This window comes from Ruegeria sp. E5, from assembly GCF_056534105.1.
In genome coordinates this window covers 674576-730218 of record NZ_JBQFPA010000001.1, presented here as the reverse complement: position 1 = coordinate 730218, position 55643 = coordinate 674576, and the positions used below count along the sequence as shown (strand labels likewise).

Genomic DNA, 55643 nt, shown 5'->3' with positions numbered 1-55643 from the left:
CTTTGCAGCAGCCACGGATCGTTTCATGGAAATCATTGGCTGCGATATGGAGTATATCGCGACAGGCGGCAGCTATTTCACTGCCGAAAATCACATCCGTTACATGCAGGAGACCCATGCGGGGTCGCGGATCGAATGCCGTACGCAGATGCTGTTAGGGCAGGGCAAGAAGCTGCATGTCTTCCACAGCATGTACGAGGGTGAAACGCTGCTGGCCACAGGCGAAAGCTTTCTTCTGCATGTCAGCCTTGAGACCCGACGCCCCAGCCCACCTTCACCCGAGATCGAGGCCGCGATGGCACGGGTTGCCGAGGCGCAGGCCGTGTTGCCTTATCCCGAAGGCGCGGGCGCGGCGATCCGCAAGCCCGCATGAGCAGCCGGGTCTTGATTACCGCAGGCGCCTCTGGCGTCGGCAGGGCCATGGCTGAAGCGTTTGATGCTGCCGGGGCTCAGGTCTGGGTTGCGGATGTTGATGCGGATGCGTTGGCGGATTGCCCGGCGCATTGGAAGCAAAGCCAGCTTGATGTGTCGGATGAGGATGCTGTCGCGGCTGCGTTTACCGACCTTGAGACCGAATGGGACGGGCTTGATGTGCTCTGTGCGAATGCGGGGATAGCGGGCCCCACCGCAGCGGTTGAGGACGTTTCCCTGACGGATTGGAGGTCATGCCTTTCCATCAATCTAGAGGGGTCATTTTTGTGCTCTAAATACGCTGCACCTCTGATGAAACAGCAACGCAGCGGCGCGATCTTGATCACTTCATCGACTGCAGGCCAGTACGGATACCCCAACCGCGCGCCGTACGCGGCGGCCAAGTGGGGCATGGTGGGATTAGGCAAAACGCTGGCGATGGAACTTGGGCCGCACGGAATCCGCTGCAATGTGATCTGCCCGGGTTCGGTCGAAGGTCCACGAATGGAGGGCGTGTTGCAGCGCGAGGCCGATGCCAAGGGCATGACCCGGGATCAGGTTTACGACGGCTATGCCTCGGGCACGTCCATGGGCCGCTTTGTAGAGGCGCAGGACATTGCGAACATGGCTGTATTCCTGGCTTCAGATGCAGCGAGGCTGGTGTCGGGTCAGGTAATCGCGGTGGATGGCCATACGGTCAATCCTGACCCGAAACTGTGAATCAGCCCTGATTTGGCCCCCGAATCTGGCGGATGGCGCTGCGGACAGCTTGCCAGTCCTGCGCCTCCTGCTGATTTCCGGCGGCTTCGCATTCGCGCATTTTCTGCGCAGCTTCGGCTTCGGCCCGATCGCCATGGGCCGTATAAAGGGCACGTGCGTATTCAGCGGTTTTGAGTGCGTCCATTCCCGTCATCCTCCATCTCAGATCGGAATGTCTGTAGTTTCGCGCCAAGTGACTATACTACAGCTTTCAGCCCAGGTCATGTCTGAGAGATTTCTGCCCGCAATTGCTGCAGATGGTCCGGGAAATCACGCGCGGTCATATCCGCCTCTCGAACCAGCCGGTCGAAATGGAGCGTAAAGACCTCAATCCGGTCGCGGTCTCGGAAAGCCATGTAGTGGCTTCCGGCATAGAACACGCAAAGAAGTGGGCCGAATATCGTGACGGGGGCAGAGTAAAGACGTTTTGCATCAAATAGATAGATGCGCAGACGTGGATAAAGCTGCTCGCACACCGACAGCAGGTGATCGATCTGATCCAACCGGACCTGAAGCGGTAGTCCCTCGTAGTAACCGGTGGCATAGGCAAAGCTGTGAAGCTCGTACAACGGCATGGCAATCTCATAATCGGACTGGGCGCTGCGCATCCATGCCAGCCGGTCTGCCGAGGCGCCAATGGCTTGATCTGCAGTACGGCCGAGATGCGGAGCGTATTCCCATTCAAGCACGGCGCGGGTCTTGAGCATGTCGGGCAGGGTAGCCGGAACGTAGCGTATCTTGTAGCCGGCGGCCTCTTGATGCCATTCAAAAATGCGCTCATCAACCAATGCCCGGGCGGCCTCGGTTAGGGTGAGGGAACTGGCCAATAGTTCTGCCGCGCTTTCGGGTCGGTTGGAAAGCCCAAGCAGCCAATCGGCGGAAACCCCAAGCGCCGAGGCGCAGCTGCCGACGACATGAGCATTCGGAAGGCGTGCCCCCGCCCCGGTCAGCAATTGCGAAACGGTTGATCGGTCAACCCCGATGCTGCGTGCCAGGGCGCTTTGGCTGACATCTCGATCCTGCATTGCTCGGGCCAAGCGCTGGCGAAAATGCAGGGCACGATCCCGTTTGTCGATTTTGTCAATCATGTGGTGATTAATATCACCTTTGGTGAGAATTGTTAATCATATTCAGAATTCACGACCCTTGGCTCTGTCTGTAACGCTGGTGTTACAAAAATAAGAATGGGGTCTGGAATGGAAACGCGACGCAGGTCGGTCGTGAAGGCGCTGGTTTGGAATGCGATGGGGCTGGCGATGATGACGCTGGTTGGTTTGATCGCCACGGGTTCAGCAGCACTTGGAGGGATGGTTGCACTGGTCAATACGGCCATTGGTTTGACCATGTATGTGATTTACGAGCGTATCTGGGCCGGAATTTCGTGGGGCCGCAATGGCTGAGCCGGTCACACCCAAATCTCCCGAATGGGCGACATTTGCCCTGATTATCGCGTGTTATTCCGCTTGGCTTGGTGCGATTTTCTGGTTGGCAGGCATATCGCTTTGGGTTGCGATCCCGTTCATGGGGCTGGTGGCTGCGCTGCATTCCTCGCTGACCCATGAGGCTTTGCACGGGCATCCCTTTCGCCAGAAGTGGCTGAATGAGGCGCTGATGGCGATGCCGCTGACTTTGTTCATTCCCTACAATCGGTTTCGGGACCTGCATCTGGCGCATCACTGTGACGCGAACCTAACCGATCCCTACGATGACCCTGAGACCAACTATCTTGACCCACAGGTCTGGGCGTCTCTGTCCGGTTGGCAGAGGCGGATGTATCAAGTGAACAACACTCTGCTGGGGCGGATGGTTCTGGGGCCTGCGATCGGGCAGGTTGCGTTCTTGCGGGATGAACTGCGTGGTGCACTTCGCGGAGATCGGGCGATTTTGTTGGCATGGGCGCTGCATATGCCCGGCGTTGTCGCGACTCTTTGGATCGTCGCGCTTTCGCAAATGCCGATCTGGGCCTTCGCCCTTTCAGCATATATCGGGTTGGGTTTGGTCAAGATCCGCACATTCCTGGAACACCGCGCGCATGAGAAATCGCGCGCGCGCACAGTGATCGTAGAAGACCGTGGCATCCTTGCATTTCTGTTTTTGAACAATAACTTGCACGTCGTTCATCATATGAACCCATCAGCACCTTGGTACCGATTGCCGGCACTCTACCGCACGGGCAAGGAAAGGTACCTGGCCTGTAACGAGGCTTATGTCTACCGTTCGTACGGGCAGATATTCCGAGAGTATTTCTGGCGCGCCAAAGATCCGGTGGCGCATCCGCTCTGGCCAAAGCCTTGATTTAACGACAGAAGGGAAGCCATGAGTTTATGGATTCCCGTCACCATCGCGGCCGCATCGTTCCAGACGGTGCGGTTCATGCTGCAGAAATCCCTGAGCAGCGTGAAGCTTTCGGCTGCCGGGGCGACATTTGCACGATTCGCCTATTCCATGCCATTGGCCTTGCTGGGGCTTTTCATTGCTTTGGGCGCGACGGGGTACGAACTGCCAGCGCTGTCGGCGAAGTTCTGGATATTTGCTGTCATCGGCGGGACCACACAGATATTGGCCACGATCTGCGTTGTGGCATTGTTCAAGCAGCGCAACTTTGCGGTAGGGATTACGTTCAAGAAAACTGAGGTGATTCAAACCGCTATTGTGGGGTTCCTTGTCCTCGGCGATCAGGTCTCTACCGGGGCGCTGGGGGCAATTCTGCTTGGGTTGCTGGCTGTCCTGTTATTGTCAAAAACGCCCGGAGGCAGCGGCGCTTGGTGGCAACATCTGACAAACAAAGCCTCGCGTCTTGGACTGGGGTCAGGCGTGTTATTCGCATTCTCCTCGGTCAGCTATCGCGGCGCCTCTTTGCAATTGGGCGACATCGATGCGTGGTTCCGGGCACTTGTGACACTGGCCGTCGTGGTAACGTTTCAGTTTCTCAGCATGTGGCTGTGGCTGCTTTGGCGAGACAGGGCCGAGCTGCGCGCCGTGTGGGAGACTCGCCGGACCGGGGTTTTTGTCGGCCTGACCAGCCTCTGTGGTTCGTTTTGCTGGTTCTTTGCCTTCACGTTGCAGAACGCAGCCTATGTAAAGGCCTTGGGTCAGATCGAACTGATCCTCAGCCTGTTCGCATCGCTGCTGTTTTTCCGTGAAACCATCACCCGGCGCGAGATCGCCGGAATGACGTTGCTTGGCTTGTCGATACTGGCGCTTGTGCTGACAATCTAGCCTGCGCGACGCTCATCAAAGCTGAGAGCGATAAAGCTGGGCAGGTGATCCCCCATGCCTACAACTGCTGGCCCGCCATCGTCGCGACGCCCACGACCACGGGTTTTGGGCTCGCGCTCTTTGCGGCTCTCGCTCTTTTTGTTGTCCGACGCTTTGGCCTTCTTCTCTGGCTTTGGCGCCTCGGGCTTGGGCTCATCGGCCTTGACCGGATTGTCGATGCGCGGAATGTCCTTTTGGATCAGGCTCTCGATCGCGGCCAGCGCCTTTTCATCGCGGCCCGAGCAGATCGTGATTGCCTTGCCTTCGCGCCCGGCGCGACCGGTACGACCGATGCGGTGGACATAATCCTCGGCATGGCCGGGAACATCGAAGTTGAACACGTGGCTGACCGAGGGGATATCCAGACCCCGCGCAGCAACGTCCGAAGCCACCAGCAGCCGCAGTGATCCATCGCGGAATCCGTCCAGTGTTTTCATCCGCTGCGACTGATCCAGATCGCCATGGATCGCGGCGGCATTATAGCCGTATTTCTTCAGCGACTTGGCGCAGATATCTACATCGGTCTTGCGGTTGCAGAAGATGATCGCGTTGGTGCATTTGTCGCCCTCGGCATCGATCAATGCGCGCAGGGTCTTGCGTTTCTGGCTGGCCTCACGATCCCGGCGACCACCTTTGAACATCACCACGCCTTGTTCGATAGTTTCCGAAGCGGTGGCCTGACGCGCAACTTCGACCCGGGTGGGGGCCGACAGGAAAGTATCGGTGATCCGTTCGATCTCGGGCGCCATGGTGGCCGAGAAGAACAGCGTCTGGCGGGTGAATGGCGTCAGCGAGAAGATGCGCTCGATATCAGGAATGAAGCCCATGTCGAGCATCCGGTCAGCTTCGTCCACCACCATGATCTGAACGCCTGTCAGAAGCAGCTTCCCGCGTTCGAAATGATCCAGCAGACGGCCCGGAGTGGCAATCAGCACGTCAACACCGCGGTCAATCAGAGCATCCTGTTCCTTGAAGGAAACGCCACCGATCAACAGTGCTTTGGTCAGCTTGAGGTGCTTGGCGTAGGTGTCGAAATTCTCGGCCACCTGCGCTGCCAGTTCCCGCGTCGGGCACAAGACCAGCGAGCGTGGCATGCGTGCGCGGGCGCGCCCACGGGCCAGCAATGTGATCATCGGCAGAGTGAAGCTGGCAGTTTTGCCGGTGCCGGTTTGGGCGATCCCCAGAACATCGCGCCCTTCCAGCGCGGCTGGAATTGCGCCTTCCTGGATCGGGGTCGGAGTTTCGTATCCGGCTTCCTCAATTGCTTTGAGGACCTTCGGGTTCAGGTTCAGTTCGTTAAACTTTGTCATGTATGTCCGGTTCAAGCGGACACTAGACCTGGCCCGCGCGTCTGAAAATGCCGGGCCCGGATGGCCATGCGCCCCATGCGCGTTTCGGCTGTGGCGCGGGCATAACAAAAACGTGGGGCAGGGTCAAATGAAGTCGGTTTAATCCGTGGCAAATCTGCCGGTAACAAGGATTTCCGCAACAATTCAGATGGTTCCGGGAAAGTGTTTCGCGACTTTTTGGTCCAGATCAAGCGGCCGGTGACGGATCATGTCGTTATCCTCAAGCCGTTCCAGCACTTCCGGGTCAGCAGCGCTGATTTCATCGTAAAATTCCCGCAGGCCATCGAGCCCGTATTCGGTTTCCAGAAGGGTGATCAATTCGTACCTGTCTAGCGCACCGATCTTTCGCGGGCGATCCGGGCTGGCCTGGTAAGAGCCGCGTTCGAGGCGGAAACGATAATGCGCCAGCCAATGCTCCCAATCCGGGGCGTGGCGATGACACAGATCGATCTGAGGAAGCTCGGTTCTGACTGGCAGAAACTCACCGTGCTGATAGAGGTTGTGGATGCGGTCGCTCAGTTTTTTCAAACCGCCGCGTACGAACAGTTTGCCCTGAATGTGGCTCATGAAACCGGCCAGAACGTAAGTGCCGAAATTGGGATAGAGCGCTTCGACCAGCGCTTGTCGATTCTGACCTTCGGGAATGAACGCTTTGTAGAGGTCCTGGCCACCCGCCAGCGCCTCAATCGGGCGGACGCGGACGGCGGGGATGTCATCGGGGATGTCGCGCAGCAGGTCGGGGATCGGGGACATCGGCCACAGAAACTCATCGACATCGATATGTGCGACCCAGTCCAGATCAGTCCTGTTGTAGATCAAATTCGCGTTCGAGGATTGTCGAACCTGATGTTTGTCCGGCCTCTCACGCCTGCGACGCTTCCAGAACGCCGCATCGCAGGTACGCACCCGGATCCGGGGATGCTCGCGCAGGGCTGAGATGTCCCCCTGGACCGGCTCGTCCAGAAAGATGTGAATCCGGTCCGCGCCGATATCGAGGTGGTGGGCGGCAAAGCGCAAAATATCCTCACGCGGGGCGCGGATCGTGGACACAATCCCCCATGTGGTCACTTCTGGATTGCCTGTAGAATCCGTCAGGTCATCATTTCCTTCGTCGCGGTCAGGCTCAGCTCGGGATAATCGCGGACGACCCGGTCGATGTCCCACTGCAGCCGCGTCAGATAGACGATATCTCCATCGTGATCATGGGCGATATGCTGCTTGTTGGCGTTAACAAATTTGTCGATCTCAACCTTGTTGCCACTGACCCAACGGGCCGAGGTGAACTGAGACGCCTCAAACCGCACAGGCAGGCCGTATTCCATCTCAATCCGGCTGGCGAGCACCTCGAATTGCAGCGCACCGACGACTCCGACGATGAAGCCCGACCCAATCGAAGGTTTGAATACCTTCGCGGCACCTTCCTCGGCGAACTGCATCAGGGCCTTTTCCAGATGCTTGGCCTTCAATGGGTCACCCGCGCGCACCGTTTGCAGCAATTCCGGTGCGAAGGAGGGGATGCCGGTTACCCGGATCGCCTCACCTTCGGTCAGCGTGTCGCCGATGCGCAACTGACCGTGGTTGGGAATGCCGATGATGTCTCCGGCCCAGGCTTCCTCGGCCAGTTCCCGGTCAGAGGCGAGGAACAGCACGGGGTTTGATATTGCCATCGGTTTCTTCGATCGCACATGCGTTAGCTTCATGCCACGTTTGAAATGGCCCGAGGCCATTCGGACAAAGGCCACCCGGTCGCGGTGTTTGGGGTCCATATTGGCCTGCACCTTGAACACGAAACCGGCGACCTTCTTTTCATCGGGCGCGATCTGACGGGGCTCAGCGGACTGAACCTGCGGCTGCGGACCATAGGCGCCGATACCCTCCATCAGTTCCTTGACGCCAAACGAGTTGATGGCCGAACCAAACCAGATCGGGGTCATGTGCCCCTCAAGCACCGCCTGAGGGTCGAGCTTGGGCAACAATTCGCGTGCCATCTCAACCTCTTCCAGCAGCTTGTCGAGCAATTCAGCGGGCACATGCTCGGCCAGCTTAGGGTCATCCAGACCATTGATTTGGATGCTTTCGGCCACCTTGTTGCGGTCGGCGCGGTCCATCAGCTCAAGCCGGTCGCGCAGCATATCGTAGCAGCCGATGAAATCGCGACCCACGCCGATAGGCCACGCGGCTGGCGTGACGTCGATCGCCAGCATTTCCTGAATTTCGTCGACGATCTCGAACGTATCCCGGCTTTCGCGGTCCATCTTGTTACAGAAGGTCAGGATCGGCAGATCGCGCAGGCGGCAGACCTCGAACAGTTTCTGCGTCTGGCTTTCCACACCTTTCGCACCGTCAATGACCATGACGGCGGCGTCTACGGCTGTCAGGGTGCGATAGGTGTCTTCGGAGAAATCCGAGTGGCCGGGTGTGTCCACAAGATTGAACCGGAAGTTCCCGTAGTCGAATGACATGGCCGAGGCTGAGACCGAGATACCGCGATCTTTCTCCATCTGCATGAAGTCCGACCGCGTCCGCCGTGCCTCACCCTTGGCCCGTACCTGTCCAGCCATCTGGATCGCGCCGCCGTACAGCAGAAACTTTTCCGTCAGCGTCGTCTTGCCCGCATCCGGGTGCGAGATGATAGCGAATGTCCGGCGACGAGCGATCTCGGGCGGCAGGGTGGGTTGGTTCGAAGTATCAAGCATAAGCGCGCGTATAGGCGGGGAATCCAACTGAGGCAAGACAAAGGGGGTGGTTCGAATCATGTGGCTGTGGCAATAAGAACATATAGTGAACAAAATATGGAGTGGACCAATGAATTTGAAAGAAATCGCAGACGAACTGGTTGCTGGATGCCGCGAGAACCGGGCCAAGGAGAACCTCGAGAAGCTTTATGCCTCGGATGCTGTTTCTGTTGAGGGACAGGATTTTGCGGGCATGGGGCGCGAGACGCACGGATTAGAAGCCATTCGTGGCAAGCACGAATGGTGGGAAGGCGCTCATGAAGTATCGGGCGCGTCCGTCAGTGGCCCGTACCCGCATGGTGACGACCGCTTTGCCGTGATCTTTGAAGTGCAGGGCAAGGTGAAAGAAACCGGTGAAAGCTTTGATATGCGTGAGGTCGGTGTTTATCACGTCGCCGATGGCAAGATCGTGCGTGAAGAGTTCTTTTATTAATCCGCAAGATCCCATTCTGGCCTTCTTTGCCGGGCCGATGTTAGATGTGTGCCGAAGATAGGGAGGGTCAGAATGGACTTGGGAATTCGCGGAAAACGCGCGCTGGTTTGTGCCAGCAGCAAAGGCTTGGGATTGGGCTGTGCCGAGGCGTTGGCCGAAGCCGGCGTCGATCTTGTGATGAACGCGCGCCGAGCCGAAACGTTGGAGGCCGAAGCCACGCGTTTGCGATCATCATATGGCATTGCCGTGCAGACATTGGCTTGTGATGTTACCACACCAGAGGGTCAGGCCGAGGTGATAAGTGCCGCGCAGGGTGCTGATATCCTTGTCACAAACGCGGGTGGCCCTCCGCCCGGCATGTGGTCAGACTGGGAGCGTGATGATTTCATCAAAGCGCTGGATGCCAATATGCTGACACCCATAGCTTTCATGAAGGCTCTGCTGCCGGGCATGATGGATAAGGGCTGGGGTCGCGTGGTGAATATCACCTCGCAGTCGGTACGCGCGCCGATTGCGGTGCTGGGCCTGTCAAATGCGGCGCGAACTGGATTAACCGGCTATGTTGCGGGCACATCGCGCCAGGTGGCGCCACATGGCGTGACGATTAATAATCTGCTGCCAGGTATCCACGCCACCGACCGCGCGAACGCGCTGGATGGCGGGGTGTCAGAGCAGAAAGGTATTTCGATGGCCGTGGCACGGGCTGAACGCGCTGCAACCATCCCAGCGAGACGCTATGGCACGAGGGAAGAGTTTGGGGCGACCTGCGCGTTTCTATGCTCGCAACACGCCGGGTTCATTGTCGGGCAGAACATTTTGCTGGACGGTGGTGGCACCAATCTGACGATGTAGGTATGGCACAGAACTTTTCTCTGAAAGATCAGTTGTTCAACGCGGAAAAGGTAAGCTTTCTTGCGGGCTTGTTCGCCAAGGCTGATTCCGATTTCAAAGAAGAAGCATTCGCGGCGAAAGTGATGTCGCGTTTGCCCGAGCTTGAACTGAAAGAGCGTATGGCGTGGATTGCAGAGTGTCTGCAAGAATCGGTGCCCGGCGATTTGCCGGCAGTGGCACCGGTCATTCTGCGGGCGCTGCCGCCTCCGCTGGACCCTGCCAAAAGTGATGACGACTTCGGAGACTTTATCTTTGCGCCCTTGGGTGATTGGGTTTGTGCAATCGGCCTGGATCATCCTGCTTTGGCGCTGGATGTATTCGAAGAGCTGACCCAGAGATTTTCGATGGAATGGGCGATCCGCCCGTTCCTCAATCACCACTCCGAACTGGTCATGGCGCGGATGCAGGCTTGGTGCACGCATCCCAGCTATCACGTGCGTCGTCTGGTCAGCGAGGGCACGCGGCCGCGTTTACCGTGGGGGCAGGCCGTTGGCTTGGCAATGTCAGACCCATTGCCGTTATTGGACCGGTTGCACGGGGATCGGACGCGCTATGTGACGCGCTCGGTCGCCAATCATCTGAATGATATCACCAAGAAAGACCCCGATCTGGTGCTGGAACGTCTGCGTAGCTGGGGCGAGACAGGGCGGCAGGACAAGGACGAACTGAACTGGATGACATCTCATGCATTACGAGGCCTTGTGAAATCTGGGCATCCCAAGGCGATGAAAGTGCTTGGATACGATCCCGATGCAGATATTGCGGTAGAGATTCAGATAAATGGTCCGGCCCGAATTGGTGAAGCGCTGGAGTTTGAAACCCGCCTGAGTGGCGCAGAAGATCAGCCAGTCTTGGTCGACTATATCGTTCATTTCCAACGGCCTGGCGGAAAGATCTCACCCAAGGTTCACAAGTTGAAACAGGCCGCGCTTACAGGTGGACAGTTGACACTTAGCAAGCGGCACAAGCTGAAGGGCAATGCAACAACGTTCAAGTTGGTTCCTGGGCCGCATCGGTTGGAGATTCAAGTGAACGGCCGCGTGCACGCGGGCGTGGATTTCGACCTGCTCGCCTGAGCCCTGTCACGGTTTCGTCAGATCGGGCGCTGGTGGATTGCGTGGTGTGGATTGCTGCACTAGCTGCAAAAGACCAGTGACAAAAGGATTGCCCCGATGAAGCGCGAGGCTGTGCAGAACTACTATGGTGAGGTGTTGCAAGGCAGCGCGGATTTGCAAACAAATGCCTGCTGTACTCCGGATGATATGCCGGATCACTTCAAGAAAATTCTGTCGCAAATTCATGATGATGTGCTGACACGTTACTATGGATGCGGGCTGATTGCTCCGTTGGATCTGGTGGGAATGCGTATCCTGGATCTGGGCTGTGGTGCGGGGCGCGATGTGTATGCTTTATCCGCGATGGTCGGTGAAAAGGGCCGTGTCGTCGGCGTTGACATGACGCCTGAGCAGCTCGACGTGGCGCGTGCGCATCAGGACTATCACGCGATGGCATTCGGACATTCGGCCAGCAATGTCGAGTTTCACCACGGCTATATCGAAAAGCTGGATGAGCTGGACCTCGAACTGGGATCGTTCGATATCATCGTCTCAAACTGCGTGATCAATCTGGCGACCGACAAGGCTGCTGTGCTGCGCGGTGCGCATCGGCTGCTGAAAGAGGGTGGCGAGATGTATTTCTCGGACGTCTATGCCGACCGCCGGGTGCCCAAGGCGATGGCCGAGGATGAGATCCTGTATGGCGAATGCCTGTCGGGTGCGCTCTATTGGAACGATTTTCTGTCGATGTCGCGTGCTGCCGGATTTGGCGATCCCCGTCGGGTGACGCATCGGCCTTTGACCATCGAAAACCCAATTCTTGAAGAACGGGTCGCACCGCTGAGCTTTATCTCGGCCACCTACCGTCTTTTCAAGCTGCCGGAGTTGGAGCCTGCGTGCGAGGATTACGGTCAGGCTGTGATCTACAAGGGCACAGTGCCGCATGCGCCGCATGAATTTGTACTGGATGACCACCATACGATCGAGGCCGGCAAAGTATTCCCGGTCTGTGGCAACACATGGATGATGTTGCAAGACACCCGTTTTGCACGGCATTTTGAGTTCATCGGCGATTTTTCGACCCATTACGGGATATTCGAAGGCTGCGGCGGGGATAGCCCGTTTGTTGTACAGGGCGAAGCTGCCTCGACCGGGTGCTGCTGATCCCTTGCGCCTAATGGGCGGGGTTGTTATCCCCGCCTAAGCCCGATGGATTTGATCGGGAAAGGCAATGGAGTCCATCGGTGACAGTGACGACAACTCCTCCTCGATTGGAAATCCGCAATCTGATTGCGCGCTTTGGCGGGCGGACGGTCGTGGATGATGTATCGTTGACCGTGCACGCGGGGCAGGTGACTTGCCTGCTGGGGCCTTCGGGCTGCGGAAAGTCGACCACCTTGCGGATGATCGCGGGGGTCGAAATGCAGACCTCGGGCGAGATTTACGTCGATGGTAAGCTGATCTGTGACACGGTATTCCGCGTACCGCCCGAACGGCGCGAGATTGGGCTGATGTTTCAGGATTTTGCGCTGTTTCCACATCTCAGCGTAGCGGATAACGTCGCGTTCGGCCTGAAAGACAGCAAAGAGCAGAAACGCGCGCGGGTCGAGGAACTGCTGACCAAGGTCGATCTGATGCGGTTCATCGATGGATTTCCGCATCAGTTATCTGGGGGTGAGCAGCAGCGGGTTGCTCTGGCGCGTGCGTTGGCCCCACGCCCGCGGATCATGCTGATGGATGAGCCGTTCTCGGGCCTCGATAACCGTCTGCGCGACGGCATTCGGGACGAAACGCTCGCAGTCCTCAAAGAAGAGGACGCTGCTGTTCTGTTGGTCACGCATGAGCCGGACGAGGCGATGCGAATGGCTGATGAAATCGCGCTGATGCGGCGCGGCAAGATTGTGCAGCAGGGGGCGCCATACAATGTCTATACCCGGCCTGCAGACAAGGCAGCAGTTTCGTTTTTTAGTGATATCAATGTGTTGAAGGCTCAAGTTAATGGTGCGTTGGCGCATACTCCGTTTGGCCGTTTTCTTGCGCCCGGTGTGCCGGACGCGACCGATGTTGAAATCGTGTTTCGACCCCAGCACGTCAAGCTGGACTTCGACCGCAATGGCAAAGGGCCTGCGCCGACGCCGACAGACGGCATTGCCGCCCGAGGCGTGGTTGAGCGTGCTCGGTTTTTGGGAAATGAAAGCCTTGTCGAGTTTCGCATGGACTATGATGGCTCGATCCTGAAGGCGACGGTCCCGAACGTCTTTGTGCCCAAAGAGGGCCGTGTCATGTGGCTGACCATTCGCCGCGACCGGTGTTTTGTGTTCCCGGCCTGACGCTCAAATCCTGCATTTTCATCCAAGTGGTGCGTGAAAGCCTCAGATTGCGCATGTGCATTGCTTGTCGCAGCGCTGAGGCGGGTCTATCAAGGGCAAAACGAGGGGTGGACCGGGCATGCGAATTCTTCTGACCAATGATGACGGCATCAATGCGCCGGGACTGATTGTGCTTGAAGCGATCGCGGCTGAACTGGCCGGTCCCGATGGCGAGGTCTGGGTCGTCGCGCCTGCCTTTGAACAGTCAGGCGTGGGCCATTGCATTAGCTATACCCACCCAATGATGGTCGCCAAACTGGGTGAGCGTCGCTATGCCGCCGAAGGGTCTCCGGCGGATTGCGTGTTGGCCGGTTTGCACGACGTTATGAAGGACGCCCCGCCCGATCTGGTGTTGTCAGGGGTGAACCGGGGCAACAACTCGGCTGAAAACACGCTGTATTCGGGTACAATCGGCGGCGCGATGGAGGCGGCGTTGCAAGGTGTGCCCGCGATTGCCTTGTCTCAGTATTTCGGGCCGCGCAATCTGGGGCTGGACGATCCGTTTGAGGCGGCTGCCAAATTTGGGGCCGATCTGGTGCGCCGCATTCTTGATGCGACACCCGAGCAGCAGGGCGACTATCGTCTGTTCTATAATGTGAATTTCCCTCCGGTTCCCGCAGATGAGGTGCTGGGTACGCGCGTGGCCCCGCAGGGGTACCGGCGCGATACACATTTCTCTGTCGAGCCGCACAGCTCGCCCTCGGGTCGCCGGTTCCTTTGGATTAAGGGCGGGTATCAACATAACCCGACTGCTCCGGGCACGGATGCGGCGGTCAATCTGGAAGGATATATCTCGGTCACTCCGATGCGCGCTGATCTGACAGCATATGACACGCTCGAGGCGCTAAAGGTCATCGAATGACTGAACCAAGCGCAGAAACCATAATGCAGTTCCTGTTTGCCCTGCGCTCGCGCGGGGTGACGGATGCACGTGTACTGGCAGCGATGGAGCAGGTTGACCGGGGGCGGTTTGTCAAAGGCCTGTTCGCGGACCGGGCCTATGAGGACACTCCACTGCCTATTGCCTGTGGACAGACCATCAGCCAGCCTTCGGTTGTGGGGCTGATGACGCAGGCGCTGCAGGTGCGTCCGCGTGATACGGTTCTAGAGGTCGGCACCGGCTCGGGCTATCAGGCGGCGATCCTGTCCAAGCTGGCGCGCCGGGTCTACACGGTTGAGCGGCACAAGAGGCTGGTGCGCGAAACGGGAGAACTGTTCCGTGAGCTGGGGTTGACGAATGTGACCGCGATGCTGTCGGATGGATCATTTGGACTGTCCGAGCAGGCCCCGTTCGACCGTATCATTGTGACCGCGGCCGCCGAAGATCCTCCGGGGCCGCTCTTGGCGCAGTTGAAAATCGGCGGTATCATGGTGTTACCCGTGGGCCAGTCGGACGCGGTGCAGACCCTAATCCGGGTCACGCGCACTGAAACCGGTCTGGACTATGACGAATTGTTGCCGGTCCGTTTTGTGCCCTTGCTTGAGGGGCTGGGAAAAGACGGAGCGTAAAGGTATATTAGAGGCGCCAGAACCCCGGAGAACAGGGGCAGGTGTTGAGGACAGTAAAATGAGAGCAGTTTCCAAATCAGCAATGCGCCGCTATGCGACAGGTGTTGCCGCGCTGGCAATTTTGGCCGGGTGTGAAGGGCCATATGACTATGACCTGCGCGGCAATGTCGGCGGGTTCTCCACTGCAGATGCCGCCCTTGCAGCGACCGCCAACCGCCCGACGCCGGATGCGCGTGGCGTGATCACCTATCCGAACTATCAGGTCGCGGTAGCCCGCCGTGGGGATACAGTTGGCGATGTCGCCACCCGGATCGGCATGCCGGTGGCCGAATTGGCCCGGTTTAACGGATTGCAGCCAAATGACAGCCTGCGTGACGGTGAAGTTCTGGCCTTGCCGCGCTCGGTCGGTGGGACGAGCAATGTTGATATTGCGACCATTGCCGGAACCGCGATTGACGAGGCACCGGACACAGGATCTGTACAGACATCGACATTGGAGCCCGCGCAACCTGCTGCGGCTCCGGCACCGGTTGCTACGGGGCCTGAGCCGATCCGGCACAAGGTCAAGCGGGGTGAGACAGCCTATACAATTTCGCGCCTCTATCAGGTGCCTGTGGAGTCTCTGGCAGAATGGAACGGTTTGGGACCAGACTTTATGGTGCGCGAAGACCAGTACCTGTTGATCCCGGTCAAGAATCAACCGGCACCTCGGGCAGCAGCGCCGGCCGCCACGGCAACTGCGGTAACCCAACCGGGCGAAGGCTCACCAACTCCTACGCCGCCGAGCGCGACGCAGCCATTGCCGGATGAGAAAGTTGCCGCGGCAACGCCTGCGCCGGATATCACAGCCGAGGCCCCGACCAATTCGGGAAGCTCGGCGCTGGCAAGTCCGGTGAGCGGCACCATCATTCGGACCTACAAGAAGGGTAAGAATGAGGGGATAGATATCGCCGCAGCGCCAGGCGCGTCGGTCAGTGCGGCCGAGGCAGGCACGGTCGCCGCGATCACCGCGGATGCGGATCAGGTTCCGATCATCGTTGTGAAACACAACAATGACTTGCTGACTGTTTATGCCAATGTCGACAATATCACCATCAAGAAAGGTGATCGGGTGCGACGGGGACAGAAGATCGCCTCGCTGCGCGGGGGCGACAATGCATATGTGCACTTCGAAGTGCGCAAAGGGTTCGAGTCGGTTGATCCCGAGCCTTACCTTAAGTGACCGAAATGGCCCGTTCCGGGCCATGCCTCCGGCGGAGGTATTTGGGGCCAGTTGAAGGACGGATCACGCATTGGGATCGTAGTCGCTGAGCCGTTTACCCGGTTCGTCAGTAAAGAGTTCCGGCAGAGGCGTGACGTTTTCTATCAGGTCGATGCGGAAGACGCGGAAGTCGTTGCGCAGCTCGCACCAGGCAGTCAGTGTCCAGACACGGCCCCAGTATTCCATATGTAGCGGTCGGATGGTGCGTTCGGTCAGCGCGCCGTCAATGCGACGGTAGCTGAGCTGCAATTTCTGGCGCGATTTGATCGCGGCGCGGATCGGGGCCATATGTGCCATTCCGCGTACGACATCAGCGAAGGGATAGACCGCGAATTTCCAGCTGTCGGCCTCGGCAATGACCTGCGTGGGCAAGACGGCGTCGATTTTCTCGGCCAGAGATTCCGCGGCGGATTTAAGATCGGGATCGGCGGCCTCGGCAACGATCGCCATGCCGAGGTTCAGAGCCTCAAGCTCGGCGGGTGTCAGGTTCAGCGGGGGCAAAGTGATCTGCTCGCGTACCATGTAACCTACGCCGCGTTCGCCTTCTACAGGAACGCCCGAGGCCACCAACGTGTCCATATCGCGATAGATCGTACGGACCGACACCTCAAGTCGGTCCGCGATGTCCTGCGCGCGGTGCAAGTTACCATCGCGCAGGATCTGTATGATGTCGAACAGGCGGTCAGTGCGGCGCATGACACGCCGTCTGAGCCGCCCTTAGGCGGTCATGTTCCATAGCACGGTCTCGTGACGCATCTGGGCGCTGTCGGGGTTGATTGCCGCCATCAGAGCGGGTGCAAAATCCTGTTGCATGAATGCAGCAGCGGCATCCTTTGCGGATTTCATATCGGTCCAGACGACATAGTCGGTCCAGCGGCCATCTTCGCCATGACTTAGCTGGCGGTGGGTAAAGCCGGGAGCCGCGCGGACGAAGGCTTCGGAGGCTTGGCTTAGCCTGACGAACTGTTCGGGCTTTGTGCCGTCGGCAAGGGTAAAGGTGACGATTTCTGCGACATGGGTCATGTGGTTCTCCGTAGACCAGGTTTCGATATCGTCCTTCTAGGTGATATCAACTGACATAAACCTGTCAGTTGAGAAATGCGAGTCCGCAAAAAACGCATGATCCGTTCAATTTTGCGCGCGGATTTGATCTGTCGCACTTTTGCTGATGCCCGTACGGGCGTAGACACGGGGCCAGACATATTCACGGCGCGCTGCGCCGACGTAGAAGGAGACAAGTCATGCTCAACAATATTGGCCTTCCGGGTATCCTGCTGATTGCTGTTGTGGTTCTCGTCCTGTTTGGACGCGGCAAGATCAGCTCGCTGATGGGTGAAGTGGGTAAAGGCATTACCTCGTTTAAAAAAGGCATCAAGGAAGGTTCGGAAGAGCTAGAACAAGACGCGTCTGAGCTGGCCAAAGACGTCACGCCTGAGACTGACAAAGACAAGGTCTGAGCCTAGATGTTTGATCTGGGCTGGACCGAGCTTCTGGTCATCGGCATCGTCGCGTTGATCGTGGTGGGGCCAAAGGACCTGCCTGTGCTGTTCCGCAATGTCGGACGGTTCGTCGGAAAGGCGCGCGGCATGGCGCGCGAATTCAGCACTGCAATGAACGAGGCTGCGGACGAAGCAGGCGTCAATGAGATCAAGAAGGGCCTGAACGCGGCGACCAACCCGGTTAGTACAGCGATGGACGGGATCAACGAAGCCGCGCGCGACGTGGCCAAATCCATCGACCCAACCAAGTTCGACCCTGACAGCGAGACCGGCAAGCTGGCCACCGAGCGAGCAGAGCAAGCCAAGAAGATCCAAGCCACAACGGCGCGCGCTGCCGCTGAACGCAAGGCCAAGGAAGCCGCGGATGCGCTGGCCAAGGCGGAAGAGGCCGAAGCAGCGCTGAAAACCGAAAGTAAAACATGACCAAGACCGACGAGATCGAGGACAGCTCGGCACCCCTGATCGAGCACCTGGCCGAGCTACGTACGCGGCTGATCCACTGCGTTGTGGCGTTTCTGATCGGTATGATCATCTGTTTCACCGTGGCCACGCCACTGTTCAATTTCCTCACGCAACCGCTATGTGAGGTGCTGACCGAGCGTGGACAGGATTGCGGGCTGATCTTCATCTCGCCGCAGGAAGGGTTCTTTGTCGCCATCAAGGTTTCGCTGCTGGGCGGGTTCATTCTGGCCTTTCCCTATATCGGAATGCAGATGTGGAGGTTCGTGGCGCCGGGCCTGTATAAATCGGAAAAGAACGCGTTTCTGCCGTTCATGCTGGCCTCTCCCTTCATGTTCCTGCTGGGCGCAAGCTTCGCTTTTTATGTGGTCACGCCACTGGCCTATGACTTCTTCCTCGGTTTCCAGCAATTTGGAGCGGAAGGGGAAGCTGTAGCAGAAGGCGCAACCGCACCTTTGAGCGTGGTGTTTCAGGGTTCGGCGCAGGAATATCTCAACCTGACCATCAAGTTCATCGTTGCCTTTGGCCTGTGCTTTCAATTGCCCGTATTGCTGACACTGATGGGTAAGGCCGGACTTGTCAGTGCCGAAGGTCTGGGGGCAGTGCGTAAATATGCGGTGGTAGGCATTCTGGTGTTGGCTGCGATTGTCACACCGCCGGACGTGATCACCCAGATCATCCTCTTTGTCGTAGTTTACGGGCTCTATGAGATTTCAATATTCCTGGTCGCCCGTGTCGAGAAGAAGCGCGAAGAACAGTTGCGCGCCGATGGATACTACGACGATGAAGAGGCCGAAGCCGACGCAGACGTGATGCAGGATTACGAAGAGAACAAGTAACCTGTTCCAATAGCTTTAAAGGCGCGCCCAAGGTAGGCGCGCCTTTTTCAATTGCTACTCTTGTTGTGTTGATCGGAACATGGTTGAACTCCGCCAGAACATCCCGGAGGAGCCGATGGACGACCAAGCCCTGAATCGCATTGCGGACGCGTTGGAACGCATGGCGCCCGCGCCGCTGGCGACACCTGATTTCAACGCGGCCCCGGCTTTCGTCTGGCATGTCGAGCCTGACCGGCTGGAACCCGTCACACAGGTCAATCGGGTCGACCTTGATCTATTGGTGGGGATCAACCGCTCCCGCGATACGTTGCTGGACAACACGCGCCGCTTTGCTGCGGGTTACAAGGCTAATAACGCGCTCTTGTGGGGCGCGCGCGGAATGGGGAAATCCAGCCTCGTCAAAGCGGTGCACGGTACGTTGCAGGATGAGCATCCTGACCTGAAACTGGTCGAATTGCAGCGCGAGGATATGGGCTCGGTCGCGCGTTTGCTGAACCACCTGCGTGCCGCGCCGCACAGGTTCATCCTGTTTTGCGATGATTTGTCGTTCAGCCACGATGATCAGCATTACAAATCGCTCAAGGCCGTGCTGGACGGCGGTATCGAAGGTCGCCCGGAAAACGTTGTGTTCTACGCCACATCAAACCGCCGCCACCTGATGCCGCGCGACATGATCGAAAACGAACGCTCCAGCGCCATTAATCCGTCCGAGGCGGTCGAGGAGAAGGTCTCACTCTCTGACCGTTTCGGCCTGTGGCTGGGGTTCCACCCCTGCGATCAGGACGAATATCTAGCGATGATCGATCGCTACTGCGCCGCTCATGGCGTCAAGGTTGATCCCGAAACTCTGCGCGCCGAAGCCATCGAGTGGCAAGCCACCCGGGGGGCGCGCTCGGGCCGCGTCGCCTGGCAATTCTTCGTCGACCTCGCCGGGCGAAACGGCGTCCATATCGGTTAGTCCGCCCGCTTCATCTGGCCAGAAATACCTCCGCCGGAGGCATGGCCCGTCAGGGCCATTCTCACAACAGTGCTATAATCCGCGCCGCCTCATCCGCAGTGCTGGTTAATACATCCCGATCCTCACCGGGATGGAAACGCGCACGTACGGCGGTCGGCATCGGTGCAGGCACAACAATCGACACGCGCGGTCCCGTCCGCGCGGTCTCGGTCGCCCAACTGCGAGCCAGCGCCATCTGCGCCGCTTTGGTGGCGCCGTAGATGCCATAGAACTTCTCGCCTGCCTTCGGGTCATCGAAGAACACGGCATGGCCAGTTTCGCCCAACAAAGGCGCGACATACGGGATCAGAACCGAGGTGGCGTTTGCATTGATGCTGACTGCCTTGTTCCATTCCTTCGGATCAACGAAATGCACTGGCGTCAGGGCTGAGGTATGGATTGCAGTATGCAACCACAAATCGATCTTGCCCCAGCGATCGTGAATGCCCCGGCACAGGGTCGCCATCGCATTGGGATCGGTGATGTCCATGGGGGCCAGAGTGGCCGAGCCACCCTTTGCCTGGATGCGGTCATCCAGCTCTTCCAGCCCGCCCTGAGTGCGAGCGACAGCGACGATGTGATAGTCGGGGGCCAGCGCTTCGGCCAGCGCCGCGCCCAACCCACGAGAAGCCCCGGTGATAAGGGCGATTTTGGTCTGATCGGTCATGAGGGGGGTTTGAACCTGCACGCGCAGGGCGTCAAGTCAGGATCAGCTGCCGGGGATGTCGATCCTTCGGTTCTGGCCGCTTTGTCGCAGCACAACACCATTTTCATCAATGGCGACGACCTTACCCGGGCCGACACGACTGCCGGGTTTCACTTTCTTAATGCGCCCCGACGACATGCGGACCAGGGCTTGCAGGTCCGCCTTGGGCCCAAAAATGCCCAATACCGAGACCGCGTTCTTCTTGAGCGCTCCCGCCTGTGTGGCGGCGCTTTTCACCGTTGCGTTTGCCATGATCTGTGGCCGAGCTGCGCGCCCGGACCCCGTTTTGTGAGTGGTTTTCGGCATTCGGGTAACACGGGCTTTGCCGGACCAAAAGGCCGGCAGCACTCGGTTGGAAGCGGTTCGAATGCCGCATACCGAACCCTTTGCAAATGCAGCCTGTTCAGCAATAGGTTGTCGGCGGATTCTGACCTATGGCCGCTAGCGCAAGTCTCTTGGCCGGCGCCTCAGGACAAAGCGATTCGCCCAATCACCCCGAGGCAAGTTTCGCCGCGTTCCACGAACTGCCGACCACCTGCATATCCTCACGCTTTTTGCTGACCCGACTGCTGTTTTCCAGACTACCCAGATATTCCTCATCGACGCCGGTGACGTAGTTGCCGTCAAAGCAGGAACAGTCAAAGGCTTCGATCTCGGGGTTGCCTTCCTTGGCAGCCCAGATCAGATCGTCGAGATGTTGGTAGAACAGCGCATCCGCACCCAGTTCTTCGCGAATCTCCTCGATCTCTTTGCCATTCGCGACAAGCTCGTGTCGGGTGGGCATATCGATGCCATAGACATTGGGGTATTTCACCGGGGGCGAGGCGCTGGCGATATAGACCTTTTTTGCCCCGGCCTCACGGCACATCTGGACGATCTTTTTGATTGTATTGCCGCGCACGATCGAATCGTCGATCAGCAGTACGTTATGACCGTCAAACTCCAAAGGCACCGCGTTCAGTTTGCGACGCACGGATTTCTGCCGTTCTTCCTGGCCCGGCATGATGAAGGTGCGGCCAACATAACGGTTCTTCACAAGCCCCTCGCGATAGGGAATGCCTGTGATCTTTGCGGCCTCAAGCGCGACAGGGCGGGCGCTATCTGGCACAGGGATGATCCGGTCGATCTCAAGTCCCGAGTCCTGAATTTGCTTGGCCAGCGTCTGCCCCATTCGCATCTGGGTTTTGTAAACCGACACCCCATCCAGCAGCGAATCTGGTCGGGCCAGATAGACATACTCGAAGATGCAGGGTGTCAGTTTACCTTCAACGGCCTGGAACTCGTGCATATTGCCGTCGAGGTCGATAAGGATCGCCTCGCCGGGACCTAGGTCGCGCAGCTTGTCAAAACCGTTGATGCCGAATGCCACATCTTCGGACGCAAAGGCATAATCATCGCCGTCACCCGTTGCAGCACGTTTGGCAACAGACAAAGGTCGGATGCCGTAAGGATCGCGGAAGGCCAGCATCCCGACGCCCGCGACGAGGCAGATCACCGAATACGCCCCCTGAACCCGCTCCATCGTCATTTTGACACCGGCAAACAGGTTGCGGATCGGATCAGCATTACCATTGACCTTGATCGCATCAGCGACCTTGTCGGCCAGTACGTTCAGAAGGACCTCTGAATCCGAAGTTGTGCGCAGGTGACGGCTGTATTTGGCAGTTACCTTTTCGCGCTGTTCTTCGGTATTGGTGATGTTGCCGTTGTGAACCAGATAGATGCCATAAGGCGCGTTCACGAAAAATGGTTGCGCCTCGGCCGCGCTGAGCGAGCCAGCGGTTGGATAGCGGACATGGCCCATGCCGACCTTTCCCAACAGGGTTTCGGCGTCACTGGCATTGAACACGTCTTTGACGAGACCATTTGCTTTCTTCTCACGGAAGAACTCGCCGTTGTAGGTGACGATCCCCGAGGCGTCCTGACCTCGGTGCTGAAGCATCAGCAAGCCGTCATAGATTTCCGCAAAGACATCATGTGTCCGGCTTGCGATCCCCAAAATCCCACACATACACGGGCTCCAATTTCTATGACTTGCTTAGGATGGCGTTCAGGTCGGATCGGGTGCGGACGGGTATCTGAATGGTGTGTTTTGGTCCGTTTGCACGGGACTGAGGCACAAGCACGAAAGCGGCTAGCGCATAAGAAAACAGATACAGCAAGGTCGGCAGCTCCGATTCCATGTCGGTATGGCCTCCACATAATGCCAAACGATGCGTGTGTCATCAAAGGATCACATTCGCGATTTGACGCAGGTGCGAATTGTACACGCCGCGGGTTTAGGATGACAAATGTACAGACCTATGCTGTCATATCATTACGAAGGTTTTTTGCATGCAGTCCGGCAATACCTGGTGGAGCAGACGCCATGTGGCAACACAAGCAAAACACACCGAAGGACAAACCTGTCAAGCGGCGTTGCCACCGATGTCGTGGGGCAGGGCGCGCACCCTGCGAGATCTGCAAGGGAACCGGTGAAGTGATCAAGAGCCGAGACCAGTATGGCAAGCCGATCTCAAGCCGATGTGACGGATGCTTTGGCCTGAAGACCATCCGTTGCAATATTTGTGGTGGCGAAGGGTTTATCTGATTTTTCCGAACCAAACGCAAAAAAGCCCGGCTGAAACCGGGCTTCTCGTTGGAATTTGGTGTGATTAGCCCTCAGAGGCGTTGTCGGCGGTGCAGCTTGCGACCAGCTCTTCGTACTGGGCGGTAACCCAACCCAGCGCCGCCTCGGGGTTTTGTTCTTCGATCTGTCCGCTGAACTGTTCGAACACTTTGGCAGAGCGGCTTTCATCAACCATGGTATAAGACTGGCCGGTCATCACCGTGTCGTAGACAAAGAACGCGATGGCAACCAACAGGATGCCGCGGGCGATGCCGAAGAAGAAGCCAAGCGCCTGATCCAGCCCACCAAGCGCGGAACGCTGCACCAGTGAAGAGAATAGCGGCGTGAAGATGCTGACTACGATCAGTGCAATGGCGAAGACGGCGGCAAAGCCGGTAATCACCGAAAGCTCACAACTGTCGCGCAGGAATTCACCGACCACTGGCACTTCTTTGACCAGCGGCACAGCCTGCGGCGCAAAGATGAATGCTAGAACTGCCGCGGCGACCCAACCTGCGATGGCCAAAACCTCGCGCATGAAACCGCGCGAATAGGCCAGCAAGCCCGACAGCACGATGATCAGGGCCACAACCCCGTCAATTATTGTAAAACCTTCCATGGCCCTCGCCTGTTCGTTTTCTGCCCCTCAAGGCGCGACTTTACCCTGCTCCGAAGGTTTCGCCAACAAACCCCACCAAATCAGAGGGTCGGGTGAGTGTCAGACCTGCCACAGTGCCAGTTTTGCCACCTGCCGGAGCAATTGCCGCTGTGAAACCAAGTTTTTGCGCTTCTTTCAACCTGTTTTCGGTCTGCGGGGCTGGTCTAAGTGCCCCGGATAGCGAGATTTCTCCGAAAACGACCGTATCGGCAGGCAGGGCGGTGTCTTCACGAGCGCTGAGCAGTGCAGCAGCAACGGCGAGGTCAGCGGCGGGTTCGCTGACTTTCAGCCCTCCGGCGACGTTCAGATAGACATCGAGCCCGGCAAAGGGGATGCCGCAGCGTGCTTCGAGCACTGCAAGGATCATGGCGAGCCGCCCGCTATCCCATCCGACAACTGTGCGGCGGGGCTGGGAATGGGGGGACGGCGCCACCAGTGCTTGCAATTCGACCAGCACGGGGCGGGTGCCTTCGATACCTGCGAATACGGCGGAACCTGGGCTGGGTTTACCGCGTTCCGATAGGAACAGGGCCGAGGGGTTGGTGACTTGCGCCAGCCCTTTGCCGGTCATTTCGAAGACGCCGATCTCATCCGCTGGGCCAAAGCGGTTCTTAACGGCGCGCAGGATGCGGAACTGGTGCCCGCGTTCGCCTTCGAAGTAAAGCACGGTGTCGACCATATGTTCGACTACACGGGGGCCAGCGATCTGGCCTTCTTTGGTGACGTGGCCAACCATGATGATCGATACGCCGTGGCGTTTTGCAAATGTCGTCAGCTCATGCGCTGCGGCGCGCACCTGCGACACCGAGCCCGGCGCGCTGTCGACATTATCGGCCCACATCGTCTGGATCGAGTCGATGATGGCGAGGCCGGGTTTTTCTGCCTCTAGCGTCGTGAGGATGTCCCGAAGGTTGGTTTCAGCGGCCAATTGCACCGGCGACTCTTCCAGACCTAACCGGCGCGCGCGCATCCTAACCTGTGCGCTGGCCTCCTCGCCCGAGACGTAGATGGTTTTGACACCTTTGCGGGCAAAACGTGCTGCAGCTTGCAGTAAGAGGGTCGATTTGCCAATGCCGGGGTCACCGCCCACCAGCAGCGCCGATGCAGGGACAAGGCCGCCGCCGAGGACACGGTCCAATTCTTCAACACCGCAGAGGGTGCGGGGCGGGGGTGTTTCCTCGGTCGAGAGGTCGGTGAGCGCGATGGATTGACCGCGCTTGCCCCCGAGCGACTTCTTGGCTGGTCCCGCCGAGAGCGGGGCTTCCTGAACGATGGTGTTCCATTCGCCGCAGCCGTCGCAGCGGCCTGACCATCGTGTATGTGAGGCACCGCAGGCGGAGCAGGTGAAGGATTGTGTCTTTGCCATGTCGCCCTTGGTGCCCGAGGAAGGGCGGTTCTTCAAGCCCTTGCGGGCTTTCCTCACCGCCGGTGGCGCGCCACGTCCTCAGGCCCTTCGGGCCATCGTCCGCTGCGGGCGCTAGACGCGCCTATTCCGCGGCACGCGGCGGGGTCATCGCGACCACGCTGCCCGGTGTTTGATCGTCCGTGGGGGATTGCAATTGCGCCGACAGTTCCGGAAGCAGATCGAACAGCTCATCCCTGAGGCGCGCGAGTTGCGATTTGGCGATGGATTCCTCGATCTCGATGTCTCGGGTCCATTGGCGCAGCTCGTGCTGGATGATTTGGGCTTCCTCGATGCGCTGCTGGAATTGTTCGACCTCTTCCTGACGTTGCCGCAGGAAGGCACGGGCGCGTTCGACCTTTGTGTCCCCATAGGTCTCGGCCAGTTCCTGACTGATCTGGCTCATCTGAGCAGCCAGTTCCAGCACCTGCGGTTCGAGCCCCTGCAAATCGGGGTGATCGCGCAGGAAGGCCATGCGCTCTTTCACCGCGTCGAATTCGGAGGCCAGCGCAAAGGCGCCGCTGCGGTCGGCGGCATGGGCGACCTGATAGGCCCCGGCCACGTCCTGCATATTCATTGTGAACTTACGATGGGTGTTTTCAAGCGCCATCATGCGGGCGTTCGATGGCAGATAGAAGACCAGCATCAGGATCAGGGCGGTCAATCCGGCCTGAACATATACGCCTGCGTCAATCGTTGCACCGTTGCTGAGACCGGCCTGCAACGAGAGCCAGGGCAGGATGCCAATCGCGGATAAAATGGTGGTCGTCACCGCGAACAATGCTGCGGCGCAGATCAGGAAAAAAGTGAGCCTTAATAAGGTATTCTGAAATTGCAATGTTATTGTGTGGAGGGCGGCCATGATCGTCGTTCTCCTTCTTCAACCGGTACAAAAACCGGGCCGAAGCGGAAGGTTAAACAGACGCGAAGTGATCCGCTACGGACCCGAAAACTACAAAATTTACTGCTCGAAATATAAAGATGATACTCAGAAATCTGTTTTCAATCAATTAGGTCTGAGGTTTTCGTGATCCAAATGTCATCTCTGTAATATGGCCCAGTGCAAGTGAGGCCAGAATGCAGCCGGTGAACAGGTAGAGACCCCATGCGGTTTCGATGGTGGCGTATGAGATGCCTTTGGCCAGCGTGATGTAGAGCGCGATGAGGAAGATATCGGCCATCGCCAGCTTGCCGAGGATGTTGAGCGCGGGCTGGACGCGCGGGTCCAGCAGGTTCCATTGGATCAGCGCGGTGCCGATGGTTTTGACGTAGGGCGCGAAGAGGGCGAAGACGGTAACGATCAACGCGAGGAAGATGTCGGACTTCCACAAGGACTGGAGCCCGGTGATGACGCTGATTTCACTGAGGCCGAAGATCGGGAGGAGACCGGCGCGCATCAGCGGGGCGAACCACGCGATGGGGTAGAGGATCAGGAGGGATAGGGTGGCAAGGCGGAGGGTCATGAACAAGAATTTTGATAAGGCAGTTGAATACTTAATGAGTGGAGGTATCTGCGGCAAGTTCTGAGTTGCGGTCGCTTGAGTTGAGTGTAAGTTTAAGTAAGTCCTAAATTAATCAGCTTTAGATTGCAGTGCCTGACCCAATAATAAAGATCGTAAATGGCCCATCCGCATTTAATAAAGGAACCGTTGCTGCGGGAACTGACGGCTTAAATGCTGTCTTTTCAGCTGCGAGTGCGGCAGCAGACAGGTTGCCGTTTGACCGAGAGCAGCTCTTTGGTGTTTTGCATTTCCGACTTTACGAAACGGATCGCGCACGAAGAAGAGCGGTATGGTTTGGTGGCCGTCTATTCAACAGGTTTTCTGGCGAAGATCCCGGCTACATCCCGGTTTCCGGAACACATCTTCGCCAAGTGTTTGATGCAATACGCATTCAAACCCCCGACTTTGTGATAAGCGCAGGGCAATATCTATTGCGCTATGACTACGCTAAGCGCGCGTATGATCAGTTAAAGCAGGATCGTGAGGCGGAGAGAGCTTAACGCACCGCCTCAATCGGCCCCTCGGCACTGCCGCTGATGAACTGCTCCACATAAGGATCGCCCGAGGCGTCCATCTGGCCGACCGGGCCGGTCCACTGGATCACGCCTCCGTGCAGCATGGCGACGTTGTCGGCAATCGCGCGGACCGAGCTCATGTCGTGGGTGATGGTCATCGCGGTGGCGCCCATCTCGGTCACGATTTCGCGGATCAGGTCGTTGATGACGCCGGACATGATGGGGTCGAGGCCGGTGGTAGGCTCATCGAAAAAGATGATCTCGGGCTCGGCGGCGATGGCGCGGGCGAGGCCGACGCGTTTTTGCATGCCGCCCGACAGCTCGGCCGGGAACCGGTCAGCAACGTTGGATTTCAGGCCCACGCGGCGCAGTTTCTCGATGGCGATTTCGCGGGCTTCATCAGCGGGGCGTTTCAACGAGCCGCGCAGCAGGCGGAAGGCGACGTTTTGCCAGACGGGCAGCGAGTCGAACAGCGCCGCGCCCTGAAACAGCATTCCAAAGCGGGCCAGAAACGCATCGCGGTCGCCTTTCGCGGCGTCTTTGCCGTCGACGTAGATCATGCCGCTGTCGGGTTTGATCAGGCCGAGGATACATTTCAACGCCACGGATTTGCCAGTTCCAGAACCGCCGATGATGACCATCGAGGTGCCCTTGGGGATCTCAAGGTTCATGCCTTGCAGGACGTGGTTGTCGTCAAAGGCCTTATGTACGTTCTCCATCCGGATCATAGCGAGAAGAACACCCCTGTAAGAACGAAATTGGCGGCGAGGATCAGCACGGCAGCAGCCTCGACCGAGCCCTTGGTGGCGCGGCCCACGCCCTGCGCGCCGCGGCCCGATGACATGCCGTAATAGCAGCCCATGATGGCGGCGATCACACCGAAGGCGGCACCTTTGACGAGTGACGAAACGATATCCCGCGCTTCAAGGAAATCGACGGTGTTTTTCAGATAGGCTGCCGGGTTGAAGCCCAGATTTTGCGTCGCGACGGTGTAGCCGCCTGCAATGCCGATGATATCTCCGACCCCGACCAGCGCTGGAACCGTGATCAGGGCGGCCAGCACGCGTGGGGCGGTGAGGTATTTCATCGGATGGGTGGACAATGTGACCAGAGCGTCGATCTGCTCGGTCACTTTCATCGTCGCAATCTCGGCGGCGATCGAAGACGTCACGCGGGCGGCGATCATCAGGCCGACCAGCACCGGGCCAAGCTCTCGCACCATGCCTATGGCGACGATCTGGGGCACAACGGCTTCGGCGTTGAAACGCGCGCCGCCTGCGTAGATCTGCAGCGCCAACGCGCCGCCGGTGAAGATGGCGGTCAGGCCGACCACGGGCAGGGACAACCAGCCGATATTCAGCAGGGCGATGCCGAACTCGCGCGGATAAAACGGTGGTCGAAAAATGTGCGAAACCGCGTCGAGCGCGAACAGCGCGACGCGGCCAAACGCGGCGAGCATGGTCAGGATAGAACGCCCCAGCTCACCCAGCAATGAAACGGGATTCATTCCACGTAGCCCCGCGAAAAGCGACTGCCGAGCGAGGTCAGAATTTCATAGCCGATGGTGCCAGCGGCTTCGGCCAGATCATCGACGGTTTGGTGCCCGTTCAGGATACGCAGGCGATCAGGTTTATACGGCAAGTCAGTCACATCCACGGTGATCAGGTCCATCGAGATACGTCCTACCACCGGGCAGGGCTGATCACCAGCGAATGTATCGATGCCGCCCCCAATGGCGCGATGCAGCCCATCGGCATAACCGGCCGCAACGGTCGCAATCTTCGACGGGCGGCGCGCGCTCCAGCTGTTGCCGTAGCCGACGGTCTCGCCCACGGCGACGTCGCGCACTTGAATCACCGGCATATCGACGGTGACGACCGGCTTGGCCCCGGCAAAGGGCATCCCGCCGTACAGGCCAATCCCTGGGCGGCAAAAGTCAAAGTGGAATTCCGGCCCCATCAGAGTACCACCCGTCGCCGCAAGCGAGCGAGGCGCATCGACGCCATCGGTCATCTGTTTGAACGTGTTCAACTGTTGGCGGTTCATAGGGTGTTCAGGCTCATCCCCGCAGGCCAAATGCGACATCACGACCAGCGGGTCCAGGGCAAGAGCTTCGTGCCGCAGTTCGGCCCAGTCCGCAGGCTCAAGCCCAAGGCGATTCATACCGCTGTCGAGCTGGATACCAAAGCCATGATCGGGCAGGGCCTGACGATGACGCTTGAATTGTTCGGGCGAGTTGATCAACGGCGTCAGATCATGCTGGCGCAGCAGATCCGTGTCACCCTCCATATGTCCGGAAAACACCGCAACCAGCGGGCCGGGGCCCACAGCCTCACGCACGGCCACGCCTTCCTCGGCAACGGCGACGAAGAATTTTGCAACGCCTTCCTCAGCCAGCGCAGAGGCGACTGGACCGGCACCTAACCCGTAAGCGTCAGCTTTGACCACTGCGCCAGTCTCAACCTGGGTCTTTGCGTCAAGCGCCTGCCAGTTCTGGGCGAGCGCGTGCAGATTTATCGTCAGATGTGCGGTACTCATAAACGCCGTTCATCACATAGGATTGGCCCAGGTCAAGGGGGAGCACCTTAATTCTTGGCGGGTTTATGCGCCTCATAGGCCGCTTCCAGCTCGGAACGCAGGAAATCCGCAAATATTAAGGGGCTAAACTGAGGTTGGCCGGTCCCGGGTAGGGGTTCGATGATTGTGCTGACATGAGGATCAAAGAAGAACGGAACGCTATATCGTTCACGGCCAGAACGGTTGATGACCCGATGCGGCGTCGAAAGCAGGCGGCCGTTTGACATCCGGTGCAGCATATCCCCGACATTGACGACAAAGGCGTCGGGACGGGACGGAACGTCAACCCAATGCCTTGACGGTGTTTTGACCTGCAAGCCGCCCACCTGATCTTGAGCAAGCAGCGTAAGGCATCCGAAATCAGTGTGCGGGGCCGAGCCGAATAGATCATCGGGGCTGGTCTTTGCTTGCGGAGGATAGTGAAGCAGACGCAGCCAGAATGTAGGCTCATCAAAGGCGGAAAGGATCGAGAAATCCTGCGCGTCGCAAGCGATCAGCGCGATATGCATCAATCTGCGTCCAAGGGCCGACATAGCCTTAACGTAGGTTTCCAGGGTGTCGCGAAAATCCGGTAGATCAGGCCATCGGTTTGGACCCGAGAGGTAGATATCGGGATCAACGCCAGCATCCTCGCGCATCATCATGAAGCTGGCGGATTGGTTGGGTTTTTTTACATCGGCCAGTGTTGAGTTCACATCTGTCGATGTGTTGATGGCGATGTATCCGCGATGCGTGTGGTCGACTGCGATTGCCAGCTTTTGATCCAGCGGCAGCGCGTGAAACTGTTTTGAGGCTTCGAACACATCGCGCATCAGCTGCGGGTCTATTCCGTGATCTTCGATATAGCCGAAACCAGTCGTGCCGTAGGCCGAACGAAACTCGGCCGCGATTTCCTCATCAGGGCGTGCACCCAGACGAATAACGGGGATCTCTGTGAATTCAGTCATGTCTCTCTCGCTTATAGGGGGAAGATTGCAGGGACAAAAATGCCCCCGGTCTATCCCGCAAAGCGTTTGCGGCGATGCCCGAAATGACGCGCCAGAATCACGCGCCGGGGTAGGGGATTGAGACAAGCTTGCATGGCCCGATCCGTACACATCGGACCGGGCAGGTCAAGGAATCAATAACCCTCGATTTGGCTATCCTGTTGCCAGGGTTTGACCAGATTGCCAAATCGGGTGAACTGAGCTTCGAACGACAGCTCTACCGTGCCGATGGGGCCGTGGCGCTGCTTGCCGACGATGACCTCGGCCTTGCCATGCAGGCGCTCCATGGCCTGTTTCCACTCTTCCATCTTTTCCAACTCGTGATCGCCGGGTTTTTCGCGTTCCTTGTAGTATTCCTCGCGGAACACGAACATCACAACGTCGGCATCCTGTTCGATCGAGCCCGATTCCCGCAGGTCAGACAGCTGCGGGCGTTTGTCGTCACGGCTTTCTACCTGTCGGCTGAGCTGTGACAATGCGATGACCGGGATGTTGAGTTCCTTGGCGATGGCTTTCATGCCCATCGAAATCTCGGCGATTTCGTTGACGCGGTTGTCGGCCATTCCGCGGCAGAGCTGAAGGTAGTCGATCACCAGCAAATCCAGCCCGTGCGTCCGCTTCAGCCGCCGTGCACGGGCAGCGAGTTGCGAGATTGGCAGGGCGGGGGTGTCATCAATGAACAGCGGGCAGGCTTCCAGTTCTTTCGCGGCGTCCACGAAGCGGCGGAACTCGGACTCGGTCATGTCGCCCTGGCGGATTTTGTGACTGGAGATCTCAGAAGCCTCGGCCAGAACCCGGCCCGCAAGTTGCTCGGCGCTCATTTCGAGTGAAAAGAACCCAACCACACCGCCGTCGATCGCACCTTCAGAGCCGTCCGGCTTGGTGCCGCGCTTGTAGGCCTTGGCCACGTTAAATGCGACGTTTGTTGCCAGCGATGTCTTACCCATCGACGGACGCCCGGCCAAAATGATCAGGTCGGACGGGTGCAGGCCACCCAATTGCTTGTCGAGATCGGCCAGACCGGTGGAAATCCCCGCCATGCCGCCACCGCGTTGGTACGCCTCGTTGGTGACGTTGACGGCTTCTGTGACCGCCTTGAGGAAGGATTGAAAACCCTGTTCGGTCTGGCCCTGCTCGGATAACTGATAAAGCTGTTGCTCGGCCTCGACGATTTGTTCTTTGGGCTCGCTGCTGACATCGACCCTCGCAGCCTTGTCTGAAATGTCCCGGCCCAGCCGGATCAGCTCGCGCCGAATGGCGAGGTCATAGATCATCTGGGCGTAGTCATGCACCGCAAAGGCACTGATTGAGGCACCGGCAAGCTTGACCAGATAGGCCGGACCACCCAGTTCCTTCAGGCCCTCATCCTCGGCCATGAAAGACTTCAGCGTGACGGGTGAAGCCAGCGCATTTTTAGCGATACGGGTCGACGCGACTTCGTAGATCCGCGCATGAACCGGATCATAGAAATGCTCGGCCCCAATAATCGATGCGACCCGATCATACAGATCGTTATTCGTCAGAATCGCACCCAGAAGCTGCTGCTCGGCCTCGATGGAGTGCGGCATTGTTTCTGGGTTCTGAATCTGTGCGGCGGCCTGCTCGATACTGCTGATCTCGTTCATTGCTGTTCTCTTTGTCCCCTGGACAGAGGCCATAGCGCGGCCCTGTGAGTCGGCGCAAATTGTATGTTTTCTGGGGATATGCTGTGCATATCTCTCTGCCCCATCATATTGAAGGATGAGGCAGGGTTGCGTCAACATCTTGTGGATGAAGCGATCGACGCAGCGGTCAGTGTTTCCATTCTGAAAACAGTTTGCGCAACGTCAGCTTTTATGTGCGTCCTGCCAACCGCGCGGGTCGTTCAGGAAGGCCTCGACGCCATCAAGCGTCTCTTCGTCAAAGGCCTTTTGCGCTTTGGCTTCCGCCAAAACATCCCACCAAGTACAAAGCGAGTGCAATTTTACGCCGTGATCGCCCAGCGTTTTCTCGGTTTCGGGGAAAATACCATAATAGAAGATCACAGCCGTATGCCCACAGGTCGCACCGGTTTCGCGGATCGCGTCGACAAAGGACAGTTTTGAGCCTCCATCGGTGGTCAGGTCCTCAACCAGCAATACCTGCTCACCCTCGCTCATCGCGCCTTCGATGCGGGCGTTCCGGCCGTAGCCTTTGGGTTTCTTCCGCACGTAGGTCATTGGCAGTGCCATGCGCTCGGCCACCATTGCAGCGAAGGGAATACCTGCTGTCTCGCCACCGGCGATATTGTCAAACGCTTCGAACCCCGCGTCGCGCATCACGGTAACCGTCAGGAAGTCCATCAGGGTCGAGCGGATGCGCGGGTACGAGATCAGCTTGCGGCAATCGATATAGGTCGGGCTTGGTAGACCGCTGGCCAGCGTGAAAGGTTCGCGGGAATTAAAGTGTACGGCTTTGATCTCCAGCAGCATCCGCGCGGTCAGGCGGGCGATTTCGGTGCTGTCGGGGAAGGAACTGGGGATCATGGCGCAAACCTCTGGGCTGAAAGGGTGTCGCAGGCTGATAGCCTGACCCCCGGCCCAGAGTCGAGAGGGCACGCCAAAAGAAAAGCGGACCCCCAAGAGGTCCGCTTGATGCCCTTGCGGGCAGAGCAGCCAAGGTGGGCTTGACTGCTCATTTCTCAGGCTCGCTTTCCGCAATCGGCAAGACCGTGCCTTCAATCTCGGTATCGACGTGTATGCGAGGCGAGGTAAGAAGCGCAACCACCATTGCCGTCACAAATGCGTAGGCTGCCGCGCAGTAACTGTAAACAGCGCCCAGTATTCGAAATGATGCGCTGTAGACTGCAGGTATTCTTAGGTCCGAGCCAGATCAGCAAGAGCGTCTCTCAAAAGGGTCAAAGCGTGGTCCCGCGCAGCGCGACGTACGTTATCCCGTCCCTGGGCTCCGAATTCCACGGTCTCGGTTCGGGTCGGTTGACCCTGTGCAGCGAGGCCAAAGCATACGCGGCCTTCGGGTTTGTGTTCGGACCCGCCGGGGCCCGCGATGCCAGTGATCGAGACCGCCAACTGCGCCCGCGAATTCTGCAGGGCGCCATTGGCCATTTCTTGGGCGACTTCTTCTGAAACTGCGCCATACGTCTCAAGCGTATCGGCGCGCACGCCCAGCATCTCTTGCTTCGCGGTGTTGGTGTAGGTGACAAAGCCGCGCTCAACCACGGCAGAGCTGCCAGGGATGTCAGTCAGTGCAGCGGCGACCATACCGCCGGTACAGCTTTCAGCAGTGGCGATCATCATGCCCTGCGCCTTGGCGCAATCCAGCAGGTCGACAACGGTCATAGACCCGTGACTCCATGTGAGATACCGGCGAGGACGACCACACCGATGGCTGCAAAGACCCCTGCGATCACATCATCCAGCATGACACCCATCGGATCTCCACGCCGGTCGGCCCAGCCAATGGGACCGGGTTTGGTAATGTCGAAGAGGCGGAACAAGAGAAAACCCGCGATCCAGCCGGGCCAGAGCGCTGTGATGTCTATCCCATGCGCCCAAGACGGGTAGGAAATCGCCCATATCGCGATGAACTGGCCCGCGACTTCATCAATGACAATTTCGGACGGGTCGTGGTCATCTTGTCCAGCTGTCATAACTCGCGTGGCCCACAGGCCCCCGAAGAAAACCGCGAGTGTTGAGATGACCAGCAAGGGGAAGCCACCCAGCGTATGCAGAACCCATGCCAGCGGCAAAGCAGCCAGCGATCCCCAGGTGCCGGGGGCAGGGCGGAGGTAACCGACGCCGCAGACGGTTCCGATTAGACGAGCCGCTGTCATGACTTCACCAGACAGGCAGTTGCGAGCGAGGCAATGCCTTCGCTGCGACCGGTAAAGCCCAGCCGTTCGGATGTGGTGGCCTTGACCGAGACCTGATCGGTGCGCAAGCCCATGATCCGTGCCATTTCGGCACGCATGGTATCGGCATGAGGGCCGATCTTGGGAAATTCGCAGACCAGTGTGCAGTCGACATTCGAGATCTCATAGCCCAACTGCCCAGCCAATTCGACTGCGTGGCGCAGGAAAATTTCACTCGCTGCACCTTTCCACTGCGGATCGGAGGGCGGAAAATGCTGTCCGATATCACCCCGCGCCAGGGCGCCATAGATCGCGTCGGTGACCGCGTGCATCCCCACATCTGCATCGGAGTGACCTTGGAGCCCACGATTGTGCGGCACCTTCACACCGCAGAGGATCACGTGATCTCCGTCACCAAAGCGGTGCACGTCGTAGCCGTTGCCCAGCCTTACATCCATATTCATACCCATTGTACGTTCGGCCCGGGCGAAATCCTCGGGCCGTGTGATTTTCAGGTTATCCGCATCGCCCGGAATAATCGCGACTTCGACTCCTGCAGCACGCGCGACTTCTACATCATCCGCCGCACCTCCGGGATGGGCTGAATGGGCGGCGGTGATTGTGCCGTAATGAAATCCCTGCGGTGTCTGCGCAGCGTAAAGGCCGGATCGATCCTGCGTTCCTGTCACCGTCGAACCGTCGCCTGTCCAGAGCGCATCCGTGACGGCCAAGCCTGGAGCAGCTGCCGCATGCGTGTCGAGTGCTTTAAGAACATCGCCGATTATCCGAGCGCTGACGCAGGGGCGGGCAACATCGTGAATCAAAACCTTTTCAACGCTGTACGCTTCCAAAGCCTGCAACCCGTTGCGCACTGATCCGGCGCGGTCTGCACCGCCGGGCGCAAGGATCAGGTTTGTCGCGCTGAATTCTTCCCAAACGGCTGTGTCCTCTTCGGCCAGCACCAAAACGACGTGATCAACCAACCCTTCGAAGCGATCAATCGTCCAATCGGCCACGCGCCGCCCAGCCAAGGCACGCCACTGTTTGGGCACTCCGCCTCCGGCGCGCTGGCCGCGCCCGGCGGCGACGATGATGGCGGCTGTGGTCATCTGAAAGGTCTCCTGATTGGGGCATTGTTTAGGGGGCGGTGAATGCAGAGGCAATCACCCGCGTCAATTTGCTTAAAAAATAAGCATATGATGATTTTGCGGGCTTGAATGCTCCCGTTTTATTGTTCATATGCCGCAATTTCGATATCAAATGCGCAACTGCTCAAGGATTAAGCACATTGGCCCTGCGTCTTGCTGAAAAGGATCTGACTCCTCCGGTGCTGCTGGCACCAATGGCCGGAATCACCGACCGGCCTTTTAGGGACCTTGTGATGCGCTTCGGCGCGGGCATGGTTGTCAGCGAAATGGTCGCCAGCCAAGAGATGGTACAGGCCAAACCAGGCGTACGTGAACGGGCCGAGCTGTCGGCGGATGTGGAAAACACCGCGGTGCAACTGGCCGGACGCGAGGCGCATTGGATGGCCGCCGCCGCCCGGCAAGTCGCTGACCGGGGCGCGCGCGTGATCGATATCAATATGGGTTGCCCAGCCAAGAAGGTAACCAACGGCTATTCCGGTTCGGCTTTGTTGAAAACTCCGGACCATGCACTGACGCTGATCGAGGCCGTTGTGGGTGCAGTTGATTTGCCTGTTACGCTGAAAACGCGGCTAGGCTGGGATGACAATCTGCTGAACGCGCCGGATGTGGCGCGGCGTGCGCAGGACGCAGGCATCCGGATGGTGACCATCCATGGGCGTACGCGCTGTCAATTCTATAAAGGCCGGGCAGATTGGCGGGCGATCCGGGCGGTGAAAGAAGCCGTCTCGATCCCTGTCATCGCAAACGGTGACATCGTCGATACCGAGGCCGCGCAAATCGCGCTGAATCAGTCCGGGGCCGATGGCGTCATGATAGGACGGGGGGCGCAGGGCAAGCCCTGGCTGCTGGCGCAGATTTGCCATGATCTCTATGGCGCTGCTTCTCCAACCATTCCCACGGGCACTGAACTGATCGAGATGGTGCGTGGCCACTATCTGGCGATGCTGGAGTTCTACGGTACTGATCTGGGCCTGCGCGTCGCACGCAAACATCTCGGTTGGTACATGGATGAGGCTAGAACACCCGCCACCTTGCGGCGGGCTGTCCTGACATCCCGCGACACCAATGAGGTGTTACGGCTTTTGGCAGATGCGCTTAGTGGCACGGCGGAGGCAGCAGCATGACCTCTGACCAGAGCATCTGGACCTCGCTTCCGGTTCCGGCGTTCATTATCGATGCCGAAGATCGGATATCGGACGTCAACTCCTCGGGTGAGGGGTTTCTGAACGCCTCCCGCAAGGCAGTGATTGGACACCCGGTCTGGGATCAACTCGCGGTTGACGCGCCGTTGGAAGAGGCGTTTCTGCGCGCGCGTCAACAAGGTACACCGCTGTTCGTGAACGATGTGGACGTTGGGTCGGGCAATCGCGCGCCGCTACAATGTGCGCTGCAAATCGCGCCGCTGATGGGGCATCCCGGTTCAATGATCATGATCATCTCGCCGCGCGAACTGGCCGGTCGGATGACCCGTGGCAACACTGTGAAATCGGCAGCGCAGTCTGCGATTGGTATGGCCGAGATGCTGGCGCATGAGATCAAGAACCCTTTGGCAGGGATCACCGGTGCGGCGCAATTGCTCAGCATGAATATTTCGCAGCAAGATCTTGAGCTCACTGACCTTATCGTTGAGGAAAGCCGCCGCATCGTGAAGTTGTTGGAGCAGGTAGAACAGTTCGGCAACCTGTCTCAACCCGATTTCAAACCGGTCAATATCCACGATGTACTGGATCGCGCGCGCAGGTCAGCGCTGTTGGGTTTTGGCGCGCATATGACGATTATCGAGGATTACGACCCCTCGCTGCCCTTGGCCTATGGGGACCCGGATCAGTTCCTGCAGGTGGTTCTGAACTTGCTCAAAAACGCTTCGGAAGCTGCTGATGGCAACGGTACAATCCGGCTGCGTACCTATTTTGAGCATTCATTCCGACTGCGGCGCAGTGACGGTTCGGGTCATTCGCTGCCTCTGCAGATCGAGATTATTGATGATGGGCCGGGCCTGCCGGAAAATATTCGCAGTGATATTTTCGACCCCTTCGTGTCAGGCAAGGAGAACGGCACCGGGCTTGGGCTGGCGCTGGTCAGCAAGATCGTTTCCGACCACGACGGCTGGATTTCGGCTGAATCTGTGCCCGGACGCACTAGTTTTCGACTGTCCCTGCGGCGTGCACCGAACGACGCGTATGAAAAGGAGAGCATCTGATGGATGGCACAGTTCTGGTTGCCGATGACGACCGCACGATCCGCACGGTTCTGACACAGGCCCTGACGCGGGCGGGGTGCAAGGTTCACGCGACATCTTCGCTGACCACGCTGATGCGCTGGGTAGCCGAAGGCAAGGGCGACGTTGTGATCTCGGATGTGGTAATGCCGGATGGAAACGGGTTGGAGATGCTGCCAAAGATCGCGCAGGACCGTCCTGGTTTGCCGGTCATCGTGATCTCGGCCCAGAACACCATCATGACAGCCATTCAGGCGGCTGAGGCGGAAGCTTACGATTATCTGCCAAAGCCTTTCGATTTGCCCGATCTGATGAAGCGCACCGCGAGGGCGCTGGATCAAAAGCAGCGGGTACAGGCTGAGCCGGTGATGGCCAGCGAAGACCGACCTGATGAACTGCCGCTTGTCGGGCGCACCCCGGTGATGCAGGCGCTTTATCGTCTGGTCGCTCGGGTGATGAACACGGATCTGTCTGTGATGATTTCTGGTGAAAGTGGGACGGGTAAATCTCTGATAGCACGCGCTATTCACGATTTCTCTGACCGAAGGACACTGCCCTTTGTCACCGTGACAGCTGCCGATTTGAGCGATTTGGAAGGCCCGGCACGGGTTATGGCGCGCGTACGTGGTGGTACGCTGCTGATCGATGAAATTGCCGATATTGATGATGAGATCCAGGCCCGTATCGTGCGCATGATGGACACGCCGGGCGATCACGTGCCGCGTTTCATGGCCACAAGTCAATCAGATCTGACCGACGCGATGGAAAACGGTCGCGTGCGGCAAGATCTCTATTACCGTCTCTGCGGTGCGACGATCCACGTGCCTGCGTTGCGCGAACGGGTTGATGATATCACCTTGCTGACCGATCACTTTCTGGCGCGGGAGGAGCGGGAAAGCGGCGCGCAGCGTCGCCTCAGCCCCGAAGCGGTCGAGTTGGTGCGCCGGTATTCCTGGCCCGGCAATGTCCGACAGCTTGAAAATGCGATCCGGCGTCTTGGTCTAACCAGCCGTTCTGATGAAATCTCGCGCACCGAAGTTGAGATGGTGCTGGGTAGCCAGCCCGAGGCCGAACCAGTTCTGGGTGATGGCGAGCGTGAGAAGCTGTCATCTTCTGTTGGTCGTCACCTGCGCCGGTATTTTGATCTGCACGGCAACATCCTGCCGCCTCCCGGCCTCTATCAACGTATTCTACGCGAGGTCGAGGCACCGTTGATCGAAATCGCGCTGGATGCGACTGGTGGAAATCAGGCAAAATGTGCTGATCTCCTGGGGATTAACCGGAATACGCTGCGGAAAAAGATTACTGACCTCGATATTCAGGTGACACGCCGTCGCAAACTGATGTAATATCGCCACACAAACAGTGGCATTCGGGTTCGACCCCGGGAACGACCACGATATATGGCGGTAAGCCGCGCAAGCGGCACATCAGAATGAGGGCAGACGGTGGCAACCCGGGCACAGAACGGGCCGATCCTATCGATCAACCGGTGGCGCAAGTCCCGGAGGATGCGCAATTTCAGTACCTTGGGATTGGTTATGCTGGGCCCGGTTCTGGCGCTTGCAACCTATCTCGTCATTGGCCCTTTTGATCTTGGCGCGGCGGCACCGACACTGCGGCTGATTTTGTTGGCTGATCTGGTCTACGTGCTGGTCGTAGCTGCGCTGGTGTTGGGCCAATTGTTCAGTCTGATCGCCGCACGTCGCGCGAAATCTGCGGGCTCCCGTCTTCACCTGCGCCTGATCGGCGCTTTCACGCTGTTGGCTTTGGTGCCGACGGTCACCGTGGCGATTTTCGCCGGGCTGACGGTGAATATCGGCCTTGAAGGTTGGTTCTCGGACCGTGTGCGGCAGGTGGTTGGGTCGTCACTAACTGCAGCCGAAGCTTACGAACAGGAACACCGCGAGGGCCTGACGCAGGATGCGGTTGTTCTGGCGCGTTTCCTCGATAACGCGCGATCGTTGGATTATTTTGTCTCAGACGCCGAATTGCGAGAGGTTCTGGCCCAGGGTCAGGCCCAGATACAACGCGGTTTGCGCGAGGCCTATGTGATCGATGGCAGCGCCGAAATCCGGTCGCGCGGTGATCGGTCCTACCTGTTCGACTACGAGGCACCAACCCCCGAAGAGATGATCGAGGCCAATGATCAGGGCGTGGCCATCATTGCCGATTGGGAGAACAGCGAATTCCGCGCGCTTGTTCCTTTGCATGCCTATCTTGACCGGTATCTTTATGTCAGTCGCGAGGTTGATGGGCAGCTTCTGACCCTGCTTGATGAAACCAAAGAGACAGCACAGTTCTACAGCCAACTGGAAAGCGAGCGGGGCAGGGTCCTGTTCGAATTCGGCCTTCTGTATCTCGGCTTTGCTGTGATCCTGATTCTGGCCGCGATGTCGCTGGGCATGTGGTTCGCCGAACGCCTTTCTCGCCCTGTCGGACGGCTGACAACGGCGGCGCAACGCGTTGGTGCTGGTGATCTTAGTGTTCAGGTCATCGAAGAGGCCAGCGACGACGAAATCGCGATGCTGGGCCGCTACTTCAACCAGATGACTCGTCAGTTGAAGGGGCAGCGCGACACGCTGTTGGAAAACACACGCCATATCGAACGTCGAAGGCGGCTATTTGATTCAGTTCTAAGCTCGGTGACATCCGGTGTCGTTGGCGTTGATTCAGAGGGTTGTGTGACCTTCGTGAACCGATCCGCTGAACGTCTTCTGGGCTGGTCTGGTGGAGAGCAGAACCTGGCTATCGGCATCGCTGTTCCCGAATTTTTGCCTTTGTTCGAAGCCCTTAAGGACAGCGGGCAAGAGGCGGTCCAGGGGGAGATCAAGGTAACCCGCAAAGGCCGGTTGGAGAACTTACTGGTACGCATGGCGACACGGCGTGGCGAGGATGGAAGGCTGGAAGGCTACGTTGTAGCCTTTGATGACGTGACCGATCTGGTAAGCGCGCAGCGCATGGCGGCGTGGGGTGATGTGGCCCGTCGCATTGCGCATGAGATCAAGAATCCGCTGACACCGATCCAACTGAGCGCCGAGCGGATCAAACGCAAATTCTCGCGCAAGCTGGATGAGGACGATTGCGATAGCCTGGAATCGATGACCGACGTGATCGTGCGGCAGACCAATGATCTGCGGCGGATTGTTGACGAGTTCTCGAAATTCGCACGCATGCCCGAACCGGAACGGCGCGAAGAGAATATCGTGACGCTAGTGCGTGAGGCGGTTCTGTTGCAGCAGGCGGGTCAGCCTGATGTTCAGATCGATGCGGACTTACCTGAACAGCCCATTTTGGCGGATGTGGATTCGACCATGTTGAGCCAAGCGTTGACGAACCTGATCAAGAACGCGGGCGAGGCTATTGAAACGCTGAAAGAAAAAGGCGCACCGGACAATCTGAAACCTCAGATCAAAGTCGTAGTCTCCACTGACGATGCAGGAACGCAGATCACCATTGCGGACAATGGCATCGGTCTGCCCGAGGACAGGGCACGGCTGTTCGAACCTTATGTGACCACGCGTGACGAAGGCACCGGCCTTGGCCTGCCCATCGTAAAGAAGATCATCGAAGAACATGGCGGAGCGCTGACATTGGAAGACGCGCCCACATTCGACGGACAGGACCATTTCGGCGCAATGGCTGTCATTCGTCTACCCGGGGCCTCAGGCGGCCCGACAAATGCGCTGGAAAAACAGGCGATTAAAACAAACAAACTGAAAGCAGGCCAAAGATGAGCGACATTCTGATCGTAGATGACGAACGCGATATTCGCGAATTGGTGTCCGACATTCTGGAGGACGAAGGCTATTCAACTCGGCTGGCGGCAAACTCGGATGAGTGCATGTCGTCGATCAATGCCGAACCTCCGGGGCTGTTGATCCTGGATATCTGGCTGAAAGACAGTCGAATGGACGGGATCGACATCCTGAAAGCTGTAAAACGGGACAACCCGGATGTTCCGGTGGTGATCATTTCCGGACATGGCAATATCGAGATTGCAGTGGCGGCTATCAAGCAGGGGGCGTACGACTTTATCGAAAAGCCCTTTAACATTGACCAGTTGATGGTGGTGATCCGCCGTGCGATGGAAACCTCGCGCCTGCGTCGCGAGAATGCCTCGCTGAAGCGGCAGGAAGTCAGCTGTTCAGACATGATTGGCAATTCTGCGTCGTTCCGCGCGATGCAGGGGCAGTTGGACAAGGTAACAAAGTCGAATGGCCGGGTTATGCTCAGCGGGCCGGCTGGGTCGGGCAAGGAAATTGCCGCGCGCTATATCCATGCCCATTCCAACCGGGCGAATGCCCCATTTGTGACGGTCAATTGTGCGGGGATTGAACCTGAGAGGGTTGAAGAGGTTCTGTTCGGACGAGAATCGTCTGAGCGCGGAATCGAGTCAGGCCTGCTGGAAGAGGCGCATGGCGGCGTTGTCTACTTCGACGAAGTCGCTGACATGCCGCTGGGGACGCAGTCCAAGATTCTTCGCGTGTTGGTTGATCAGCAATTCCAGCGTGTTGGTGGCTCTGACAAGGTGCGGGTTGATCTGCGGGTCATTTCCTCGACCAACCGCGATCTGGAAGAAGAGATCGCCGCCGAACGGTTCCGCGAAGAACTGTATCACCGGCTGAATGTGGTGCCGATTGCGGTTCCCTCGCTGGAGGAACGGCGAGAGGACATCCCGGTTCTGGCGCAACATTTCATCGAGGTGTGCAACGATACACAGGGTCTGCCGATGCGCGAGCTGTCGGATGAGGCTATTGCTTTGCTACAAACGATGACATGGCCGGGCAATGTGCGTCAGCTGAAGAACCTGATCGAGCGGGTGCTGATCCTAGGCGACAGCACTGGCCCGATCGAGGCCCGCGAGTTGCCCAACGAAGAAGAGAAATCCGACGAGTCCGGGCGCGTGGTACTGTCTGGCGCACTGGCGACGCTGCCGCTGCGTGAGGCGCGCGAAGCGTTCGAGCGTGAATATTTGCTGACCCAGATCAATCGGTTTGGCGGCAACATAAGCCGCACGGCCAGTTTTGTCGGCATGGAACGCAGCGCCTTGCATCGCAAGCTCAAGTCGCTGGGCGTAGTGACCTCGAACAAATCCGGTGCGCGGGTGGCTCAAATTGACGAGCCCGAACCAGCCGAGTGAGTACCGCGCCGAATAAGAAGACCGTAGCCGTTTCCATCGGTTTTCCCGCCTTTGGTAAACGGTTGAAGCGGTTGCGGCGGTCGGTTGGACTTAAGCAATCCGCCCTCGCAGATCTGATTGAAGTCGACCAAACCACGATTTCCCGGTGGGAAAACGGGGGTCAAACGCCATCGCCGCATATTCAACAGTCCGTTTTTGCAGCGTTGGGGCCGGTTCGGGTGCAGGATTCTGCGCTGAAACGTCTGGTCGTTCATTCGGCAGAGTGCTTGCACCTTGTCGAAGAGGCCAGCCATATCTGCCTTGCTTATTCGGGCAGCCGGGCGCTGGATTGGAAGACCTCACAGCGCGCCTTGCTGGGCGTGTCGCTTTGGCAATTTGCAACGGATGAGATCCGACAAGCCGAAGCAGAACTGCAGAACGATGGCTGGTGGGATTTGCATTCGCCTTCACCCAAAGCGTTTCTGACTTCCGAGGCTGTGCATGATCAAATCAGGATCAGCGCCGGGCAAATCGTGTGGGAGCGGTTGTATCTGGGTGATGGCACTCCGGTCCGTCTGGTCAGCGGGCGGCGCGAAGTCACCGCATAATTTATGCGTTCCGCTGGCAGGTTAGGCGCGATAGACCGGCTGCATGAGTGACTCTTTTCGTACATTCTTGCAGGTCATGCTGATCTGGTTTGCTGGCCTCGGTGCGGCAACCCAATTTGCAAAGATTGCCGTACCATTTTCTGATGTGGGGCTGTTGTACCCGGACAACGCTGCCGTGATCGGCTGGTTGCTGTCCATTATCAGTCTAATGGGGGCTGCTTTGGGCGCGATATCCGGAGCGATCACAGCGCGTATTGGGCCAAATCGTCTATTGCTATTAGGGCTTGTGCTCGGTGGCGCGTTATCTTTGCTGCAAGCAAGCTTGCCGGTTTTTCAACTGATGCTGCTCAGCCGGGTGATCGAGGGGCTGTCCCATCTTGCGATTGTGGTGGCGGCACCGACGCTGATTGCTCAGATCACATCCGGTCGGGCGCGGTATAATTCCATGGTGCTGTGGAGTACATTCTTTGGCGTTGCATTCGCATTAAACGCTTGGGTTGGGCTGCCCATCGTCGATCGTTTCGGACTGCCCACATACTTTGCCATGCACGGGGGTCTGATGCTGCTGATCGCCGCGCTGATCGCGCTTAGCAATCTGAAAACCGACATGGGCCAGACGGAGGGTACCGGGTGGGGGCTCTCCGCCTTCCTTGATGTGCATATCAGGACCTACCGCTCACCCTTTATTTCGGCCCCGGCAATTGGCTGGTTCTTTTACACGCTGACATTTGTTTCTCTGTTAGCGATCCTGCCGGGTCGTTTACCCGAAGGGCAGGGTGCATCGATTGCAGCACTTATGCCCCTGGCAGGGATTGTACTGTCATGGCTGCTGGTGCCCTTGCTGTTGACCGTCCTGTCCTGCGTCAGCGTCGTCAATCTGGGCTTTGTGCTGGGGATCGCGACGATCATCGCATTGTTTCTGGGGGCGCCCCTTACGTTCGGATGTATCGCCTTGTTTGCCGTGCTCGGGCTTGTACAGGGCGGCAGCTTCGCCGCAGTGCCAGAGTTAAACGATACCACCGAAGCCCAAGCCCTGAGTTATGGTGCGATGGCGCAGATGGGCAATGCCGGAAACCTGCTTGGAACCCCGGTATTGCTGGCGATATTGCTGGGCGTCGATGAGGCTGGCATGTTTGTAGCCGTCGCCGCGTTCTATAGCATCGCGATCATAGCGCATCTGCTGCTGGCGCGGCGTCGCAAATCAGCTGGCTTGTCCCGGAGTGATGATCTGAAATGACCCGTCGTCGAATTTCACGAAACAGGACGCGCTGTTCAGCGGCGGGAGCGTCGTGGTGCGCGTGGGCGTGACCCGCGATTTGACACCTTGTTTGCAAGGCGGAAGGCTGACCGGGCGATAGCCCTTTTGGGCCATGCACTGCGCCTCGACCTTGTTTCTCAGCCCCTGATTCACGTCGACGGTATAGACCCGCCCAGGCTCCCACCATCCGGGGTTGCGATAGCAGCGTCCTCGGCCATCGCAATAGGTGCGCCCGGGCCAATAGACTGGCGGGCTCTGCCGGACCTGATTGGCGACAGGGGCGTCCTTGAGCGCCTGCACCTGGCAGTTCGTGGTCTCGGTCTGCATCCGCGAGACGCTCTCACCTTCGCGATAATACAAAGAAAGCGGACCACAGGCGGACAGCGTCAGCAGGCAAATCAGGGCAGGCAGAATGGTTTTCATATGCTTACTTTGGCGCAGCTTAGGAGGCATGACAATTCAATTGACCGCTTTGGGGGCATCTGTCATTCAAAGATTTCAGGCAGAAAGGCCAAGAGCATGAAGGTCATCATATGCGGTGCCGGTCAAGTCGGCTGGCAGATTGCGCGTCACCTTTCGGGCGAACTGAACGATGTGACGGTGGTCGACAACAATCCCGATCTGGTACGTCGCGCGACCGAGACGCTGGACGTGCAGGGGATCGCCGGTTTCGCCAGTTATCCGGATGTGCTGGATCGGGCAGGGGCGCGGGATGCCGATATGATCATCGCCGCGACACATTCGGATGAGGTGAATATGGTCACCTGCCAGATGGCGCATTCGGTTTTTTCGATCCAGCGCAAGATCGCGCGTTTGCGGTCGAAATCCTATCTTGAAGCAATCCATTCCGATCTCTACCGCCGCGATCATCTGCCCATTGATGTAGTGATCAGCCCGGAACGCGAAGTTGCCGCCGCAGCGATGCGCCGTCTTTCGGCACCTTCTGCTTTCGATACCGAGATATTCATGGATGGAAAGGCGCAACTGCTGGGCATTCGGGTCGAGGAAGACTGCCCAATCGTCAACACACCGCTGCGACAATTGACCGACCTGTTTTCCACGCTCAGCTCGATTGTGGTTGGTGTGCGCCGTGAAGGGACGCTGTTTGCGCCGGAATCCGAGGATCAGCTGTTTGTAGGCGACGAATGCTACGTCTTCACTAGCGTAAAAGACGTTGAACGTACGATGGAGGTGTTCGGCAAGGCTCAGCGTAAGCAAGATCGTGTGGTGATCGTCGGCGGCGGTAATGTCGGGTTGGAAGTGGCCCGCACACTGGAAGAGCGCGAAAGCCGGGTGCGTGCCAAGATCATCGAGCGTGACCGCAAATGCGCCGAAATCGCTGCCGAGGCATTGGAGCGGACGATTGTTCTGAACGGCGACGGCCTAGATTCATCTTTGCTGAGCGAAGCAGGGATTGAGCGCGCCGACGCGATGTTGGCGGTCACGGATGACGATCGCACCAACATGCTGGCCGCGGTACGCGCCAAGGGAGAGGGTTGTCCACTGGCCATCGCCCTGATCAACGACCCCAGCATGGTCGCTTTGATGGGACCGCTGGGGATTGACGCATATATCAACCCGCGCGCCACCACTGTCAGTTCGATCCTGCGTCACATTCGGCACGGGCGCGTGCGTCAGGTGTATTCCATTGGAGATGCCGAGGCCGAGGTAATCGAGGCCGAAGTGCTATCAACCTCGCCCATGGCTGGACAAAAACTGCGCGACATCGATTTCCCAGAAGGCGTTCTGGTCGGCGCAGTACGCAAAGGTGACGAGGTTCTGCGCCCGACCGGCAGCCTGCGCATCGACGAGAAAGACGTGGTGGCGATCTTTGCAATGGCCAAAGACGTGCCCGAGGTTGAGCGTCTGATGCAGGTTTCAATCGATTTCTTCTGATGTTGCAAGCACGCGGACAGCAACGGATCGGAGTATTGCGGCGATTGCCGCTGCTGCTGATGATCTGGGGTATCGTGTCGCTGGCAATGTGGATACCCGCAGTTTATGCGCTGGCGCTGGATGATCACGCCACCTCACGGTCATTCTTCTATTCCGGATTGCTGGGTGTTTTTGCGGTGTCGATCATAGCTCTGGCCATGTCGAACCGACGACCACGGCGGGGAACGCTTGGCCAATTGGCGGTTCTGCTGGCCGCCTTTACCGTACTGCCGATATTTCTTGCTATTCCGTTTCATGATGCGCTGGGGACAACCAGCTTCCTGAACGCCTATTTCGATATGGTCAGCGCGCTGACCACAACCGGCGCTGATCTGTTCCCCGATCCCGCACGCCTTTCGGCGCCGTTGCACTTATGGCGCGCGTTGGTCGGTTGGATGGGCGGATTGCTGATGTGGATCTCGGCGGCCGCGATTCTGGCACCCTTGTCGTTGGGCGGTTTCGAAGTCACAGCCCGGGGGCAACCAGGGCGTCCCGTCTCGGGCGTGGCACAGAGCGAGAAGTCCGATCCACGCGGCCATCTGATCCGCGTGTCGCGCACATTGGCACCCGTTTATGCGGGTTTGACAGCTGTGATCTGGATCCTGCTGTTGATCGCAGGTGAGCAAGGGCTTACTGCCGTGAGCCACGCGATGTCAGTGATTGCGACGTCCGGCATATCACCCGTCGGTGGATTGGAAGGATCGACCGCAGGAATCACTGGCGAGGCGATCCTGTTCCTGTTCCTGTTCTTTGCCCTGTCGCGGCTGACCTTTTCGACCGATACAGCGACCTCAGGGTATTCGCGGCTGGACAAAGACCCAGAATTTAGGATTGGCATCTTCATCGTGCTGGCGGTCGCTGTGCTGCTGTTCATCCGGTTTTTGGCTGGAACGGCCGAACTGAACATTGCCGTCGAAGTGCGGCAAGCACTTGGCGTTTTTTGGGGGTTCATGTTTACGGCGATGTCGTTTCTGACCACGGCCGGATTTGAAAGCGCCAACTGGAACGACGCGCAGCAATTGTCGGGCTTGAGCACTCCGGGCCTGATTCTGATGGGGCTAGCCCTGGTCGGAGGAGGCGTGGCGACGACTGCGGGTGGGGTAAAGCTGTTGCGGGTTTTTGCGCTCTATCTGAATGGCAAGCGCGAGATTGACCGACTGATCTATCCTTCTTCGGTCAGCGGAGAGGGTGGCGGCAACCGCCGCATTCAAAGCGACGGTGCCTTCATCGCCTGGATCTTCCTGATGATGTTCGCCCTGACGTTGGCCTTGTTCGATTTGTTGCTGGCCGTCATGGGCGTAGGTTTTGAACAGGCCATGTTGCTCAGCGTTGCCGCTCTCAGCACCACGGGGCCGTTGATAGAATTGGCAACGGATGTGCCCATACGTCTGATTGATCTTTCCAGCGGGGCCAAGTTGACGGTCTGCGCGGCGATGGTGATCGGGCGGTTGGAAACTCTGGCGATCGTGGCACTGATTACGCCAACGCTGTGGCGCGATTGACCCTGCGTCAGGCACCTGGTGTTACTGCCTGATTTTTCATCTGGAATATCTGTGCGCGGCACTCCATACTCTGCCGGAGGGAGCGCGTTGGTCCGCAGCGCGTAGCAAGAACAATGGCGAGATAACAAAATATGGCTTCGGACAGACAGAATCTGCAGGACGCGTTCCTGAACAATGTACGGAAAGCAAAGGTCCCGGTCACAATATTCCTGATCAACGGTGTGAAATTGCAGGGTGTAATCACCTGGTTCGATAACTTCTGCGTGCTGCTGCGCCGCGACGGACAGTCGCAGTTGGTGTACAAGCATGCGATTTCGACCATCATGCCGTCACAGCCGATCAACCTTTATGAGGGCGAAGACGCCTCTTGATGGAACATGAGAGGGCGCGCACCCGGGCTTGGGTGCTGCATCCCGAAATCAAATCAGATGAACAGCGCCGTGTGCCCGAACCAGCGCTGGAAGAGGCGGTGGCACTAGCTGCCGCTTTGCCCGATCTGGATGTGGTCGGTTCCGAAATAGTGCGCCTACCGCGCGCGCAGGCTGGTTTTCTGTTCGGCAGCGGCAAGATCGAGGAACTGGCCGAACGCCTCCACGACAATGAGATCGAGCTGGTTCTGATCGACGGGCCAGTGACTCCGGTTCAGCAGCGCAATCTGGAAAAAGCGTGGAAGGTCAAAATCCTCGACCGGACCGGTTTGATTCTGGAAATATTCAGCGACCGTGCGCGTACCCGTGAAGGTGTGCTGCAAGTTGAGATGGCCGCGCTTAGCTATCAGCGTACGCGACTGGTTCGGGCCTGGACCCACCTGGAACGTCAGCGCGGTGGCCTTGGGTTTGTGGGTGGTCCCGGTGAAACTCAGATCGAGGCCGACCGGCGTGCCATTGATGAACAACTGGTCCGCCTGCGCCGCCAATTGCAAAAAGTGGTGAAGACCCGCACCTTACACCGCGCAGCGCGCGCGAAGGTTCCATACCCGATTGTTGCACTTGTTGGCTATACAAACGCCGGGAAATCCACGCTGTTCAACAGCCTAACCGGGGCCGAGGTGATGGCAAAAGACATGCTGTTCGCCACGTTGGACCCAACCATGCGACGGGTTGAGCTGCCGGATGGCCCCGAGGTGATCCTGTCCGATACCGTGGGTTTCATCTCGAACCTGCCTACGGAACTGGTTGCGGCCTTCCGCGCCACGCTGGAAGAGGTTCTGGGGGCTGATCTGGTCGTGCATGTCCGCGATATCAGCCACGAAGAAACCGAAGCACAGGCACGGGATGTCGAGGCTATCCTGAACTCTCTGGGTGTCGAGGACAGTCGCCCCCGGTTGGAGGTTTGGAACAAGATCGATCTGCTGAGCCCGGAAGACCGCGAAGCCGCGCTTGCCCGGGCCGAGCGTGATCCGGCGATCTTTGCCATATCGGCCGTAACGGGCGAAGGTGTTGATCCGCTGCTGTCTGAAATCGCCACGATCCTGCAGGGCGCGCGGCATGAGACTATCCTGAAACTGGGCTTTGCCGATGGTGACAAACGCGCGTGGCTCTATCGTCAGGATGTGGTCAGGTCTGAAGATCAGACCGAAGAGGGGTTCGAGATCACGGTGCTCTGGACTGACAAGCAGGCGTCCCGCTTCGCGGCGTTCTAGGTACCGTCTATCTGACGCTGGTAATCCTCTGCATCGAACCACCCAAGCGAAGATAGCACCTTGTTGTCCTTTGAAAGCTCCCACTCTTCCCAGCCGCGTGTAACGACACGGTTGCCGGTCTCGGCGTGATGGCCTTCGAGGGTCCAGACAAAAATGGCATGCCCTCCGGCCCAACGCATCATATCGCAACGCACCTCAAGATCGGGGAATTCTGCGTAGAACCCGCGAGCCATTTCGGCGATTGCGGCATGGCCGCGCAGGGGCTCACCGCGATTAATGCTGATCTGACCTTCGGGGGCGAAAAAACTGGCGACCAAGTCGGGATCGCCCGAGCTCCAGGCGATCGCATAATCGCGTGCGAGATTGTTTAAGGTGTCTCGAAAGCTGCCCATGCATTTTCCCCCTTCGTGCAATGCGACGGCCAGACGAGTTTAGGCGATAACGAAGGGGTGCGCCACGCGAGGTTCAAAAAGGGGCGGGGATTTGCCGATCAGATCAGCGCGGGTTCAGGACGGTCACACCAACTGCCGCTGCACGGGCAAGCCCGATATCCAGCGACATAGGGATGTATTCTCCGCGCCGCCATAGTTGGGCCTGATCGTCATAATAGCGAGATAGGAAATGGCCTGACTGGCCAGTTGCGGTGATGAAAACCGAACTATCGGGGTCCGCAAAATCGTAGACGCCACGATAACCTGCGCCATGCACATTCTGGAACGGGTCCGGTCCTTCGCCTGACGTGCGCCCGCGCAGCAGTGTGTTATCGCCACCGCTGGTGGATTGGCGGATGTTGACGAAAAACCGCAGCACCGGAACCTGGCCCAGCGCAGGGTGGTCCTGGGTGGCCTGATGCGCATCGCCCCAGCGCAAAGATTCGAGTGCGGGGCCATAGCGCTCGGAAATCCAAATGATCGCGTCATCCAGGGCCAGTCGTGCCATGTCGGTGCAGTTTTCAACGGGCGCGCTCTGAAGAACATCGCACCAGACCGAGGCACCGTCGAAATCGCGATACACCCGTTCGATAAACAGCGGCTCGACATGCTTGTATTCGGCAGCCAGCGGGCCAAGTTCGTCCGAGATCAGGCGGATTTGCAGCGCGCGCAACCATGCGGCGTAGATCAGGGGTTCCGGCAGATGCTCGTTCATCTCACCGTTCCAGTTGGCCAACAGATCCAGCGCGATCTGACGCTGCCGTTCGGGCGTGCCTTCGGGTGCCGACTCACCGGTAAACCAGAGGTCGGCGCCGATCAGAGGAAGCAGTGATCGCGCTGTAAAGCTAACCGTGTCCAACTGCGCTTCGATAAAACTGTCACGCGTATGTACCTCGCGCGATTGCATCAGGCGTTCCCAGCGATTGACCCGCTGGGTGTCGCCCCACTCGTACGACACATGGCGCGGGAAGGGCCGGTCGATAATCTTGTTGTTGGTGTTACCCAGAACTCCGCCAACCGGGGCCACGAATTCAGGATTGTCTGAATAGGGCAGGCGGCCCTGCCAACGGTTCCGTTCCAGCCAGCCGGGGGTGGGAATGCGGCCTCGGCTTTGATTGTTCAGATCGCGCCGGGGCATTGCGCCGACCAGTTTCATGCCGATCGTGTCTTTATCGACAAGCGACAAGTTTTGCGAAGGGGCAATATAGTCCTCGGCCGCGTCGATGGCGTCTCGAACTGAATCGGCATTCATCAGCGCCAAAGAGGCGCTCATGGATGTATCGCGGGGGCTTAGCGCGCTCCACGAGAGAGACGCGACATGGCCCGGTGGTGTGATGGTTTCCAGATCATAATGCGTGCCCGGCAGAACCGGTCCATTCTCGGTCCAGCGCAGGGTCAGGGTGATTGGGGCGGCGTCTTTGATCTCGATAATCGAAGGGCGGGTCTGAAAGCGTTTGTAGCCGTCTGGGGTAAGGTATTCTTCGGGATTGTCGGGGTTCAGTTGTTCGATGTGAACGTCCTGATCGTCCAGATAGGATGAGGTAAGGCCCCAGCCCAAGCGCTCACTCCGTCCGGCTGAGATTGCCGGTACGCCTGGAATGGTTGCACCGATAACGCCGCCTTTGGCCAGTTCCAGCCGCGCCAGATACCAGATACCCGGGGCGGTGAGGCCCAGATGCGGATCGTTTGCCAGCAACGTGCCACCGCTGGCCGATCGGGACGGCGCGGCGGTCCACGCGTTTGACGCACCTGCCAGCCCGCGCTGCGGGAAAGGCGACAGCGGCGTGTCGGGCATCGGGGTGCCTTGGGCATAGCGCGGAAGGTCTGGAAACAGATCAGCATACTCGGGCAGCGCGGCAATACCGGGACCGGGGACGTCGGGCAGAATGTCGGCCAGCCGTGCGGGATTATCCAGCATCAGCGATGTGCGTGCGCGCAACACTTCATCAGCAAGATGGCCGGAAAGCTGCAGGCTCATCAGCTTGATAATCGCTACGCTGTCGCCCGGCTGCCATGGGGGAACGGGGGCGTTGAACAGGAACATCTCGGGGGCGCCACGTCCAAGCGCCTGTTCGTTGATCTCGGTAAGCCGGGCGTTGATCCCTGCGGAATAAGCGCGAAGCGCGGCCTTGGTATAGTCGTCCTGAAACTCGACTGACCGATGGGCGAGTCCGTAAAGATCGAAACGGCGAAGTAATTTGTCGATGGCTACCGTGCGCTGGCCGAACACTTCGGACAAGCGGCCCTGTGCGGTCCGACGCAGAATGGTCATCTGCCACAGCCTGTCTTGTGCATGGGCATAGCCCAGACCAAAGAACACGTCCGGGTCAGACTGGCCCAGTATATGCGGCACATTTGCAGTGTCGCGAACGATCTCGACAGGGGCAGTTATTCCTTCAACTTCAAGGGTTTGATTGTATTCAGGCAGGGATTGGCTGGCCAGAAAGTAGACCAACCCCACAGCAGCGATTGCCAGCAGGATCAGGCCTGTCGTAAGTCTCACCAGCCAGCGAAAAACCAGGCCCATCTGTCCCCCGAGAATTCTATGCGGTCATTTGCGCTAAGGTTACTGGAACCTCCGCCCGACCGAAAGAGGAATGCCACTGGAATTTGTGGAAAACCGCGAAAACACGGAGCCCCGCCACAAGATGTAGCGGGGCTCGTCAGAGGGGGGAGGGTGGTATCTTGGGTCTTAGGGGATGATGCGCGTATATTTGGTGCCTTCGACCGTCGCGCCGAACTTCAGACCCGCCTGTCCAAAGACTGCGGCCAGCACGGGTTTGCGCAACTGAGTGGTGTCGGTCGACAAGGATTCTCCGGTCGCGTCGACGACGTATCCGATATCTGCACCGGCCGTCCAACCGCTGGAGCGGCGGAAATCGTTCAAGGCCTCTTCGGTCATAAAGAACAGAACATGCGCATATTGCTGTGCGCCGATCTGCAGACCCGCAGTACCGGAGATGGCGGAATAATAGTCGACCGTCGCGCCCTGAATACGCAGTGCACCCTGACCATAGGCGCCACCAAAGATAAATCCGGCATCTGTAATCAGTGGCATGACCAACATTCCGTTGGCCTTGTTGGCAATCTCAACGGTGTTGGGATACTTGCTGTACATCTCGTTCAGCGTCGCGTCGACGCGCGCGTCGAGTGTGACTGCGTTGGAGTTGCCAACGCCGTTGCCGCAGGAGGCGGTCAGCGTCAGTCCGGCCATGCCAAAAGCAAAACCGCGACGGCTAAGTCGGGGGGAGTTTGAACTGCTCATGTTTCTCTGTCTCTGTGTATGTGCCTGATATGTCGGGTGTTCCCGATCTTGTCTGCAAGAATACGCCGATTGCACCGGCCTGTCACGGGAAAGCTGTGCTGCGCACGCAGCAAATCGGCGAAAAATTGCGACAATCTGAAGTGTTAGCCCTGCAGGATGCGCGCGGCTTCGGGTGCAAAATAGGTCAGAATGCCGTCACACCCTGCGCGCTTGAAGGCCAGTAGGCTTTCCAGCATCACCTTTTCGCCGTCGATCCAACCGTTTTGTGCAGCGGCTTGGATCATCGCGTATTCGCCAGACACCTGATAGGCATAGGTCGGTGCACCGAAGCTGTCTTTGACCCGTCGGCAGATGTCCAAGTATGGCATCCCCGGTTTAATCATGACCATATCTGCACCCTCGGTCAGATCGCGCTCGATCAGACGCAGGGCCTCGTCCGAGTTGGCAGGATCCATCTGATAGGTCTTCTTGTCACCGGTCAGCGCGCCTGATGCCCCAACGGCGTCGCGGAAAGGGCCGTAGAAAGCGCTGGCATATTTGGCGGCATAACTCAGGATCATGACATTGTGGTGACCAGCCGACTCAAGTGCACTGCGCATGGCGCCGATACGGCCATCCATCATGTCGGACGGGCCGATGATGTCAGCTCCGGCTTCGGCCTGCGCCAGCGTCATTTTTACCAGCGCCTCAACAGTCTGGTCATTCACAATCTCGCCATCGACCACATAGCCATCATGGCCGTTGATGTTGTAGGGGTCCAGGGCCACATCCGTCATCACCGCGATTTCGGGCGCAGCGGTCTTGATCGCACGAATGGCGCGGTTGGACAGGTTGTCGGGGTTCCAGGCCTCGGCACAATCCTCGGTTTTCAGGCTCGGATCGGTGTATGGGAAAATACATATTGCAGGAATACCAAGGGCTTGCGCTTCAACCGCGGCTTTGGTGACCAGGTCGACCGAGCGTCGCACGACACCGGGCATCGACGGGACGGGTTCTTCGATATTTTCACCGTCGCGCACAAAAACAGGCCAGATAAAGTCATTCACAGTCAAGGTGTTCTCGCGTACCAGACCCCGGATCGCCTCGGATTGGCGGGCCCGGCGGAAACGGGTCCGGGGATATGGGGCGATGGTCGGTTTCATGGCGCACTCTCCTTGAACAATTGCGCATTGGGTGGCATGAATTCCCGGTGGTCTCAAGGGTAACAATGGACGCATCGCTGCGATGACGGTCCCTGCGGACGTTGAACAAAGGGCAGACGCTTGGACATATACTCTTCGATTTTCGAACTCATCGACATGCGGAGCTTTTCGAATCTGTGGTACTGGATCGGTCTGGCCGTTCTTTGGTCATCTGCCAGCCACTGGACGATGGGGGTGCCCTATGATCTGGTGATGCGCGCCCGTCGTGTAGGTGGTCAATCAGAACAAGACCTTCTGGATGTCGCGCGGATCAACTCGAACAGAGTGTTGTACATCGTCGAAACCTCGGGTCTGGTATTGATGGCAATTTGCTGTTTTGTTTTGACTGGCCTTGCGACGTTGGGGTTCTTCTACGACGTGGAATTTGCACAGGCCGTATTCCTGCTTCTGCTCCCGATGTGTTTTGTCATGATGATCAGTATTGCGGCAGCGCGTCGATTGCAGACTCAAGAAGCGACCGTAGAAAATGTTTCCAAAACGCTGACGCGCAGTCGGACCTTTACTCAGATCATCGGTATGTTCTCGATCTTGATCACTGCGTTCTGGGGAATGTATCAGAACATTTCGATTGGTGTCCTGGGTTAGTAGTCCCTGAAAGGCAAGGTAATGACGGCTCCGAACCACGTAACAGTCGGCGGCGGCCCCGAGGGGTTTGATGCACAGCTTGTGCTGAATGAGATCGCGCGCTCGGGCGGTCCAGTCTGT

The 55643-nt window shown here is 58.2% G+C and carries 60 protein-coding genes (2 of these 60 running past the window's edge); 31 read left to right on the top strand and 29 right to left on the bottom strand.

Annotation, left to right across the window (positions count from 1 at the left end):
- Positions 1–373 carry the 3' portion of a carnitine 3-dehydrogenase gene (locus tag ACR0BI_RS03710; RefSeq protein WP_480561411.1) on the top strand. Its footprint begins 1109 nt before the window's first position, so only the last 373 of its 1482 coding nucleotides appear in the window; its start codon lies beyond the left edge, outside the window; its stop codon occupies positions 371–373.
- Complete coding sequence (locus ACR0BI_RS03705) at positions 370–1131, top strand: SDR family oxidoreductase (RefSeq protein ID WP_170396769.1); 762 nt, start codon at positions 370–372, stop codon at positions 1129–1131. Before ACR0BI_RS03710 ends, ACR0BI_RS03705 begins: the two co-directional genes overlap by 4 nt.
- Before the next feature lies 1 nt (position 1132).
- Here ACR0BI_RS03705 and ACR0BI_RS03700 read toward each other — a convergent pair whose 3' ends face one another.
- On the bottom strand, positions 1133–1315 hold the full coding sequence (locus ACR0BI_RS03700) for a hypothetical protein (protein WP_170396771.1): 183 nt from the start codon (positions 1313–1315) through the stop codon (positions 1133–1135).
- 76 nt (positions 1316–1391) lie between these two features.
- Positions 1392–2258 (bottom strand): helix-turn-helix domain-containing protein, encoded by an 867-nt coding sequence (locus ACR0BI_RS03695; protein WP_480561412.1) that lies wholly within the window; start codon positions 2256–2258, stop codon positions 1392–1394.
- A gap of 108 nt (positions 2259–2366) precedes the next feature.
- On the opposite strand from ACR0BI_RS03695, the gene ACR0BI_RS03690 reads away from it, so the two are divergent.
- The 3 genes from ACR0BI_RS03690 to ACR0BI_RS03680 are packed head-to-tail and all read left to right on the top strand — an operon-like array spanning position 2367 to position 4389.
- Positions 2367–2570, top strand: a complete 204-nt coding sequence (locus tag ACR0BI_RS03690; RefSeq protein WP_039535902.1) for a DUF2061 domain-containing protein — start codon at positions 2367–2369, stop codon at positions 2568–2570.
- Positions 2563–3465, top strand: a complete 903-nt coding sequence (locus ACR0BI_RS03685) for a fatty acid desaturase (protein WP_170567086.1) — start codon at positions 2563–2565, stop codon at positions 3463–3465. Before ACR0BI_RS03690 ends, ACR0BI_RS03685 begins: the two co-directional genes overlap by 8 nt.
- Positions 3466–3486: 21 nt before the next feature.
- The gene (locus ACR0BI_RS03680; RefSeq protein WP_170636195.1) at positions 3487–4389 is read left to right on the top strand and encodes a DMT family transporter; all 903 of its coding nucleotides are present in this window, start codon (positions 3487–3489) and stop codon (positions 4387–4389) included.
- Here ACR0BI_RS03680 and ACR0BI_RS03675 read toward each other — a convergent pair.
- From ACR0BI_RS03675 to ACR0BI_RS03665, 3 genes are all read right to left on the bottom strand, one after another.
- Positions 4386–5738, bottom strand: coding sequence for a DEAD/DEAH box helicase (locus tag ACR0BI_RS03675; RefSeq protein WP_170396782.1), 1353 nt, complete (start codon positions 5736–5738; stop codon positions 4386–4388). The genes ACR0BI_RS03680 and ACR0BI_RS03675 overlap by 4 nt on opposite strands.
- 183 nt (positions 5739–5921) lie before the next feature.
- Entirely contained in the window at positions 5922–6845 is a 924-nt protein-coding gene (locus ACR0BI_RS03670) for a glycosyltransferase family 2 protein (RefSeq protein WP_480438602.1), read from the bottom strand.
- Between the two features lie 23 nt (positions 6846–6868).
- Positions 6869–8473: a peptide chain release factor 3 gene (locus ACR0BI_RS03665; RefSeq protein ID WP_170636194.1), complete on the bottom strand. Its 1605-nt coding sequence runs from the start codon at positions 8471–8473 to the stop codon at positions 6869–6871.
- A 109-nt stretch (positions 8474–8582) separates the two neighbouring features.
- On the opposite strand from ACR0BI_RS03665, the gene ACR0BI_RS03660 reads away from it, so the two are divergent.
- The 8 genes from ACR0BI_RS03660 to ACR0BI_RS03625 all read left to right on the top strand — a co-directional run bounded on the left by ACR0BI_RS03660 (position 8583) and on the right by ACR0BI_RS03625 (position 15991).
- A complete protein-coding gene (locus tag ACR0BI_RS03660) occupies positions 8583–8945 on the top strand; it encodes a SnoaL-like domain-containing protein (protein ID WP_170396787.1) in 363 nt (120 codons plus the stop codon).
- A gap of 72 nt (positions 8946–9017) precedes the next feature.
- Positions 9018–9797 (top strand): SDR family oxidoreductase, encoded by a 780-nt coding sequence (locus tag ACR0BI_RS03655; RefSeq protein ID WP_480561413.1) that lies wholly within the window; start codon positions 9018–9020, stop codon positions 9795–9797.
- A 2-nt stretch (positions 9798–9799) separates the two neighbouring features.
- Positions 9800–10912, top strand: coding sequence for a hypothetical protein (locus ACR0BI_RS03650; RefSeq protein ID WP_480561414.1), 1113 nt, complete (start codon positions 9800–9802; stop codon positions 10910–10912).
- Between the two features lie 96 nt (positions 10913–11008).
- Complete coding sequence (locus tag ACR0BI_RS03645; protein WP_480561415.1) at positions 11009–12055, top strand: methyltransferase domain-containing protein; 1047 nt, start codon at positions 11009–11011, stop codon at positions 12053–12055.
- Positions 12056–12135: 80 nt separating this feature from the next.
- Positions 12136–13221, top strand: coding sequence for an ABC transporter ATP-binding protein (locus ACR0BI_RS03640; RefSeq protein ID WP_480561416.1), 1086 nt, complete (start codon positions 12136–12138; stop codon positions 13219–13221).
- 118 nt (positions 13222–13339) lie between these two features.
- Positions 13340–14122: a 5'/3'-nucleotidase SurE gene (gene surE, locus ACR0BI_RS03635; RefSeq protein WP_170406170.1), complete on the top strand. Its 783-nt coding sequence runs from the start codon at positions 13340–13342 to the stop codon at positions 14120–14122.
- Positions 14119–14769, top strand: a complete 651-nt coding sequence (locus ACR0BI_RS03630; RefSeq protein ID WP_170396799.1) for a protein-L-isoaspartate(D-aspartate) O-methyltransferase — start codon at positions 14119–14121, stop codon at positions 14767–14769. The genes surE and ACR0BI_RS03630 overlap by 4 nt, the downstream gene beginning before the upstream one ends.
- A gap of 58 nt (positions 14770–14827) precedes the next feature.
- Positions 14828–15991: a peptidoglycan DD-metalloendopeptidase family protein gene (locus ACR0BI_RS03625; RefSeq protein ID WP_170406164.1), complete on the top strand. Its 1164-nt coding sequence runs from the start codon at positions 14828–14830 to the stop codon at positions 15989–15991.
- Between the two features lie 63 nt (positions 15992–16054).
- Here the strand turns inward: ACR0BI_RS03625 and ACR0BI_RS03620 are convergent, their stop codons facing one another.
- On the bottom strand, positions 16055–16726 hold the full coding sequence (locus tag ACR0BI_RS03620) for a helix-turn-helix transcriptional regulator (RefSeq protein ID WP_170406161.1): 672 nt from the start codon (positions 16724–16726) through the stop codon (positions 16055–16057).
- A gap of 21 nt (positions 16727–16747) precedes the next feature.
- Entirely contained in the window at positions 16748–17053 is a 306-nt protein-coding gene (locus ACR0BI_RS03615) for a hypothetical protein (protein ID WP_170406158.1), read from the bottom strand.
- Positions 17054–17271: 218 nt separating this feature from the next.
- On the opposite strand from ACR0BI_RS03615, the gene ACR0BI_RS03610 reads away from it, so the two are divergent.
- From ACR0BI_RS03610 to ACR0BI_RS03595, 4 genes are all read left to right on the top strand, one after another.
- Entirely contained in the window at positions 17272–17487 is a 216-nt protein-coding gene (locus tag ACR0BI_RS03610) for a twin-arginine translocase TatA/TatE family subunit (protein WP_010440381.1), read from the top strand.
- Positions 17488–17493: 6 nt separating this feature from the next.
- Positions 17494–17952 carry a Sec-independent protein translocase protein TatB gene (gene tatB / locus ACR0BI_RS03605; RefSeq protein ID WP_170396807.1) on the top strand — a complete coding sequence of 153 codons (459 nt, stop codon included), beginning with the start codon at positions 17494–17496 and terminating at the stop codon, positions 17950–17952.
- Entirely contained in the window at positions 17949–18827 is an 879-nt protein-coding gene (gene tatC, locus ACR0BI_RS03600; protein ID WP_170396809.1) for a twin-arginine translocase subunit TatC, read from the top strand. The genes tatB and tatC overlap by 4 nt, the downstream gene beginning before the upstream one ends.
- A gap of 115 nt (positions 18828–18942) precedes the next feature.
- Positions 18943–19785 (top strand): ATP-binding protein, encoded by an 843-nt coding sequence (locus ACR0BI_RS03595; protein WP_170396985.1) that lies wholly within the window; start codon positions 18943–18945, stop codon positions 19783–19785.
- Between the two features lie 61 nt (positions 19786–19846).
- On the opposite strand, the gene ACR0BI_RS03590 is transcribed toward ACR0BI_RS03595, so the two are convergent.
- The 8 genes from ACR0BI_RS03590 to ACR0BI_RS03555 form a co-directional block, all read right to left on the bottom strand.
- On the bottom strand, positions 19847–20491 hold the full coding sequence (locus ACR0BI_RS03590) for an SDR family NAD(P)-dependent oxidoreductase (protein WP_480561417.1): 645 nt from the start codon (positions 20489–20491) through the stop codon (positions 19847–19849).
- Between the two features lie 42 nt (positions 20492–20533).
- On the bottom strand, positions 20534–20782 hold the full coding sequence (locus ACR0BI_RS03585) for a hypothetical protein (protein ID WP_170396813.1): 249 nt from the start codon (positions 20780–20782) through the stop codon (positions 20534–20536).
- A 238-nt stretch (positions 20783–21020) separates the two neighbouring features.
- Positions 21021–22541, bottom strand: a complete 1521-nt coding sequence (purF, locus tag ACR0BI_RS03580) for an amidophosphoribosyltransferase (protein WP_170396815.1) — start codon at positions 22539–22541, stop codon at positions 21021–21023.
- 16 nt (positions 22542–22557) lie between these two features.
- Positions 22558–22713 (bottom strand): hypothetical protein, encoded by a 156-nt coding sequence (locus ACR0BI_RS03575; RefSeq protein ID WP_170421970.1) that lies wholly within the window; start codon positions 22711–22713, stop codon positions 22558–22560.
- 471 nt (positions 22714–23184) lie between these two features.
- Positions 23185–23757 (bottom strand): CvpA family protein, encoded by a 573-nt coding sequence (locus tag ACR0BI_RS03570; protein WP_170406144.1) that lies wholly within the window; start codon positions 23755–23757, stop codon positions 23185–23187.
- Positions 23758–23797: 40 nt separating this feature from the next.
- Entirely contained in the window at positions 23798–25162 is a 1365-nt protein-coding gene (radA, locus tag ACR0BI_RS03565) for a DNA repair protein RadA (protein ID WP_170406458.1), read from the bottom strand.
- 121 nt (positions 25163–25283) lie between these two features.
- A complete protein-coding gene (locus ACR0BI_RS03560; RefSeq protein WP_170421961.1) occupies positions 25284–26060 on the bottom strand; it encodes a DNA repair protein in 777 nt (258 codons plus the stop codon).
- A gap of 148 nt (positions 26061–26208) precedes the next feature.
- Positions 26209–26661: a paraquat-inducible protein A gene (locus ACR0BI_RS03555; RefSeq protein ID WP_170396825.1), complete on the bottom strand. Its 453-nt coding sequence runs from the start codon at positions 26659–26661 to the stop codon at positions 26209–26211.
- A gap of 128 nt (positions 26662–26789) precedes the next feature.
- Between ACR0BI_RS03555 and ACR0BI_RS03550 the strand changes: the two genes are divergently transcribed.
- The gene (locus ACR0BI_RS03550) at positions 26790–27200 is read left to right on the top strand and encodes a hypothetical protein (RefSeq protein ID WP_170595441.1); all 411 of its coding nucleotides are present in this window, start codon (positions 26790–26792) and stop codon (positions 27198–27200) included.
- Here the strand turns inward: ACR0BI_RS03550 and ACR0BI_RS03545 are convergent.
- The 9 genes from ACR0BI_RS03545 to ACR0BI_RS03505 form a co-directional block, all read right to left on the bottom strand.
- Complete coding sequence (locus ACR0BI_RS03545; protein ID WP_170396829.1) at positions 27197–27943, bottom strand: ATP-binding cassette domain-containing protein; 747 nt, start codon at positions 27941–27943, stop codon at positions 27197–27199. The two genes, ACR0BI_RS03550 and ACR0BI_RS03545, sit on opposite strands and share 4 nt — an antisense overlap.
- A complete protein-coding gene (locus ACR0BI_RS03540; protein WP_170396831.1) occupies positions 27940–28722 on the bottom strand; it encodes an MlaE family ABC transporter permease in 783 nt (260 codons plus the stop codon). The genes ACR0BI_RS03545 and ACR0BI_RS03540 overlap by 4 nt, the downstream gene beginning before the upstream one ends.
- Complete coding sequence (gene alr / locus ACR0BI_RS03535; protein WP_170800638.1) at positions 28719–29753, bottom strand: alanine racemase; 1035 nt, start codon at positions 29751–29753, stop codon at positions 28719–28721. Before alr ends, ACR0BI_RS03540 begins: the two co-directional genes overlap by 4 nt.
- Positions 29754–29800: 47 nt before the next feature.
- Positions 29801–30739 carry an isopenicillin N synthase family dioxygenase gene (locus ACR0BI_RS03530; RefSeq protein WP_480561418.1) on the bottom strand — a complete coding sequence of 313 codons (939 nt, stop codon included), beginning with the start codon at positions 30737–30739 and terminating at the stop codon, positions 29801–29803.
- Between the two features lie 173 nt (positions 30740–30912).
- Positions 30913–32403, bottom strand: coding sequence for a replicative DNA helicase (locus ACR0BI_RS03525; protein WP_170421945.1), 1491 nt, complete (start codon positions 32401–32403; stop codon positions 30913–30915).
- Positions 32404–32604: 201 nt separating this feature from the next.
- On the bottom strand, positions 32605–33282 hold the full coding sequence (locus ACR0BI_RS03520) for an orotate phosphoribosyltransferase (RefSeq protein WP_480561419.1): 678 nt from the start codon (positions 33280–33282) through the stop codon (positions 32605–32607).
- Between the two features lie 330 nt (positions 33283–33612).
- Positions 33613–34095 carry a CinA family protein gene (locus tag ACR0BI_RS03515; RefSeq protein WP_480561420.1) on the bottom strand — a complete coding sequence of 161 codons (483 nt, stop codon included), beginning with the start codon at positions 34093–34095 and terminating at the stop codon, positions 33613–33615.
- A complete protein-coding gene (locus ACR0BI_RS03510; RefSeq protein ID WP_223117969.1) occupies positions 34092–34589 on the bottom strand; it encodes a phosphatidylglycerophosphatase A family protein in 498 nt (165 codons plus the stop codon). The genes ACR0BI_RS03515 and ACR0BI_RS03510 overlap by 4 nt, the downstream gene beginning before the upstream one ends.
- On the bottom strand, positions 34586–35716 hold the full coding sequence (locus ACR0BI_RS03505; protein WP_480561421.1) for a bifunctional 2-C-methyl-D-erythritol 4-phosphate cytidylyltransferase/2-C-methyl-D-erythritol 2,4-cyclodiphosphate synthase: 1131 nt from the start codon (positions 35714–35716) through the stop codon (positions 34586–34588). Before ACR0BI_RS03505 ends, ACR0BI_RS03510 begins: the two co-directional genes overlap by 4 nt.
- Positions 35717–35895: 179 nt before the next feature.
- Here ACR0BI_RS03505 and dusB point away from each other — a divergent pair, with 179 nt between their 5' ends.
- The 7 genes from dusB to ACR0BI_RS03470 all read left to right on the top strand — a co-directional run bounded on the left by dusB (position 35896) and on the right by ACR0BI_RS03470 (position 44940).
- A complete protein-coding gene (dusB, locus tag ACR0BI_RS03500; RefSeq protein WP_480561422.1) occupies positions 35896–36879 on the top strand; it encodes a tRNA dihydrouridine synthase DusB in 984 nt (327 codons plus the stop codon).
- Positions 36876–37955, top strand: a complete 1080-nt coding sequence (locus tag ACR0BI_RS03495; protein ID WP_170396849.1) for a two-component system sensor histidine kinase NtrB — start codon at positions 36876–36878, stop codon at positions 37953–37955. Before dusB ends, ACR0BI_RS03495 begins: the two co-directional genes overlap by 4 nt.
- Positions 37955–39322 carry a sigma-54-dependent transcriptional regulator gene (locus ACR0BI_RS03490; protein ID WP_170465303.1) on the top strand — a complete coding sequence of 456 codons (1368 nt, stop codon included), beginning with the start codon at positions 37955–37957 and terminating at the stop codon, positions 39320–39322. The genes ACR0BI_RS03495 and ACR0BI_RS03490 overlap by 1 nt, the downstream gene beginning before the upstream one ends.
- Positions 39323–39484: 162 nt before the next feature.
- The gene (locus tag ACR0BI_RS03485) at positions 39485–41710 is read left to right on the top strand and encodes a sensor histidine kinase NtrY-like (RefSeq protein ID WP_480561840.1); all 2226 of its coding nucleotides are present in this window, start codon (positions 39485–39487) and stop codon (positions 41708–41710) included.
- Positions 41707–43116 carry a nitrogen assimilation response regulator NtrX gene (ntrX, locus tag ACR0BI_RS03480; RefSeq protein ID WP_170732348.1) on the top strand — a complete coding sequence of 470 codons (1410 nt, stop codon included), beginning with the start codon at positions 41707–41709 and terminating at the stop codon, positions 43114–43116. Before ACR0BI_RS03485 ends, ntrX begins: the two co-directional genes overlap by 4 nt.
- Entirely contained in the window at positions 43113–43703 is a 591-nt protein-coding gene (locus ACR0BI_RS03475) for a helix-turn-helix domain-containing protein (protein WP_170465307.1), read from the top strand. The genes ntrX and ACR0BI_RS03475 overlap by 4 nt, the downstream gene beginning before the upstream one ends.
- Before the next feature lie 43 nt (positions 43704–43746).
- Complete coding sequence (locus tag ACR0BI_RS03470) at positions 43747–44940, top strand: MFS transporter (protein WP_170732346.1); 1194 nt, start codon at positions 43747–43749, stop codon at positions 44938–44940.
- Here the strand turns inward: ACR0BI_RS03470 and ACR0BI_RS03465 are convergent.
- Complete coding sequence (locus ACR0BI_RS03465) at positions 44905–45384, bottom strand: hypothetical protein (protein ID WP_170396863.1); 480 nt, start codon at positions 45382–45384, stop codon at positions 44905–44907. The two genes, ACR0BI_RS03470 and ACR0BI_RS03465, sit on opposite strands and share 36 nt — an antisense overlap.
- A 96-nt stretch (positions 45385–45480) precedes the next feature.
- Between ACR0BI_RS03465 and trkA the strand changes: the two genes are divergently transcribed.
- The 4 genes from trkA (at position 45481) to hflX (ending at position 50040) form a co-directional block, all read left to right on the top strand.
- Positions 45481–46857 carry a Trk system potassium transporter TrkA gene (gene trkA / locus ACR0BI_RS03460; protein ID WP_170396865.1) on the top strand — a complete coding sequence of 459 codons (1377 nt, stop codon included), beginning with the start codon at positions 45481–45483 and terminating at the stop codon, positions 46855–46857.
- Entirely contained in the window at positions 46857–48398 is a 1542-nt protein-coding gene (locus ACR0BI_RS03455) for a TrkH family potassium uptake protein (protein WP_170396867.1), read from the top strand. The genes trkA and ACR0BI_RS03455 overlap by 1 nt, the downstream gene beginning before the upstream one ends.
- 131 nt (positions 48399–48529) lie before the next feature.
- Positions 48530–48769: an RNA chaperone Hfq gene (gene hfq, locus ACR0BI_RS03450; RefSeq protein WP_005982826.1), complete on the top strand. Its 240-nt coding sequence runs from the start codon at positions 48530–48532 to the stop codon at positions 48767–48769.
- Positions 48769–50040: a GTPase HflX gene (gene hflX, locus ACR0BI_RS03445; protein WP_170396869.1), complete on the top strand. Its 1272-nt coding sequence runs from the start codon at positions 48769–48771 to the stop codon at positions 50038–50040. Before hfq ends, hflX begins: the two co-directional genes overlap by 1 nt.
- Here the strand turns inward: hflX and ACR0BI_RS03440 are convergent.
- From ACR0BI_RS03440 to hemB, 4 genes are all read right to left on the bottom strand, one after another.
- On the bottom strand, positions 50037–50432 hold the full coding sequence (locus tag ACR0BI_RS03440; RefSeq protein ID WP_170567134.1) for a nuclear transport factor 2 family protein: 396 nt from the start codon (positions 50430–50432) through the stop codon (positions 50037–50039). The two genes, hflX and ACR0BI_RS03440, sit on opposite strands and share 4 nt — an antisense overlap.
- A 103-nt stretch (positions 50433–50535) precedes the next feature.
- Positions 50536–52998 (bottom strand): penicillin acylase family protein, encoded by a 2463-nt coding sequence (locus tag ACR0BI_RS03435; protein WP_480561423.1) that lies wholly within the window; start codon positions 52996–52998, stop codon positions 50536–50538.
- Positions 52999–53163: 165 nt separating this feature from the next.
- A complete protein-coding gene (locus ACR0BI_RS03430; protein ID WP_170509617.1) occupies positions 53164–53736 on the bottom strand; it encodes a YSC84-related protein in 573 nt (190 codons plus the stop codon).
- A gap of 143 nt (positions 53737–53879) precedes the next feature.
- The gene (gene hemB / locus ACR0BI_RS03425) at positions 53880–54878 is read right to left on the bottom strand and encodes a porphobilinogen synthase (protein WP_170817831.1); all 999 of its coding nucleotides are present in this window, start codon (positions 54876–54878) and stop codon (positions 53880–53882) included.
- A gap of 120 nt (positions 54879–54998) precedes the next feature.
- Between hemB and ACR0BI_RS03420 the strand changes: the two genes are divergently transcribed.
- On the top strand, positions 54999–55523 hold the full coding sequence (locus tag ACR0BI_RS03420) for a component of SufBCD complex (RefSeq protein WP_170396878.1): 525 nt from the start codon (positions 54999–55001) through the stop codon (positions 55521–55523).
- A 21-nt stretch (positions 55524–55544) separates the two neighbouring features.
- A protein-coding gene (gene mfd / locus ACR0BI_RS03415) for a transcription-repair coupling factor (RefSeq protein WP_480561424.1) crosses the window boundary here: on the top strand, positions 55545–55643 show its start. Its footprint extends 3357 nt past the window's final position; only the first 99 of its 3456 coding nucleotides appear in the window; its start codon is at positions 55545–55547; its stop codon lies off the right edge, out of view.

Excerpts from the sequence above, each read along its gene's own strand:
- ACR0BI_RS03570 (WP_170406144.1), bottom strand. The coding sequence starts at position 23,757 with ATGGAAGGTTTTACAATAATTGACGGGGTTGTGGCCCTGATCATCGTG.
- ACR0BI_RS03660 (WP_170396787.1), top strand. The coding sequence starts at position 8,583 with ATGAATTTGAAAGAAATCGCAGACGAACTGGTTGCTGGATGCCGCGAG.
- ACR0BI_RS03615 (WP_170406158.1), bottom strand. The coding sequence starts at position 17,053 with ATGACCCATGTCGCAGAAATCGTCACCTTTACCCTTGCCGACGGCACA.
- tatC (WP_170396809.1), top strand. The coding sequence starts at position 17,949 with ATGACCAAGACCGACGAGATCGAGGACAGCTCGGCACCCCTGATCGAG.
- ACR0BI_RS03620 (WP_170406161.1), bottom strand. The coding sequence starts at position 16,726 with ATGCGCCGCACTGACCGCCTGTTCGACATCATACAGATCCTGCGCGAT.
- ACR0BI_RS03495 (WP_170396849.1), top strand. The coding sequence starts at position 36,876 with ATGACCTCTGACCAGAGCATCTGGACCTCGCTTCCGGTTCCGGCGTTC.
- ACR0BI_RS03585 (WP_170396813.1), bottom strand. The coding sequence starts at position 20,782 with ATGGCAAACGCAACGGTGAAAAGCGCCGCCACACAGGCGGGAGCGCTC.
- ACR0BI_RS03690 (WP_039535902.1), top strand. The coding sequence starts at position 2,367 with ATGGAAACGCGACGCAGGTCGGTCGTGAAGGCGCTGGTTTGGAATGCG.
- ntrX (WP_170732348.1), top strand. The coding sequence starts at position 41,707 with ATGAGCGACATTCTGATCGTAGATGACGAACGCGATATTCGCGAATTG.
- hfq (WP_005982826.1), top strand. The coding sequence starts at position 48,530 with ATGGCTTCGGACAGACAGAATCTGCAGGACGCGTTCCTGAACAATGTA.
- alr (WP_170800638.1), bottom strand. The coding sequence starts at position 29,753 with ATGAGTACCGCACATCTGACGATAAATCTGCACGCGCTCGCCCAGAAC.
- ACR0BI_RS03540 (WP_170396831.1), bottom strand. The coding sequence starts at position 28,722 with ATGAATCCCGTTTCATTGCTGGGTGAGCTGGGGCGTTCTATCCTGACC.
- ACR0BI_RS03435 (WP_480561423.1), bottom strand. The coding sequence starts at position 52,998 with ATGGGCCTGGTTTTTCGCTGGCTGGTGAGACTTACGACAGGCCTGATC.
- ACR0BI_RS03610 (WP_010440381.1), top strand. The coding sequence starts at position 17,272 with ATGCTCAACAATATTGGCCTTCCGGGTATCCTGCTGATTGCTGTTGTG.
- ACR0BI_RS03675 (WP_170396782.1), bottom strand. The coding sequence starts at position 5,738 with ATGACAAAGTTTAACGAACTGAACCTGAACCCGAAGGTCCTCAAAGCA.
- ACR0BI_RS03645 (WP_480561415.1), top strand. The coding sequence starts at position 11,009 with ATGAAGCGCGAGGCTGTGCAGAACTACTATGGTGAGGTGTTGCAAGGC.
- ACR0BI_RS03665 (WP_170636194.1), bottom strand. The coding sequence starts at position 8,473 with ATGCTTGATACTTCGAACCAACCCACCCTGCCGCCCGAGATCGCTCGT.
- ACR0BI_RS03625 (WP_170406164.1), top strand. The coding sequence starts at position 14,828 with ATGAGAGCAGTTTCCAAATCAGCAATGCGCCGCTATGCGACAGGTGTT.
- radA (WP_170406458.1), bottom strand. The coding sequence starts at position 25,162 with ATGGCAAAGACACAATCCTTCACCTGCTCCGCCTGCGGTGCCTCACAT.
- ACR0BI_RS03440 (WP_170567134.1), bottom strand. The coding sequence starts at position 50,432 with ATGGGCAGCTTTCGAGACACCTTAAACAATCTCGCACGCGATTATGCG.
- ACR0BI_RS03595 (WP_170396985.1), top strand. The coding sequence starts at position 18,943 with ATGGACGACCAAGCCCTGAATCGCATTGCGGACGCGTTGGAACGCATG.
- ACR0BI_RS03515 (WP_480561420.1), bottom strand. The coding sequence starts at position 34,095 with ATGACCGTTGTCGACCTGCTGGATTGCGCCAAGGCGCAGGGCATGATG.
- ACR0BI_RS03545 (WP_170396829.1), bottom strand. The coding sequence starts at position 27,943 with ATGATCCGGATGGAGAACGTACATAAGGCCTTTGACGACAACCACGTC.
- hemB (WP_170817831.1), bottom strand. The coding sequence starts at position 54,878 with ATGAAACCGACCATCGCCCCATATCCCCGGACCCGTTTCCGCCGGGCC.
- ACR0BI_RS03560 (WP_170421961.1), bottom strand. The coding sequence starts at position 26,060 with ATGGCCGCCCTCCACACAATAACATTGCAATTTCAGAATACCTTATTA.
- ACR0BI_RS03680 (WP_170636195.1), top strand. The coding sequence starts at position 3,487 with ATGAGTTTATGGATTCCCGTCACCATCGCGGCCGCATCGTTCCAGACG.
- purF (WP_170396815.1), bottom strand. The coding sequence starts at position 22,541 with ATGTGTGGGATTTTGGGGATCGCAAGCCGGACACATGATGTCTTTGCG.
- ACR0BI_RS03655 (WP_480561413.1), top strand. The coding sequence starts at position 9,018 with ATGGACTTGGGAATTCGCGGAAAACGCGCGCTGGTTTGTGCCAGCAGC.
- ACR0BI_RS03430 (WP_170509617.1), bottom strand. The coding sequence starts at position 53,736 with ATGAGCAGTTCAAACTCCCCCCGACTTAGCCGTCGCGGTTTTGCTTTT.
- ACR0BI_RS03525 (WP_170421945.1), bottom strand. The coding sequence starts at position 32,403 with ATGAACGAGATCAGCAGTATCGAGCAGGCCGCCGCACAGATTCAGAAC.
- ACR0BI_RS03465 (WP_170396863.1), bottom strand. The coding sequence starts at position 45,384 with ATGAAAACCATTCTGCCTGCCCTGATTTGCCTGCTGACGCTGTCCGCC.
- ACR0BI_RS03510 (WP_223117969.1), bottom strand. The coding sequence starts at position 34,589 with ATGACAGCGGCTCGTCTAATCGGAACCGTCTGCGGCGTCGGTTACCTC.
- ACR0BI_RS03455 (WP_170396867.1), top strand. The coding sequence starts at position 46,857 with ATGTTGCAAGCACGCGGACAGCAACGGATCGGAGTATTGCGGCGATTG.
- ACR0BI_RS03505 (WP_480561421.1), bottom strand. The coding sequence starts at position 35,716 with ATGACCACAGCCGCCATCATCGTCGCCGCCGGGCGCGGCCAGCGCGCC.
- ACR0BI_RS03490 (WP_170465303.1), top strand. The coding sequence starts at position 37,955 with ATGGATGGCACAGTTCTGGTTGCCGATGACGACCGCACGATCCGCACG.
- ACR0BI_RS03700 (WP_170396771.1), bottom strand. The coding sequence starts at position 1,315 with ATGGACGCACTCAAAACCGCTGAATACGCACGTGCCCTTTATACGGCC.
- ACR0BI_RS03575 (WP_170421970.1), bottom strand. The coding sequence starts at position 22,713 with ATGGAATCGGAGCTGCCGACCTTGCTGTATCTGTTTTCTTATGCGCTA.
- ACR0BI_RS03695 (WP_480561412.1), bottom strand. The coding sequence starts at position 2,258 with ATGATTGACAAAATCGACAAACGGGATCGTGCCCTGCATTTTCGCCAG.
- ACR0BI_RS03520 (WP_480561419.1), bottom strand. The coding sequence starts at position 33,282 with ATGATCCCCAGTTCCTTCCCCGACAGCACCGAAATCGCCCGCCTGACC.
- ACR0BI_RS03485 (WP_480561840.1), top strand. The coding sequence starts at position 39,485 with ATGCGCAATTTCAGTACCTTGGGATTGGTTATGCTGGGCCCGGTTCTG.
- ACR0BI_RS03590 (WP_480561417.1), bottom strand. The coding sequence starts at position 20,491 with ATGACCGATCAGACCAAAATCGCCCTTATCACCGGGGCTTCTCGTGGG.
- ACR0BI_RS03530 (WP_480561418.1), bottom strand. The coding sequence starts at position 30,739 with ATGACTGAATTCACAGAGATCCCCGTTATTCGTCTGGGTGCACGCCCT.
- ACR0BI_RS03555 (WP_170396825.1), bottom strand. The coding sequence starts at position 26,661 with ATGACCCTCCGCCTTGCCACCCTATCCCTCCTGATCCTCTACCCCATC.
- tatB (WP_170396807.1), top strand. The coding sequence starts at position 17,494 with ATGTTTGATCTGGGCTGGACCGAGCTTCTGGTCATCGGCATCGTCGCG.
- ACR0BI_RS03705 (WP_170396769.1), top strand. The coding sequence starts at position 370 with ATGAGCAGCCGGGTCTTGATTACCGCAGGCGCCTCTGGCGTCGGCAGG.
- hflX (WP_170396869.1), top strand. The coding sequence starts at position 48,769 with ATGGAACATGAGAGGGCGCGCACCCGGGCTTGGGTGCTGCATCCCGAA.
- ACR0BI_RS03630 (WP_170396799.1), top strand. The coding sequence starts at position 14,119 with ATGACTGAACCAAGCGCAGAAACCATAATGCAGTTCCTGTTTGCCCTG.
- ACR0BI_RS03650 (WP_480561414.1), top strand. The coding sequence starts at position 9,800 with ATGGCACAGAACTTTTCTCTGAAAGATCAGTTGTTCAACGCGGAAAAG.
- ACR0BI_RS03685 (WP_170567086.1), top strand. The coding sequence starts at position 2,563 with ATGGCTGAGCCGGTCACACCCAAATCTCCCGAATGGGCGACATTTGCC.
- trkA (WP_170396865.1), top strand. The coding sequence starts at position 45,481 with ATGAAGGTCATCATATGCGGTGCCGGTCAAGTCGGCTGGCAGATTGCG.
- surE (WP_170406170.1), top strand. The coding sequence starts at position 13,340 with ATGCGAATTCTTCTGACCAATGATGACGGCATCAATGCGCCGGGACTG.
- ACR0BI_RS03470 (WP_170732346.1), top strand. The coding sequence starts at position 43,747 with ATGAGTGACTCTTTTCGTACATTCTTGCAGGTCATGCTGATCTGGTTT.